The following is a 53,128-nucleotide window of genomic DNA, read 5'->3' on the forward strand; positions in this document are numbered from 1 at the left end:
TGGCGGTTACGATGAGCCAGAAACCCTCTCTTATCAAATCAACCTAAACTGTCCCATTGGTGCTGACGTCAGACAGTACATGTCAGAGACGCTGTCGACTTCTTGGGCCATATTCAGACGGCTGAAGTTCGAAGACTGGCCAACAGGCGCCGTAAAGTTGGCGAAATCAGCATGGCCACCACGCGTACTTAGAAAAGCAGCCGCAGGGTAGAAACGCGGCCCGGCAATGGTCCCGGTGTCGATTGCGCGGCGAAGACCTCCATTAGCGCCACCTGCATCTCTTACGGTGGTAAAGCCTTGCATTAAGTACATCTCAGCCATTTGAGTGCCGTGAATCGCGAGGTCTTCCCAAGTGCTGTTGGCTTCCATTGCGGGCAACGTGGGTCCTGGCAGCATCAGGTGTGCGTGATTTTCGATGAAGCCGGGAGTCAGTGTCCTCCCTTCTCCGTCAATAACCGTAGCATTGGGGGCATCAATCACTTCAGTTGATACGGCCTTAATCAGGTTGCCCTCGACCAATACGCTGGCATTCTCGATGCGCTGTTCACTCACTCCATCGAAGATGTGCACGTTGGTAAACAACGTTTGGGGTTCTTCCTGATCCTGAGCCTGCGCGGACGCTGAAAAAGCAAAACCTGCAGCGACAATTACCGTCGAGCAAAGCGACATTCGTAGACCGGACATAAGTTCTCCCTTCATATTCGTGTTTTGCAAACTGTAGTCCGAAATATCTTGGGTCGGTTGCCATTTTTGAATTAGAATGTTCGAATGTGATTGTAAAAATGGCCACCGACAAAAAATACTAATCCTCACAAGGGTGACGAGCTTGCCTTTCAACTCCACCTCTCAAGAGCATAGCGAAGGCTTTATTCGCCTCTCCTTAGCTGCTCCGTTTTTGCAATATCTCACCGAACGCAAGATCAATCCGCAACCAGCATTGGACCAGGTCGGATTGAAAGCCGAACTGTTGTCTGACCCATCCGTGTTCGTTCACTCAGAGCTGGTCTACGGTTTGGTGAATGCCTTCTCAGACGTGTCCGGGGATCGATACCTTGGATTGAACGTAGGGGAGACATTTGACCTGCAAGAGTGGCCTCCGTTCGCTCAAGCCCTGCAATCGACAAAAACGCTGTTCGAGTTTTTTACCCGCTTTATTGGGCTTGTACCGCAAGAGTCCAATTCTGTGCGGCACAACCTTGTCATTGAAGCAGACAAAGCGACGTATCGTATCGATAGGCAACAGGAACCAACTGTCCCACCCATTCAGGTTACCGGTTTTGGTGCCGCAATCTATGTACGTCTATTGCAGACCGTCGTTGGAGATTCTTGGGATTCTTCCCGTGTGCGATGGGAAAGCAGATACATCAATGGTCTGCCTATCGACTACAAGGGGATCGAGATTGGCCTTGGGTCCGATCCCGGCATGCAAATTAGTTTTCCTGTGCAATGGTTATTTTTGCACCATGTCTCAGAGGTCTCTGCCAGGCCCATAGCCTCGCCTCGACAAGAGGGAGAAGTAACCGTGGTGGCAGCTTTGCGATCTGTCTTACGCGAAAAACTGGATGAAACCGATTTGGGACCAGAGGTGGTGGCTGGATTTCTGGGAATACAGCCGGAAAGGTTTCTGAAAGCGCTTCAGCGGCAAGGCACAACGCTATCCCGCGAAATCAAACGGCTCCGTGTTGATGTCGCCAAGGAGCACCTCAAAGAAGACCAGATGACGATTGCGGAGATTGGTCTGATGCTCGGCTATTCTGACAAGTCCCACTTCACTCGCTTTTTCCGAGGCCAAACCGGGATGACACCGACCAAGTTCCGCCTCGGTGTATAGTTACGTTGCGAATACTTGGGCTGTTTTTCCACTACATAGCAAGTGCGGGCCGACAAGAATTTGCGACACACTTTTTGGAGCCCCTATCTAAGGATCACAGAGGGACAAATGCCCCCATAGCCCCTTCGGCGGTGCATGCAGCGCTGCGCCACCGCTGCACCAACTCTTTGTTTCAGTTCGATCAACGACAGACCTGATCTCAGAAAGCTGTCAAATAATCTTGATACGTCCAGAAGATTGTGCAACCTTCAAGCCACTGACAACACTAGACATCTCTTCAAGATAGTGCTGGTTGCGGCAGTGGAAAACAGCACCTTGTTGCACGTGCGGATTAGGATAGAGCGCTTCGTTTACACCGAAGATGTCGGGAGTTCGAGTCTCTCATCACCCACCATTCTCCCGTCAAAGCATCAGCATTCAAACAATATCGAAATGCCGAGGCGCAGTTGCAACCGATTGCAAGTCGAGATCGATGATGCATAATGCACCAGCAATGCCACACTTATCTGTTTCCCTGCCCCACTACTATCGGAGTTCCCCGGCGTGAGTGTAACTCTGAAAGACGTGGCCGCTTTGGCCGGCGTTTCACGATCCGCCGTGTCGCGCACCTTTACTGAAGGTGCCTCGGTTTCTGCAAAAACGCGCAGCAAGGTTGAAAAGGCGGCCCGTGAGCTGGGCTATAGTCCCAATGCCCTGGCGTCGTCTCTGACGACCGGGCGCACCAAACTGATCGGATTGATTTCGAACAACTTTCACAACCCGATTTTCCTGGAAGTCTTCGATCAGTTTACACGCGCCCTGCAGGAACGCGGCCTGCGCCCGCTGATCGTGAACCTGACGGACGAAACCGAACCTGCCAACTCTGTCCGAATGCTCCGCCAATACTCGGTTGACGCAGCTATCGTGGCATCCTCGACGTTACCGCCCAGTTTTGCAAAGGCCTTTCATGATGCGGGTGTACCAGTGGTGCACACGTTCGGCCGGTCTGCCACCTCGCCCGAAGTCCATGTGGTCGGGATCGACAACGTGGAATGCGGACGCATGGCTGCGCGCGAGCTGGTCGCGCGGGGCTATGCCAGTGTGGGCTATCTGGGCGGGCCGCAGGATGCGACCTCGTCCCTGGACCGGCAACGGGGCTTCATTGAAGAAATGGCCGGCCATCCGCAGATTCCGGTCAGCCACTCCTTCGCCGGGGCCTATTCCTTCGAAGCGGGGCGGGCCGAGATGCTGCGCCTGCTGGCCGGTGATCCGGCGCAGGCCTATTTCTGCGGCGATGACATCCTGTCGATCGGGGCGCTGTCAGCGCTGGCCGATCACGGGCTGAAACCGGGCACCGATATCGGAATCATCGGCCTGAACGACATGGAGATGTCGCGCTGGGAATATATCAACCTGACCACCATCCATCAGCCGATCAAGCAGATCATCACTTCGTCCGTGGATCTGGTCGTCGAGATGTTGAAAGAGCCTCAGCGTTATCCCGAAGCCCGAATTTTCCCCTGCCGGGTGATTGAGCGGGGCACTCTACGGCCCCGCGTCTGATCAACGAAACATTGGCGGGCGGGCATCATGCCAAGCGCCATCTGCTTTGCCCGAAGCAACAGCCGCGTGAACGGCGGCGATCGATCGCACACCATCAGCAGCATCGGGCAGCCCATCCCGGCTTTCACCGCGGATTGCATCCGCCAGATCGCAATAGATATTGGCGACGGCCAGTGGGAACCCCTCGGGGTGCGCGATGGCGACACGTGACAGGCGCTGAGCTTCGCCATGCAGACTGCCCTCGCCCTTTTCTATGATCTGTGTACGCCCACCAACGGGTGTATAGATTAATTGGTTGGGCTGCTCAGACGCCCAGCGCAGCCCGCCGGTTTCGCCAAAGACCTGTATGTCAAAGCCATGCTGGCGCCCGATCGCCACAGAGGATGTCCAAAGACGCCCGACTGTGCCGCCTTCCATACGAAAGTTGATCATTGCATCGTCTTCCAGCTCCCGGCTTGCGATCGTTGAGGCTATATCGGCCGAAAGCGTCTTCACCTCATCATCGCAGATAAAACTGGCCATATGCAGTGCGTGAATACCGCAATCGGCAAACTGCCCGGAAACGCCTGCCATCGCAGGGTCATAGCGCCACCGCACACGCGGATTGTCGGCATCGGTGGCATCCCCGTGGTGGCCATGGCTGAAATTGGTCACCACAAGACGCACCTGTCCGATTTCGCCCGCGCGCACCATCGCGCGGGCCTGACGTACCATGGGATAGGCGGAATAGCAGTAGTTCACCGCGCAGATCTTTCCCGATGCTTCGGCAACGCGGACTATTTCCTCACCCTCTTCCACGGTCATGGTCATCGGCTTTTCACACAGGACATTGAAGCCTGCTTCAAGATACGCCTTGGCAATCTCGAAATGGGTCGAGTTGGGTGTGGCGATGGTCACCAGGTCAACCCGGTCTTCACGGTCTTTCTCGCCTGCCAGCATCTCTTGCCAGTCTCCATAGGCGCGATCGGTGGCAACACCCAATCGCTGCGCGTATTCCCGGCCGGTTTCGGGCCGGTGATCCAGCGCGCCAGCGGCAAATTCAAACAGCCCGTCAGCCTGTGCCCCCAAGCGGTGCGCAGGACCAATCTGGCTGCCTTCACCACCACCGATCATGCCCCATCTCAACTTAAACATGGTCATTGTCTCTCATTAAAGCTTTTAGGTTGAGCGATCAGAAATCGCAGATGTCTTTCCACTGCCGCTGATCTGACGACGCCAACGCGGCAGCAAGCACGCGGTTGACCTCATGCCCGTCGCGAAAAGAGGGCCAAGTGGCTTTTCCGGTATGGATGGCCTGCAGAAAATCTTTGGCCTCGATAATGATCTGGTCCTGATAGCCCGTTCCGTGGCCCGGACCCTGGCAGAAAGGCTCGTAATCCGGATGCGCCGGGCCGGTCAGGATCTTGGCAAACCCGCGCGTGGCTTCGGGCCCTTCCCGCTTATACAGCCACAGCGCGTTCTGGTCTTCCTGATCGAACCGGATAGCGCCCTTTGTTCCAGATATTTCATAAGCATAGCCCATTTTTCGCCCCGTCGCGACGCGGCTGAAATACAGGTTGCCCATAACCCCGTTTTCGAACCGGCACATCATCTGGGCGTGGTCGTCGTTTGTCACCTCACCACCAGGTCGGGTTTTGTGAACCGTTTCAACATCCGCCATCACCTGTGCGATGGGTCCAACCAGTGCCAACGCACCGTTGACCATGTGCGGTGCCAGATCTCCGATTGTGCCATTGGCCATGCCTGTCGTGCGCCAGGTCGCCGGAGCTCGCGGGTCGGCATAGAAATCTTCGGTGTGCTCCCCCCGGAACCAAGTGACATCCCCAATCTCTCCGTCGGCGATCAGCTGGCGGGCGAATTGGCTTGCGGGCGTGCGAATATAGTTGAACCCCACCATGTTGACCGCACCCGAAGCCTCGGCAGCAGCAACCATAGCCTGGCTGTCCGCAAGCGACGCGCCCAATGGCTTTTCACACAGAACCGGTTTGCCCAGTGCAAAAGCCGCTTCGGCAATCTGACGATGCGTGGATTGAGGCGAGGCGATGACGATTGCCTCGACCTGTGGGTCCTCAACCAATACACGCCAATCGTGGGTCGCGCGTTTGTACCCGTAGGCTGTGCTGTATCGTTCAGCGCTATCGGGGCGGGACGAACAAATGACCTCCAGTCGGGGTCTCAATGCCGTGTTGAACACTGCACCGACCGCAGACATGGCTACGGAATGGGCCTTGCCCATATAGCCGCCGCCGACGATTCCAATTCCGATTTCAGGCATCTGCAACGGCTCCGAACATATCATTTGCAACCGGTTGCAAAATCAGTATCGTGTGAATCGATTCAACGCAAGGTCCAAACTTTGCCGACCCCACTCTGCCGGAGGACAAAACTTGAGCGCTTTGATGGATGGTATCAAAGGAAACCGCTTCGCCGTTCTGGGTCGTGCAGGTATGGACCTGTACGCCGAACCGATCGGCGTCAGAAGCGAGGATGCCGACACGTTTCATGCCGACCTTGGGGGGTCTTCCGCGAATATTTGTGCCGGGTTGGTCAAGTTGGGCAGTGAGGCGTCGCTGATCACGTCCGTCTCGGATGATGCGATCGGACGGTTCTGTCTGAACCGGTTGCGGCATTACGGTGTGGACACATCCTATATCCGCGTTCTGGGCGGCGAATACCGCATGTCTCTGGCCGTGTACGAAAGCCGGATCGAGAACTTTCAGAATGTGATCTATCGTAATGGGGCCGTTGATTTCCAAGTCACCGAAGAGGATATGGACAGGGTCGATTATTCATCATTCTCGGCAATCATCTCGGCTGGGACGGTCTTTGCGTCCGAACCGTCGCGCAGCGCTACATTCCGGGCCTTTGAGAACGCCCGGAACGCAGGCCTGCCGATCATCTTCGATATCGATTACCGCCCCTACAGCTGGCCCTCACCCGAGGTGGCTGCCGAAGTTCTGTCGCGGGCTGGTGACGCCAGCGACCTGATCGTCGGCAACGACGAAGAGTTCGGGTTCATGGCCGGCGGCATCGAAAAGGGTTTTGCCAAGGCCCGGGAACTTGCTGAAAAACCCGGTCGGATCATCATCTACAAGATGGGTGAAAAAGGCGCTGTCACCTTGGTGGACGGGCAAGAACTTCGAACCGGTATTTACCCGGTCACTGCTGTCAAACCCAACGGGGCTGGCGACAGTTTCATGGCGGGTCTGTTGGCTTCGATCGCCGCAGGGCACGATCTAAAAGACGCCGTCATGCGCGGTTCGGCCTGCGCGTCGATCGTGGTGTCGCATCCCGGTTGCGCGCCCGCCATGCCGACGACCCCGGAACTGGACGCGTTCCTCGCTTCTCATCCCGGCCCGGCCACATAGGAGAACTCCATGCATATCGCGCCCTACGATAACCAGAACAAACCGATCGTCGACGCAAATGATCCAACTGTCCCACTGAACTATTTCAACATCGTAAAACTGAAAAAGGGCGAGGCCTTCGAATACCAGGCCCCGGGCTATGAGACCTGCATCGTGCCTGCCACCGGCAGCGTCGACGTGGATGTCGAGGGCGTGCGCTTTGCCCATCTGGGCAACCGAGGCGAGGACGTATGGGATGGCGAGCCCGAAGGCGCCTATGTGCCGTCGGGGGCCAGGGCGCAGATGGTCTGCGTCTCGGAGACGGCCGAGGTGTTCGTGGCCGGCGCCAAATACGACAAGGTGCTGGACCCGTTCGATGTGCGCGAACACGACCTGGTGCAATATGGCAGCGATGACACCAAGACGCATCGCAAGATCAAGCACATCCTCGGCCAGAAACAGCATGACATGGTCGGCCGCCTGCTGGTCAGCGAGCTGTTTACCGTGGGTCAGGGCGGCTGGTCGGGCTTTCCCAGTCACAAGCACGACACCAACCGCCTGCCGGACGAGACCCGGCATGACGAAACCTACAATTTCCGTTTCAAGCCCAACTGGGGCTCGGGCCTGCAGATGTTGCAGCGCGAGGACAACGAACCCGGCGATGCCTACCATATCGTCGATGGCTCCACGATCTGCATCGACAAGGGCTATCACCCCTGCTGCGTGCTGCCGGGATACGAGATGTATTACTTCACCATCCTTGGCGGGCTGACCCAGCGGTCTCTGGTGCAGTATTTCCAACCCACCCATGCCTATCAGATCGAGACCATTCCGGGCATCAAAGACATGATCGCGAAGTTCAAATGACCCTCGTCACACTGAAAGACATCCTGCAACCCGCTTATGAACAAGGCTATGCCGTGGGCGGGCTCGTGACGCTGGGCTGGGAAGACATGCGCGCCTATGTGGCCGCGGCCGAGGCGGAAAATGCACCGGTTATTTTGCAAGCCGGTCCCAGTTGCCGTGAGCACACGCCGCTGCCCGTTCTGGGCAAGATGTTCCGGTATCTCGCCGAAAACGCCTCGGTTCCGGTCGTTGCCCATCTGGATCACGGCTACACGTTCGAGGACTGTAAGGTCGCCCTCGACAGTGGTTTTACGTCGCTGATGTTTGACGGATCACGCAAGCCCTTGCAGCAGAACATAGATGAAACCGCCGCGATTGCTGAGATGGCCCACTCAGCCGGGATTTCATGCGAAGGAGAGATCGGCTTTGTGGGGTATTCCGGTGGTGAAGGATCAAACGGCACCGACCCCGAAGAAGCCGCGAAGTTTGCACGCGAAAGCGGTGTCGACGCGATGGCGATTTCGGTTGGCAATGTTCACTTGCAGCAAAACAAAGAAGGTGGCCTGGATGAGGCGCGTGTCGCCGAAATCGATGCCGTAACCGAAGTGCCTTTGGTCATTCATGGCGGGTCCGGTGTGCCGGTAGAGCAGCGTAAGAAGCTGGCGCGCGAGACCTCGATCTGCAAGTTCAACATAGGAACCGAGCTGCGTATGGCATTCGGAAATGCCATGCGTGAAGCCGTCAATCGTGATCCTGAACGTTTTGACCGCGTCACGATCCTGAAGGAAACGCACGACCCGGTTGAGGCCGCTGCCCGCACCGTGATCCGGACCTTTGGCGCCCCGCCGCAAAGGTAAGATGCCCAATCTTTCTTAAATCGTAAAGGCTGCGCGGAACGCCTCAAGCGCCGTTTCCGGGTCGCCCGCAGCAAATGCCTCAAGGCTGACAGGTCCACGGTACCCCCTGTCATTGAGCGCCCGCGCCACGGCGGCATAGTTGATCTCACCGGTTCCCGGCTGGCACCGCCCGGGATTGTCGGCCACTTGTATCTCTCCGATCCAAGGCAGGCAATTCTCGCACCAACGGATCAGATCGCCTTCCCCGATCTGCGTGTGATAGAGGTCCAGATTTATGCGCAGGCTCGGGTGGTTCACAGACGAAACCAACGCCAGAACATCCTTGGTCGAACCAAAAGGACAACCGGGATGATCCAGCAGATTCAGGTTCTCCAGCGTGAAAACGACATCCTGTTCTTCCACCAGATCACAAATGCGGCGCTACGTGTCCCGCGCTTTCAGCCACATATCGCCGGTCACAACGTCGTGCTGCCAGAGCGGTATTCCACCATCGCCCAAACCGGTACCGTGCAGGTTCAGACGATCCACACCAAGACGGTTGCCAATCTGCACCGTCTCACGCGCGGATGTCAGGAGCATGTCAGCCCCTAAATCATCCGCAAGACGGCCCTGAAGATAACCATTCATGATCGTGTAGTTCGCGCCAACGCATTCAAGATTCACCATATCCCAAGCCGGCCAGTTCCATAGGCCAACTCCAAACCCCATCTCGGTCAGCCACGCGGCACGCCACTCCATGGGTTTGTCGAGCCAAAGCATTTCAGCACATGCCGCAAGTTGAAAAGGTTGAGGCATGTCAGCTCTCCAATTGTCCAGATTGGTTCAGATCGAGCCACCTTCGACCATGAAATTCCCCGCACTGCACATGGCCGCGTCATCCGAGGCCAGAAACAGGACCATGCGCGCCACATAGACCGGCTCAATCGGGTCCGGCAGACATTGACGATCCACCTGCTTGGCCAGCGCCTCAGGCGTGACCCACAGGTCTTTCTGGCGGTCGGTCATGATCCAGCCCGGCACCACCGTGTTCACGCGAATACGATGATCGCCCAGTTCACGCGCCATGGTGCGGGTCAATCCATGGACTGCGGATTTGGCGGTGGCATAGGCCGGAAAACCCGCACCTGCCTCCCACCACGAATTCGAGCCGATATTGACGATCGAACCCGCACCCCTGGCTATCATGCCGGGCGCCACTGCCTGAATGGCAAAGAACATGTGACGGATATTGGTCGCCATGCGCTCATCCCAGTAGTCCGGCGTCACTTCGCGCCAGTCATGACGATCATCCCGGGCGGCGTTGTTGACCAGCACGTCCGCGGCGCCCAGCTCCTCGACCAGTTGCCCCAACGCCTCTTGCATAGCTTCGATATCGCGCAAGTCGCACTGCACAAAAGCGTGTTCACCGTCCAGGCCAGACAGTAGCGCGAGTCCGGCGTCGGCATTCAGATCCAGAATACCGACCTTTGCCCCTTGGTCGGCAAAGGCCCGAACGGTTTCAGCGCCAATTCCTCCAGCCCCGCCCGTGACAAAAACCGTTTTTCCCGCAAGGCTTGGGTAATTGGCAAAATCTCTGTTCATCCGTCACGCTCCATGATCCATTCAACCTCTGGGGCTGGTACAAACCGCCATTTTCGCAGCGACCCGGCCATGACGTTAAGATAGTACATCTCAAATCCATAGGGCGCGCCACAAGGGTGATGGCCGCGCGGAACAGTAACAACATCGCCATCGGAAAGGGCCATTGTCTCATCCAGGTGACCATCATCTGTATAGACCCGCTGAATTCCGAACCCATTGGAAGGGTTGAGCCGGTGGTAGTAGGTCTCCTCCAGATATGTGATGCGAGGATAATCATCCTCGTCGTGACGGTGACTGGGATAGGACGACCAATGGCCATTTGGAGTGAACACCTCGGTCACCAGCAGGCTGTCTGCGTAGTCCTCATTCTCCATGGCGATATTGTTGATGTATCGCGTATTTACCCCTTTGCCGCGTTCGGTCAGGGTTATGCCATCAGGTCCAATCCGACGCGCCGTATGACCGCCCTTACCCGGCGCCGAACAGATGGCCACAACGCAGTCGGTTTCCGCCACGGCCTCCCACTCGGTTCCGTTGGGCAGATACAGGCAATGCGGCGGCGTCTTTTCGAACACGTTCATCCGGTCGCCCAAAATGCCCCAGTCCTGGCCTGCCCCGGTGATCTTTGCCTTGCCTTCGACCATCACCAGAATGACCTCACGATCCCCGGTTGCCTCGGCCGCCCTGTCGCCTGCCTTTAGATGATAAAGGCCAAAGCCCACATATCGCCATCCCGCGCTGGCCGGAGTGATGTCATGTACCTTGCCACGGGTTCCAAACGGTTTCTTCAGCAGGTCTGCCATTCTTGTTCTCCTTATTGGGCGGGCCCACAGGGTCCGCCTGAATTGTATTCAAGCAGCTTGCCTTGCCCGCAGGGCAGAAAGAGCCTCGGATAGCTGTTCCTTCTTCCATCCTTCGAAAACGGCCCGTCTCAGGATGTCAGCCTGGCTGTCGGGCGCGTTGCCTCCAATCGGTGGATCAGTATCCAGATTGGTCGGGAACGGATAACCTTCAGCTGTTGCAGCAATCGCTGCATCCAGTTCCCTCGCAGTCAAAGCCCCACGTTGTTTCAGGGCGACAAGCGACAGGAACACAGCCTGCGACATGGAATGCCGATCAACCATCTCCATCGCACAACCGAAGGGGGATGAGATTTGCAGCAGGTTTGCCATGCGATTGATGTCGGTGCTGCTGTTCTCGCCCGCTGCATGGAACAGGGCCGGATTGAAGAACACCGCGTCACCCTTTTCCAGAGGCACCTGGATACAGCTGTCTTCGAAATACGCACGGTGCGCTTCATCGTGGAACGCCAGATAGCCCGATGGGTAGAGCTGCGAGAACGGCAACAACTTGGTCGGGCCGCTTTTCACCGGCATGTCACAATGCGCAACCGCCCCTTGCAAGGTCAGCGAGGCCGTCACCAGATGTGCATGGGCCGGATACCGGGCCGCGCTTTCGGCGCTTTGGAACCCAAGGTGGTAGTCCCGATGCGCCTGTTGCGCCTTGCCACCGGGGCGCACCTGATTGATCTGAGCGGTCACCTGATAGTTCGGCCCAAGCCATGCTTCACATGCCGCCGCAATCGCCGTGTTCCCGAAATAGAGCGCAAAGCCCTCGGGGTCGCGCAGGCATTGCTTTTGCAGCGCGTTCCACACCCGGTCATTCGCGCCCGAGGCGGCAAAGTGATCGCCCTCACCCGCGCTACCCTGGCGTTCTTCTTCGATGATTTCACGAAATACTTCCGTCGCCCGGTCAATGATCGACGTGTCCGGATACGCCCCTTTCAGGGCGATCACACCGGCGGATTTGCCCAGCACCCGGCCCCATTCCGCCAGCAAGGCCCTACGCGTATCAGGCTGTTCCAAACCGGAACGCAGTGCCTGCATATCATAGACGGGCACGTTCTTTTCGACGGAGACGGCAAAAGGCACCGTCTCGGTCGAAAGGCTCTGAGAGGTCAACACCTTGAATTCGTCCAGATCACAGGATTCCCGGTCGAAATAGCCGACATATCCAAGGTCCTGATGTACCATGACGTGCTCCTCTCTCATGGCTTCGGTGTTGCCCCGTGAGGCGGTGATTTAAGCGGTGATTTCCAACCCTGCGTTGCCACAAACCTCGACAATGTGGTCAAAGCCAATTTTGGAGTACTCACATGGCGGCGCCTTGGCGGGGTCCTGCTCTGCCTCGACCACAATCCAGCCGTTGTAATCCATTGCTTTCAACGCATTGGCCACGGCCTGAAAGTCGATGCATCCATCACCCGGCACTGTAAACGCACCTGCGATCACCGCATCCAGGAAACTTCGATTGTTCTCGCGTGTGTCCTGTACGATTTCGGGTCGGATATCCTTGAAATGTACGTGATGAACCCGGTCGCCCCAACGGTTCAGTGTGGCCATCACATCGCCGCCGCCAAACAGCAGATGGCCCGTATCGAAGCACAGCTTCAATTCGGGGCCGGAACCCTCCATCAGCCAGTTCACTTCATCTTCGCTTTCGATGATCGTGCCCATATGATGGTGATAGGCCATCGGCATGCCCTGATCTGTCATCCACTTGGCAAGTTCGGTCAGCTTGCCCGCATAGGCCAGTACCTCATCCTCCGAAAGTTTGGGGCGATCATTGACAGGTGTTCCGATCTGCCCCTGAACGGTATTGGAACACTCGGCGTAAACGATACATGGGCTGTTCAGCGCGACGAATTGTTCGACCTGTTCGCGCACGACGCCGATCTCGGCGTCAAGGTCATTGACCAGAGTGCTGCCCGAGCACCAACCACCACACAACGCTATGTTGTTGGCATCCAGATACGCGCGCAGCCCTTCGGTGTCGGCGGGCATCCTCTGGCCGCGTTCGACACCTGTGAAACCGATCTCGCGCGCTTCTTTCAGCGCCTGCTCCATCGTGTAGGCTGCGGTCAGGTCCGGCAGGTCGTCATTCTGCCAGGCAATCGGAGAGATACCGATCTTCACGCTCATTTCGTGTTTCTTTCCTTGATGGCGGTTTCATAGGCCGCACGTTTTTCATTCACTTCAGGGCGGACGCTGACCTCGGGCACCGCCACTTCCCACCACGTTCCGCCATATTCGGTCGATGGGTAGGGATCGGTGTCGATCACTACGACATAGGGGCCTTTGACCTCACCGCGTTTGGCCAGCGCGTCTTCAAGCTCGGCAATTGAACTGACCTTGACCGAGGTAGCCCCCATCGCTGCCGCATGGGCGGCAAAATCGATGGCCGATGCCGTTTCGTGTACGGTGTGGTCGAGAAGGTTGTTAAACTCGGCCCCGCCTGTCCCCATTTGCAGACGGTTGATGCAACCAAACCCCCGGTTGTCCGTGACGACAACGGTGAACGAGATCCCCATCATCGCCGCCGTCGCCATTTCCGAGTTGGCCATCATATAAGTACCGTCACCGGTAAAGCAGATCACGTCGCGGTCCGGCTGGGCCATCTTGATGCCCATGGCACCGGCGATCTCATACCCCATACAGCTGAAACCATATTCCATGTGATAGGCACCGGGGCGCGGCGCTTTCCACAGCTTGTGCAACTCACCCGGCATCGTGCCGGCGGCGCACATCGCAACAGTGTTTTCATTGGCAGCCCGCTGCACTGCGCCGATCACCTGCATATCCGTGGGCAGTGCATTGCTGTCGGTGGGTGCATCCGTCAGCGCATCAACTTTACCGAACCAATCAGATTTCAATATCGCGGGCAGATCAGGCGCACGATGGTCTGCCAACGCTTCGCTGAGTTCACCCAGACCAACCCGAGCGTCGGCCTGCAACGGCATCGCTCCGTGCTTTTCGGCGTCATAGGCGGCGGTGTTCAGGCTGATCAACTCACGCTGAGGGTTCGCGAACAAACCCCATGACCCAGTGGTGAAATCCTGAAACCGGGTGCCAACGCCCAGCACAAGATCCGCCTTTGCACAGATGTCATTGGCGGGTTCGCCCCCGGTCACACCAACAGGACCAAGGTTGAGCGGATGATCCCAGGCCAATGCGGACTTGCCGGCCTGTGTCTCTGCCACCGGGACGTTATGTGCTTCGGCAAAGCGCTGCAACGCGGCCGTTGCGTCCGAATAATGCACACCTCCGCCTGCAACGATAACGGGACGCTTGGCGGCCTTGATCGCGGCAACGGCACGGGCCAGTTCACCCTCATCCGGGCGAATGCGGCGCTGATACCAGACGCGTGGCTCAAAGAAGCTTTCGGGATAGTCATAAGCTTCGGCCTGCACATCCTGACAAAAGGCCAGCGTCGCCGGGCCGCAATCCGCCGGGTCCGTCATCGTGCGGAAGGCGCGTGGCAGAGCCGTCAGCAGATGTTCCGGGCGGGTGATGCGGTCGAAATACCGGCTGACCGGTCTGAAACAGTCATTCGCACTGATGGTTCCATCCGAGAACACTTCGGGCTGCTGCAAAACCGGATCGGGGCCACGCGTCGCAAACACATCGCCAGGCAGCAATAAAACAGGCAGGCGGTTTACATGGGCCAGAGCAGCCGCAGTGACCATGTTGGTGGCTCCTGGTCCGATTGACGACGTGACCGCCATCGCGCGGCGCCGACCCAACTGCTTGGCATAAGCAATCGCGCTATGTGCCATGGTCTGTTCGTTGTGACCGCGATAGGTCGGAAGACTGTCTCTCACGCCATGCAGTGCCTCACCCAAACCAGCCACGTTGCCATGGCCAAAAATCGCCCACACACCTGCGATAAAAGGCTCTCCGGCCTCGTTCATCTGCGCCCCGAGATAGCGCACCAGAGCCTGCGCCGCGGTCAATCGGACTGTTTTGCTCATCATGATCCCTTTCAACTCGGAGCCGCTGTTGGCGGTCCGCGGGTTGTCTCATTTGCGAAGGTGTCAGGCCTTTTACCAGAGCCTGAAAACAGAGTGACGTCAGGTGCCACCGCCCGATGGATGCCCCCGTGGGGACATCCGGATATTTTGTTTTAAACAGTACCGCCCAGCGATCCCTCAAGCTCGGCCATTTCCTGACCGCCGGCCATCAGATCCTGCAGCTGTTCCGGTGTGATTTCGCCGCGCGTGGCCGTACCCAGTGTTTTGCCACGGTTCAGTACGGTAAAACGATCGCCCACCGCCAGCGCATGGCGCACGTTGTGGCTGATGAAAACCACGCCGACACCCTGGCTGCGCACCCGGTCGATTGTGGCAAGAACATTAGACGTCTGACGCACACCAAGCGCCGAGGTCGGTTCGTCCAGGATCAGGATCTTGGCGCCGAAATACACCGCCCGCGCGATGGCGACAGTCTGACGTTCGCCACCTGACAATGTACCGACAGCCTGATCCGGTCCGCGCAGATTGATGCCCATCTTGCGCATCTCTTCCATGCAGACGTCGTTTGCATGATCCACATCGAACCGCTTGAGCAGCCCTTTACCCTTGGTAGGTTCACGCCCCATGAAGAAATTGCGCGTCACGCTCATCAGCGGGATCATCGCAAGATCCTGGAACACGGTTGCAATGCCCGCTTCCATGGCATCGCGCGGCGTGTCGAAGTGAAGCGGCTTGCCTTCGAACATGATCTCGCCCTTGGTGGGCTTGTGTACCCCGGACATGGTCTTGATGAAGGTGGACTTTCCCGCACCGTTATCGCCCAGCAGGCAATGGCATTCACCGGGTTTGACGTCAAAGCTGACACCAGCTAGCGCGATGATATTGCCAAAGTGTTTTTCGATGTCTTTCATCTGTACGATGGGCGCCTGATCGCCGACGGCATCGCCATGGTGGAACTTGGTGTCTTCGGTCATATCAGCGCTCCCCGGTTACGCGCTTACGGATCGCGTTGTTGAATAGAACGGCAATCAACAGCATGGCGCCCAGGAAAACCTGGAACCAATCCTGATCAAAGTCGGTATAGGTCAGGCCGATGACGACCATGCCAAAGATGATCGAGCCGAAGAAGGCACCGATGGCCGAGCCATATCCCCCAGTCAGCAGGCAGCCGCCGATCACCGCGGCGATAATCGCCTCAAATTCTTTCTGGAACCCCCGCCGCGCATCGGTCGAGCCTGCGTCCATGACGGTTATGATGGCCACCAGAGCGGCGCAGCAGGCCGTCAGCATGAACAGTGAAACCTTGACGCGGCTCACCGGAACACCTGAGTTGGATGCAGCGGTGCTGTCACCACCCGAGGCGAAAATCCAGTTCCCGACCGGGGTGCGCAACAGAACGTAGGTTGCCGCCAGTGTAATGAAAATGAACCACAGGATTTCGACGGGAATTCCCGGGACCTTGGGCGCGCCGCTTTTGAATGTATCTATCATGCCGTTGGCGGCCAGCCATGCGAACAGGCTGCCGAATGCTTCGCCCGAAAAGAAAGGAGCCAGCCAGTCGTTTTCGACCGCATCGCGTACACCGCGCAACTGGGTCGAACCGCCTGTTGCCATTTTCAGGCCGACCAGTGACAGGCCACGAAGGATGAACAAAAACGCCAGCGTTACAATGAACGATGGCAGGCCCGAACGGATCACGATATTGCCGTTGATCGCACCAACACAGGCCGCGAATACGAATGTCATTGGGATGGCGAAGATCAGTGGCAATTGCCAGGTCACGACACAGACGCCGAAAAACAGCCCCGAGAACGCAACCATCGATCCGATTGACAAGTCGAACTCTCCGCCAATCATCAGTAGTGCGGCGCCGATAGCCAGGATGCCCAACTGCGCCGCAGGGGTCATGAAGTTCATAACACCAGCAAGGGTGAACATCGATTCATCTGCGGTGATCGCAAAGAATAGGAAAACCAGAACAGCACCGGCAATGGCACCCAACTCGGGTCGTTTCATTAGTTTGGCTAGGAATGGTTCTTTCTTGACCCTTTCGTCCGACAGGACGGGCGCTGTTTCACTCATGGTTTCCTCCCAATTCGGTGAGACCGGCGCGCTGGCGCCGATCCTGTTGTTTGCCGGATCGCGCCGAAATCAGCGGATGCCCTGTGCGGACAGTTCGATGACCTGAGCGGCCTTTTCCTGAGTGATCAGGTTCGGACCCGAAGGCACGTCGCCGCCCGGCATCAGGCCGTACTTGGCGTGCAGACCCATGAAGTTCACGGACAGATAACCCTGAAGGTACTGCTGCTGGTCGATGGCAAAGGCCGCATCGCCATCAACGATTGACTGCAGGAAGTTGGCCGACAGGTCGAACGAGGCAACATTCACATCCCGCCCCGACGCTTTGGCAGCAGCGACAGATGGCTCGCCGGCCGAGCTTGCGCCCAGAGCCATAACGGTATCGACGCTTTCGTCAGAAGCCAGCGCGGCAGCAACCTTGGACTCGATCTCGGACGGATCGTTCGAGGTCGGCAGAACGGTTACCTTACCGCCAAACCCTTCGGTGAAACCTTCGCAGCGCAGGTCAAGTGACACGTTGCCAACCTCGTGGTTGACACAGATCGCATTGGAGCCACCCATCGACGCCAGTTCTTCACCAGCTGCTTTCCCTGCATCGTATTCGTCCTGACCTACGTGCAGCAGAGCACCCAGTTCCTTGGCCACTTCCGCGCCCGAGTTGATCGAGATCACCGGGATACCGGCGGCAACCGCGCGCTCGATTGAGGGGCCAAGCGCGTCCGCATCCGGGATCGAAACGATCAGCCCGTCGGGTTCCTGGTTCACGGCGGCGTCGATCAGCTGCGACATGGCCACCATGTCAAAGGTTTCAGGCGCACGATATTCCACGTTCACACCGATATCTTTACCGGCCTGCTCGACACCGTTTTTCACGACGTTCCAGAATGCGTCGTTTGCCTGGCCATGCGACACGACCACGATTTCTTGTGCAAACGCGGGCGTGGCCAAGGCCAATGCCCCCGCAGCAAGCGCGCCTTTAACGAATTTCTTCATTTCAGTTTCCTCCCATTGGTTCAGTCTGATCTTCTGTTGGGGTACCGGCCCCAATCATCCGGCTGTGCCGAATCTCCGTGGCTGCGGCGCTGGGCCGAGCTGGCGTAAGTTTGAAGAATTTCGATCATTTTGCAACCGGTTTCAAAATTTCTTCCATTCGAACCGGTTTTCCTGTCTGCGCTGACACGGTTGCAGCCTCGGCCATCGCCAGTGCCGCAACACCATCTTTCAATGTCACCGGAACGTCGGATCCGCCTTCAACAGCTTCGACGAATGCGGCCCATTCCACGCGGTACGCAGGCATGTAGCGCTCCAGGAAGAAATAGGTTGGTTTGGCGCCCACAACACCGTCTGCCGTTGATTTTACGACTGTGTTTTCCAGTACATTCCGAGCCTGCAGCAACCCCTCAGAACCCAACAACTCGACCCGCTGGTCATAGCCATAGGCCGCGCGCCGTGAATTCTTGATGACTGCAATCCGGCCATCCGCGTAGGACATTGTAACTACGGCTGTGTCCACATCTCCTGCAGCGCCAATCTCGGCGTCCACAAGCGAAGATCCAACCGCCGAGATGGTATCGGGAACCTCCCCCATCAGGTAGTTTGCCATGTCAAAATCATGAATCATCATGTCTCGAAACAACCCACCAGACACTTTTACGTAGCTTACCGGCGGTGGTGCTGGGTCAAACGAGGTGATTGAAAGCAATTCCGCCTTACCAATTTCACCCGCGTCCAACCCCGCCTTCAAGGACGCGAAATTGGGATCGAATCGCCGATTAAATCCAATCATTACCGGCTTGCCTCGTCCCGAGACAGTGTTCAGGCAATCCGTGGCACGCTGAAGGTTCAGATCAACAGGCTTTTCGCACAGAACAGCCTTGCCTGCGCCGGTCGCAGCTTCGATCAGATCAGAATGCGTGTTGGTTGGAGTTGCGATCAGAACCGCGCCAATCTCCGGATCCGCAAGGATCTCTTCAGAGCGGCGCGCTTCGACCCCATGATCGTTGGCCAGGCTCGCCGCAGCTTCGGGCAAGGCGTCGGAAACGGCACTGAGCGTGCTGCCCGGATGAGATACAATCGCCTGTGCATGAACACGCCCGATGCGCCCGGCGCCCAACAATCCGACCTTCAACATGCAACTCTCCCGAATCTTGTTATTGCGCGCAACAATGATTCTCTTTGCAACCGGTTGCAATATTTTTTTTCACTACCTCAGAGCTTTTGCTCCCAAAGCCCAAAATCCCCTCGAAAAAGCAGCGACATGATCCCAGATCCCGAACTTTCAGCAACACTCCACACGCTGAAATCCGCGCATTGGCCGCCCTACGGGAATCCCCCAATTTCGGAACACGGTGAATCAGGTTAATGTTTAGTTAAGGAACACACTACCACTCTGTGACCCCTAAGAAGGGCTGGCATGACCCCCTCGTCCAGCCCTTCCCCCCCACCCAGCAGCCACAAGAAAGCGGCGGCCCCAACGGCCCGGTGCTTTCATTGAAATTGGCGTTCGAGAATGGCGATCCCTGAAGGACTCGAACCCTCAACCTGCTGATTAGAAGTCAGCTGCTCTATCCAGTTGAGCTAAGGGACCGCTGCAACCTTCTTGCGGTTTTTACGCGCGGGGTTCAAGAGCCAAGCGCATGAATGCGCTGTTCGGATCGTCGCTGTACCCAAAGATCGGTCCGCAGTAGGAATAGCCCAACGCTTCATAGAGTTTACGAGCGGCATCATACTCCGGAAGATGCTCTGCCCCGGTTTCCAAAACCAGGGCTTCGACACCTTCAGCACGCGCCAGTTCTGCCAAATGGATCATCATGACGCGCGCCAGTCCGCGCCCACGCGCCTGCGCAAGGATATGTACCGATTTCACCTCGGCCGTACCATCGGGCAGCGCTTTCAAAGCGCCGCAGCCCAAAGCCTGCTTGCCGTCGTAGATCGCACAGAATCGAATCCCCGGTCCGGCCAGTGACTCGGCGCTCATCGTGTGGTTGCTTTCCGCAGGGCCCGCTGATTCGCTGTGGGCGAAATGCGCTTCGACAACCGGGCGCAACACGTCCGAAGTCGGGTCGGCCTCGCGAATGTCGATCATTCAGTGTGTCCAGGGTGCACGCCGGTCGGTGGCGAAGTTTTCCCCGTAGCCCCGTGCGCGCAGGTTGGGTTTGCGCTTGTGCGGCTCGCTGACCTGCGCGTCGATACCATTGTCACGAGCGTAATCAATCGCCTCTTTCTTGGTGTCGAATTTCAGACGTATCTGGGTTTGCGTGTCATTGGATGACGTCCAGCCCATCAGCGGATCAACCTCACGTGCCGAAGCAGGGGCATATTCCAGAACCCATTTGCGGGTTTTGGCCATCCCCGAGGTCATCGCATTCCTTGCAGGCTGGTAAATCCGTGCGCGCATGTCGCCTCTCCGTACTCACTTGGCTGAACCTGTTTATGCGTCAGAGCGCAGCCCGGGACAAGACAACAATTGTCGCGGATCACCGAAGCCCGCCAATGCCAGAAACTGTCATCAGGACCAACTATGATTTTCGAAAAATCAGCCGAAGGATAAAACAGATGATCCATCGCGAACGCACTATGGACGTCGACGCAAACCCCGGGAACATCTTGGCGATGCCCTCGACCGAAGCCCATGCCGTGATCGCCGTCAAACCGATGATGACGAAGGCTCTCGACGGCGAGCTTGCCGCGTTGGCCGGTAAGATTGGTTCGGATCACGATCCGGATGCGTATCTGCCTAGTATCAAAACTGGGAGATTTGTACCGGATCAGCCCTTGCAGTTGGACAAAATAAGAACAAATGTAGGAGCCTGATCCGGAGCCTGCCCATGCCATACGCCCATTCCGACAAGACCCAAATGACAACCGAAGATGTTCGGGCCCGCCTGAAACTGGAAGGCGGCAAACAGTTTGTCATGCATACGGAGTTCGCCCCCGCTGGAGACCAGCCAACCGCGATCAAGGAGCTCGCAGGCGGTCTTCTGGATGGGGAGCGTGATCAGGTTCTGTTGGGGGCGACCGGTACGGGCAAAACCTTCACCATGGCCAAGGTGATCGAGGAAACCCAACGCCCGGCGATCATCCTCGCACCCAACAAGACACTGGCGGCGCAGCTTTATGGTGAGTTCAAGGGGTTTTTCCCGGAAAACTCGGTCGAATACTTCGTCTCCTACTACGACTACTACCAGCCCGAGGCCTATGTCGCGCGGTCGGATACGTATATCGAGAAAGAATCCCAGATCAACGAACAGATCGACCGGATGCGCCACTCGGCTACGCGGGCGCTGCTGGAACGCGACGACGTGATCATCGTGGCCTCGGTCTCGTGCATCTACGGTATCGGCTCGGTCGAGACCTACGGGGCGATGACGCAGGATCTGAAGGTCGGAAACGAATACGACCAGCGGCAGGTGATGGCCGATCTGGTGGCCCAGCAATACCGCCGCAACGATCAGGCGTTTCAACGCGGGTCGTTCCGGGTGCGCGGCGACTCACTGGAAATCTGGCCCGCCCACCTTGAGGACCGCGCCTGGAAATTCTCGTTCTTCGGAGAGGAGCTTGAAAGTATCACCGAGTTCGACCCGCTGACCGGCGAACGCGCCGCAACGATGGAGCAGGTGCGCGTCTACGCCAATTCCCACTACGTGACGCCGAAACCCACGATGCAGCAGGCGATCATCGGCATCAAAAAGGAACTGCGCACGCGCCTCGACCAACTGGTGGGCGAGGGCAAACTGCTGGAAGCCCAACGGCTGGAACAGCGCACCAATTTCGATCTGGAAATGCTCGAGGCCACCGGCGTCTGCAACGGCATCGAAAACTACTCGCGTTATCTGACGGGCCGCGCACCGGGCGAGCCGCCCCCGACCCTGTTCGAATTCATCCCCGACAACGCCATCGTCTTTGCTGACGAATCCCACGTCTCTGTCCCGCAGATCGGCGGCATGTACCGGGGCGACTATCGGCGCAAATTCACGCTGGCCGAACACGGGTTCCGCCTGCCGTCCTGCATGGACAACCGTCCCCTCAAATTCGAGGAATGGGACGCCATGCGCCCGCAATCCGTCTTTGTCTCGGCCACCCCCGCCAAATGGGAGATCGAACAGACCGGCGGCGTTTTCACCGAACAGGTGATCCGCCCCACCGGCCTCCTGGACCCCGAAGTCGAAATCCGCCCCGTTTCGATGCAGGTCGACGACCTGCTGGACGAGGTGCGCAAGGTTGCCGCCGATGGTTACCGCACGCTGGTCACCACGCTGACCAAACGCATGGCCGAGGATCTGACCGAGTACTTGCACGAACAGGGCATCAAGGTCCGTTACATGCACTCGGATATCGACACGCTGGAGCGCATCGAAATCCTGCGCGACCTGCGGTTGGGCGCCTTCGACGTACTGATCGGCATCAACCTGCTGCGCGAGGGACTCGACATTCCCGAATGCGGGCTGGTCGCCATTCTGGATGCGGATAAGGAAGGCTTCCTGCGATCGGAAACCTCGCTGATCCAGACCATCGGCCGCGCCGCGCGGAACGCGGACGGACGGGTGATCATGTATGCCGACAAGATCACCGGCTCGATGGAGCGCGCGCTGGGGGAAACCAACCGTCGCCGCGCCAAACAGCTTGCCTATAACGAGGAACACGGGATTACCCCCGCGACGGTGAAAAAGAATGTCGAGGACGTTCTGGCCGGGCTCTATCAGGGCGACGTCGACATGAACCGCGTCACCGCCACCATCGACAAACCGATGCACGGCGCCAACCTTGAGGCCCATCTGGACGGTCTGCGCGACAAGATGCGCAAAGCCGCCGAGAACCTGGAATTCGAAGAGGCCGCCAACATCCGGGATGAGATCAAACGTCTGGAAGCGGTCGACCTCGCCATCGCCGACGACCCCACGGCGCGCCAATGGGCGGTCGAGAAAGCGTCAGAGGATGCGGTGAAATCGCGCGGACGATCAACGGCTGGACGGCCGGGGCAGCGGGGTGGGAATGTTAAGAGAAGGAAGCGGTGATACAACCCTATCGACCTGCTATTTTGTTTGTGGTCGAAAAATCAGCAACCCAGACCAAGGAAGTCATTAATGAATGGCCCAAAGCAATTTGAGCAGCGTATTTCGAGAATCTACAGACTATTAGAAGAAAAGGGGACGGAAGTAACTTGGGACAAGAGGATTACGGACCCAGACAACCCTTCGCAAAAAAGGCAAATCGACGTCGAAATACGAAGGCCAAATTGCACGATACACGTTGAGTGCCGTTATAGAGGCCGAAAACAGGATGTAAATTGGATTGAAGAACTGATTGGTCGCCGTGCGAGTTTGGGAGCCAATATGGTCATTGCTGTATCTTCAAATGGTTTTTCCGAAACTGCTAAGAAGAAAGCAAAGAGGCATGGTATTATTTTACGTAGTTTGTTCGATGTTACTGATGAGGAAATCCTCACTTGGGGAGTAAACGCCAAGGTAGGTGTCTGGTTTGCCCGTTTCAGGAACTTCAGCGTGGGTGTTAAAATCTCTGAAGCTGATCAAAGGCGCTTTGAAGCGGAAGTTTTGGCAAACGCATTGGATAAGAACGACTATCTTGGCGGAATTATGCGAGGTGTTGTGAATGAGTATCAAAAATCGGACACATTAAATGGCCCACAAGACTTTCAGCTTTCAGGCATCCAGTTTGAAAAACCTTTGGTCGTGGGCGTTTTTTCACTAAAGCCAATCAAAATTTCTGCTCAAGGATCTGTGGAGATTTTTCGTGAGTGGCGTGAGAGCATTGGATTTTGTGAGTACTTGCAACAGGATTCGGAAACATACTCCCAAGAAGCCGTAGTCGAAGAGTTTGATCTACTCGGTTCAGAAATTGTTCACGCACAAAAGAAGGCGTTGTGGCATTTGGATTTATCGCTAATCGAAGCTCCCAAAAATTGTATTTTTGCGGGAATAGTCGATTTGGATTTTGGAGTGCCCAGAGAGATGCATGCCGTTTCATTGGTCGCCGGTCCGAGGAAAAACGCAGAGCAGGTCGATTGCAAAGTGGTTCTCTACTGTTAATTGGATCGAGTTTCTAAAGTGCGCCTAGGGTCGGCGCCCTCATATACTTCTCGCACGCTCTCTGACGTTTGGCTCGCAAAACTCCACCCTTGCAGCCCAGCGCGCACTCCGCCACGTTTGAAATCACAAATTGTGATTCCAAACGGTTGACATGACGAACCCGAACACCCTGCCCAGCACCCATGAGGTCCAACGCGCCATTCACCGGGTGCGCGGCGCCCGCGTGGTGCTGGCCGAGGATCTGGCGCAGTTTTACGGAAAGTCGGTCAGCGCGTTCAATCAGGCCGTGTCGCGCAACAAAGACCTGTTCGAGGGCTACCGCTTTCAGCTTACGGACGCCGAAGTCGCCGATTTGCAATCACAGAATGTGATTTCAAAACCGAAAGGTCGCGGCGGGCGGCGGGTCAATCCATGGGTCTATACCGATTACGGCGTCGCCATCGCCTCGGCCCTGTTCAAAGACCCGCGCGCCATCAAGATCACCCGAATGATTACCGAAGCCTTTGTCGACGGCGCAAATGCTCTGGCCGAAACCCCGCGCAACGCGCCGGAAATCCTGCCACCCGAGGACGCCCCCGCCCCGCTGCTGCCCAACGGCGATCAGTTGCGTACGCTGGCCGAAAACATCCTCGATTCCGGGCAGCAGAGCCTTGTCGACTATATCGCCAACCCCACGACCAAGCGCCAGCAGGCCGTGGCCGTGATCATGAAGACGCTGGCGGAAACCGCAGGCGAAGAGGTGCGCACCCAGCACGAGCGTCTGCGCCTGCGCATCGCTGAACGGTTGGCCGCCGGCGATTATGCCGATGATGACGACCGCAAGGGGTTGCTGGAACTGCTGAATGCGATGAAAGGCTGAGGCAACCCTTGCCTTGGACCTTTCGGCCACTAGACTCCGCACCATGCGCGTTGTCTTGTTATCACTGATCCTCGGCACACCAGCCGCCGCGTGGGAAGCAATGGTTGGCCAGATCTGCACCCTGTCACATGTGACGGACACGGCAGAGATATTCCTGACCTACGACCCGGCACAACCGCTCTATACCCTGTCCGTTACCCGCAAAACCGAAGGCTGGACCAACACCCCATGGTTCGCGATGCGGTTCGAGGGGCCAAACCCCATCGAAATCGCCACTCCGCATCATGTCCTTTCCGACGGTTCGTCGTCTCTGACAGTCACTGATACCGGATTTGGAAACGTGCTGGACGGGCTGGAATACAACCTGACCGCCTATGCGTTCACGCAGGACAGGGTGACTGAGTTTCCCTTGAACGGTGCGGCGCCCCAGGTTCGCATTTTTCGCGAATGTGCCGGGGCCCAGCTGTCCTGACCGGGTCAGAAATCGAACAGATCTTCCAGAAAACCGCCTCGTTTCTTTTTCTTGCGATAGCCGTGATCCGCCCGGTCATCATAGCCGGATTGTGGCGGAGAATACGCTGTTGACCGCTCGATGATCTTGTCCAGTTCACCCCGATCCAGCCAAACGCCTCTGCACTGCGGGCAATAGTCGATTTCGACCCCGTTTCGGTCCGTAATGACCAGTTGAGTGCCGTCAATCGGGCATTGCATCATACGATCTCCCATCTTGCTATCAGTATGAGATGGGGTTGATCCGCTGCATTGCCATCCCTCTGTGACATGACGCCCGTTCGCCTGGGCCGAAGTCGGATGACACGGGCAACTGGTCCTGGCCCGAGCAGATCTTCTGAACTTCGCAATTGCCGCCGTCAGGGTCGCACAAACTTGGCAGTTCCAAGAGACCGTTGTTGCGGTTCAGGACTGTTGTGAGCTGGCGGCGCACTTGCCCGCGGCACGCTGGCAGCACCACAGGCGACCCCGTCGCCATCCGGGTCATTGCGCTTGTGATAACCCGCCTGCCCCTCGTAAAATGGCCCTACCCCCAGAGACTGCGTTGCATCACAACCCGCCAATGCGATCAGGTGGATCACCGCCTCGTCCCGCTCAAATTCGGACAGGCGCAGAAAAACACCGGTGGCGATCACCACGGTGGTCAGCGGCAACAACAGAACCATGACCAGAATGCGGACCGGAGACAGCGCCTGCCTGCGCGTTGCCTCTGCGCGTCGGTGTCGTTTGGACGACCGTGGCTTCAGATCAGGCATATCCTGCGAGGGTTTCTTAAACAGCATTCCCTGAACCCTAACGCCGATATGTGGCAAAGCCGAGGCAATCCGAATTTGAACGAGGCGAAACAAATGGCGCAGTTCAGGTCAGGCCCCTAAGATAAAAAAACTGCCAACTGCCCGTTCATTCTGTACTGCCGGACCGACATCGTGACTGAATCCAATCCTTATCAGACGCCCGACAAAGCGGTGCGCATGCAAGCGCAGGATCTTCTCTTTCAAGCTCCATTTGCCGCGCTGGCCTTTCTGCGCCCTGACACGGGCTTGCCGTCACTCTCCCGGATCGCGTTGACCACGGATGAAGCAGGTTGCCCTGTCTCGCTGATCTCCACCCTTGCGGAGAATACGCGTGCGTTGAGCGCCTGTCCCAATTGCGCCCTTCTGATCGGAGAGCCCGCAGACAAGGGCGACCCGCTGACCCATCCGCGCCTGACACTGCACGTGATCGCTCAGCCTGTTCACCGGGGCATGGCAGGCTATAGCGCCTTGCGAGACCGGTATCTGGCCAAGCGACCCAAGGCGAAACTCTACATAGATTTCGCTGATTTCGGATTGGTGCGGTTTACCATTCAGGACGGCCTTTTAAACGCCGGATTTGGCAAGGCTTTTCGCCTTACCGCTCAGGATTTCTAGCCATCAGCGAACCACATGCACGGCACAACCCGCATGACGCACGACATGCGATGCGGTTGAGCCCAGCAGCAGATCCTGCATCCCCGGCCGGTGCGACGCCATTATGATCAGATCGGGTTTGTTCGTCTCGGCCCAATCCAGAATGGTTCGGCCGGAATGTCCTTCAATCACCAAACCCTTGGCATTCGGCAGTTGAGATGCCAGTTCATCCAGTTCTGCCTGAATCGCTTTCCGTGCTTCTGTCAGGTATTCGGACGGCATGTAAGAGATCGCATAGTTGGGAATATGCTCGACCACATGCAACAATGTCACTTTAGCGTCTGGCGTGGCCAGAATCTGGGCAAGCTTCAAGGGCCCGGACGTATCTCTTTCAGCATCGAATGAGATGGGGACCAGAATGTTGTGATACATAGTGTGAGCCTCCATTTTTGCAGGCTCACTTTGAAACAGATATGAAGCACAGGCTTTGATTCAGGTCAGGAACTGCCAAATGTTTCAGCGACATCGTACATGACCGGCTCAAAGCTTTTGCATAGCTCGTTGATCTTGCGGTTACGATCACGCATTTCAGGTGTGCGCAGCATAGCAAGGAAATCTTCGCGGCGTTCCCATTGCGAATAGTTTGCGATCCGGGTTTGTGCATCATTGACGTGCAGCCCGGCGGAAACGAAACCTGGCTGCTTTGAAATGAACTCGGAATAGGCGTCCGTCAAGGCCTCCAAAAGGTCCTGACACGTGCCAGGTGTCATCTCAAAGGTCGTGATAACTGTTTGAACACTGGTGTTTTTGGCAATTTTCAGCATCGGGATTCTCCACTTCCTGACCCAAGCCTAACACATCAAAATCAAACGTCGCCTATTTCCTGCAAGCTTCGCAAACCGGGTCTGTCATTACCGGTCAAATCAGAGTGAAATGGCCACCCGGCTCGGGGTGGCCATCCGGTCTCTTAACGTTCCATGCGCATCAGAACAGAGGCCGTACCCTTCACATGCTCTGGCCAACGCAACAGAAAACTGTCGCCTGTCGCCCCCTGTTCGACCTCAACATGAGGAGCGCTGAAGACGTGGTTGTTGAACACCCCTGAGAGCACACCGATTGTCGCAACCCCATCGCAGCTTCGTGCCTTACCGTCGAAAGGCAACTGTCCGTTGGCCGAGACAGGCCAAAGATTGGACACCGAGCTTTGCGTATGGCGAACCCTCAATGGGTTTGCGGTTTTCCTGGTTACGCCATGGTAAGTATTATTCTGGAAAGTCACGTTCGTATGCCTGTCTTTGTTCAAGTCGGCGAAGGATGTATCCACCTGTTCCGCTCGAAAAATGTTACCGCTCGTGGCACGAAACTTGTTACCGGTCACCGCAAGGCCATTGAGAAAATGTCCGGGCCCATAAGGGCGAATAACGATGAAACTGAACCAGGACGGCGCTTGACTGGAATAAAATATATTGTCCGTAATGCTCATTGCACTGAAAGAAAAGCCACTGGTGTATGTCGGCGACGGGTCTCGTTCATTCGTCCATTCGATGAAACAGTTGTCGACATAATTCTCCGCGATGGTGGAACTATTGTAGGTGCCGATCATGATCAGCCCGGCAGTACGCACACCTTGCGGGATGCTATCGCCCTGAAAGACATGGTTGCCCAGAACCATATTGTTGTCGCCGCCCAGAACAGCGAAATGCCTGAAACGCACCGCGCGGTTGTGGCGCAGCTTCACATCGTTTGAATTGGTGTTCAATCCGATGGAATATCGATCCGTTACAACAAAAGATTCTTCTGCCGAAAGGAACTGACAATTGTCGATCAGCATGCCCTTGCACCCCGTTCCGGTCGACGTCATCCCCCGGTCTTTCGGGCGACTGACATGACAGTCTTTCAACGAAAAGGTGCTGCCAGCGGCCGCCAGACGAATTCCGCTACATCGGCTGTTGCACTGAAACTCGATCTGCTCCATTCCGAACTTCCGAAGTTTGCTGAAGCCGCTGAAATCCAGCAGGTACTTGAATGAGTAGAATGTGAAAGACTGGGTCCCCGACGCCCCCACAAGAGGCGCGCTCAGTGTGATTTCACCAGCCCCGACATTCTTTGACCGCACATAGATCTCACGCCCGACGCCGCTGCCCGCAACGTAGGACCCAACAGGAATGTTGGCGACATTTGCAACATTGGTCAGACGCGTATTGTCCGAAGGATCGTAAGTCGCAGTTGATGTGAACGTTTCAGTATCCCACGCTGAACTGCTTTTGACGTCAAACTGACCGTTCCGGATCACACGACGGGTCGAAAACCCGCTCTGCTTGTTGGGAACCGCTGCCGCCATGTCGATCGGAGCGGTGACGGAAATCTTGCGCCCGCCCAAATCGAGTGAGTCATGATCCGAATTGTTCAAAAGAGCCTGAAACGCTTTTTTGAACGCCAATTCTTCGTCTCCGAAGGCCGAAATGTAAGCAGGCAGATGGAAATCCTTTGTCAGCAACAACATCTTGTCATCCGGCATGGTGACTGTGCCTTCAAAGTCCATCTCGGACGTCATACTGGTGTTTTCAGCCAGATGATAGGTCCCTTGCGGAACGTAAACCCGTCGGCCACCCGCCGCCTGATCGGCCGCTTCAAACGCAGCCGAGTCGTCCGTCACACCGTCGCCGATGGCACCATAATCCCGTACATCCACAACACTGATCATTTCGCGCAGGAAGACACCGGTGACATCCGTGATCTCCAGGTCGTCGATGCGCACCAGCGCTCCGTTCGAGCCCTCAATATCCAGACCAAAATGGCCATACAGGGCGGCAAGCCCCCAAGGCATGTCCACGCCCGGGCGCTGGCCGGTTCCGACAATCGCCGTTACTTCATGCACGGCCCCATAGCCCGACAACTGTGTTGCAGGCCCCTGCTCCACGACACCCGCCACATGCGCGTCGCCCGCACCCCCGGCCCAGGCCGCAATACGCACCGACGGCAATGGTCCGCTGATCGCCTTGACCCGCGCCTTGATCTGCAAATAGCACCCGGGCAAAATCGGTGTCTGGCCCATGTATCGAAGCTGTTGGGTGGTTTGGATTTTCAGAATCTCCAGGCAGCCACCAAAATTGGCATCCGCAGGCACGAAAACCCCGGTGCCGGATCCACCATATGTGGGTGAGCCCGGCGTTCCGTCCCCCGCAGACCATACGGTCAGGCCATTCGCGAATTGAGGCGGCATGAAAACGATGCCGTCAGTGATTGCCTTGTTCATTGAAAACCCTTTCTCAATCGCGCCGCGCAAATCTGGCGACGCGTCCAAACCCCGTGTCCAGGTCCGCCCCGAACGCGTCAGTCTGGATACCGAAAGGGAGTTAACCGCGGTTCATCTCACCGTGACGGTGGTGTTGCCTCAGGCCGCAGGATCCGCGTTACCCAACAATTGGACCCCGTTGATTTTCCAACCGCCCTCCAGAGGGATCATCTGATAGTCCAATATATGCACGCGCCCATTTCCGTCAGTGATCAACACTTTCTGCCACAAAGCCCCCGCCACCTCACGCAATTCCAGAAAGCGCACGTCAGAAGGACGCCAGACCATTGGATACCCATTGCGTACCATTGCTCCGAAATTGTCGGGATTTTGAAAAAGGCGCTGAATGCTGGGACTGGCAAAGGTAAAGGCCGTGGCAAAATCATCCGCCTTGAAGGCTTGTATCTGCGCCGAAATGTTTGCTTCGATCTCTGCGTTTTGCGCAAATGCGCCTGACCCCAACCCGGCACTCAGGGATACAGCAAGCAAAAATCGACGCATGGGGCCACCTCCTGCAAAAAGTGTAGCCCCTTACTGGATCAGGTCAAATCAGGCCAGCTCTCCGGCCAGCGCCTTTTCGATCAGGGCGATTGTCTCTGGCACACCGTACAGAGCGATGAAGCCGCCAAAGCGCGGACCCTGCGATGCACCCAGAAGCACTTCGTACAACGCCGTGAACCAACCGCGCATGGGGTCGAACCGCTCACGCCCGATGGAGTAGACCACCGATTGCAGCGCCTCATCCTCGGCCGGGCCATCATAAGCCTCAAGCGCGGCTTTCAGCGCTTCGAGCGCCTCACGCTCCTGGTCGGTCGGTGCACGATGTTTACGCGTTGGTTTAACGAAATCGTTGAAGTAGCGAACCGCAAAGCCCGCGGCCTGGTCCAGATCGGGATGGCTCAATGCTGTTGCTTCCGGCGCATAGCGGCGGATAAAGCCCCACAGCGCCTCCTTGTCTTCCGCGCCAGAGACCGACGCCAGGTTCAGCAGCATCGCAAACGGTACGATAAGGGTCGATTCAGGAACGTCGCCACCGTGAATATGCCAAACCGGATTGTTCAACTGAGCTTTCAGGTCCTGCCCCGGATAGGCGCGCAACTGTTGATGATATTCATCATAAGCCTTCGGAATAACATCAAAATGCATCCGCTTGGCCGTTTTGGGCTTTTGGTACATGAAATACGCCAGGCTTTCGGTCGGAGCATAGGTCAGCCATTCGTCAATCGACACGCCATTGCCGGACGACTTGGAAATCTTCTGGCCATTCTCGTCCAGAAACAGCTCGTACGAGAAATGCTCGGGCGCCCGGCCACCCAGAGCACGGCAGATCGCATCATAGATCTTTTCGTTAGTCGCGTGTTCCTTGCCGTACATCTCGAAATCAACGCCCAGCGCCGCCCAGCGCGCCCCGAAATCTGGCTTCCATTGCAGTTTCACGTTGCCTCCAGTGACGGGCAGGGTCCATTCTCTGCCATCTTCGTCATCGAAGGTGACGGTATAGGTCTCAGCGCAGACCTTCTTCATCGGCACATACAAAACCCGACCGGTTTCGGGATGAATCGGCAGGAAGATTGAATAAGTCTGCTGGCGTTCTTCCCGCAAGCTTTTGAGCATTATGGCCATGACGTCATCGTACTTGTCGACCGCGCGCTTCAGGATCTCATCGAACTGGCCTGAACGATAAAAATCGCGTGCCGAATAGAACTCATAGTCGAACCCGAACGTATCAAGGAACCGACGCAGCATGGCGTTGTTGTACTCGCCAAAGCTGGGGTATTCGCCAAACGGATCGGGAACCGAAGTCAGCGGGCGCTGCAAATGCTCCTCAAGCGCCTCGGGATTTGGCACATTGCTGGGCACTTTGCGCATCCCGTCCAGATCGTCCGAAAAACAGATCAGCTTGGTCGGGATATCCGAAAGCGCCTCGAACGCGCGCTTGACCATCGTGGTCCGCGCGACCTCACCAAACGTGCCGATGTGGGGCAGGCCCGACGGGCCGTAACCGGTTTCGAACAGCACATACCCCTTTTCCGGAGCACCTTTCTGATAGCGTTTGAGCAACCGGCGCGCCTCTTCAAAAGGCCAGGCCTTGGACGACATCGCGGTTTCACGCAGTTCAGACATTTCAATTTGCTCCATCGGGGAAAGTGTCACGGCCACCCCATGCAACCGGACCGACCCCTCCTATTGTGCCAGTGCAGCATGAGTCAATAAAGCAGTGGCGCAATTCGCGGCACACCCAGTTAAAAAACAGCCGCCATCGGGCCTGCTGCAAAACTGTTTTTTGGCCCGCAGACACTCTGTACGTGATATCTGCGCCGCTTTTTCACTGACCAGCCTTACTCAAGCCACAATGGTGGGACGATTGTTCCCGCGAAACAAAAAAGACACGGGCGGCGCGCCAACTTGACCTGCTTATTTCGCACGCTTACCCGGCAATGTTAAACAAAGGCGACACGGGGGTTTCCCCGAACCAGAGGAAACGGGATGCGACGCGAAACCACCAACCGTATACGCTTTGTACTCGAAGATATCCTGCCGCCTATCCTGCGTGACAGCGCCACCTTTCATTGGCTAGCCTGCAGGGTCTGGGGCGAACACATCACGCGTCTTGCAGAATTCCGCGAACGCGCAACATACCTGACGGATGACGAGTACGAAAAACTCTACCGCGATCATCCGCGTGTGCATCAAGGCACCGACAATTCCGAAGCCTGTATCAAACGGATAGCCCAGGACATCGTTGGGCAAAGCATCTGCGATATTGGCTGCGGCACCGGAGTTCTTTTGCAACGCATAAAAGCCGCCAGACCGGATATCACGCAGCTGACAGGAGTGGATTTCGTGGTCGATGATGCGGATGCCATCGACAATATCGACTATGTCGCTGCCCGGATCGAAGAGCTGCCGTTTGAAGACAACAGCTTTGACACCGTCATCTGCACCCATGTGATTGAGCATCTTCTGGACTACCGGCAAGCGATCGCTGAACTGCGTCGTGTCGCGCGAAAACGCGTCATTATCGTCGTCCCGCGTGAACGCGAAAGCAGGTTCACCTTCAATCCACATTTCAACTTTTTCCCCTACACACACAGCTTTCTGCGTGCCGTGTATCCCAGCCCGGACATCCATATCTGCGAGGATCTGGGGCGCGACATCTATTACTGTGAAGACCGCTCCGAGGAAAAACCAGAACCCGAGCAACAAGGATGACCCCGCCCACCCCTACGACACTGGTCTGGGCTGGTTTGCTGTGCACACCAGTTATGATCTCAGCCGGGCAAATCTTGTTCAAACTTGCAGGAAACCGGATTGATGGGCGCGAAGTCACCGGATTTGCGGGGCTCATCCAAACGCTATTCGATCCGTTCCTTCTGACAGCCTTTGCCATCTATGGCTCGGCAACGGTGCTTTGGGTGTATGTCCTGCGGTATCTGACACTGTCCCAGGCCTACCCCTTCATGGCCCTCAGTTTCGTTCTTGTGCCACTGGCCTCACACGTCTTCTTCGGCGAAACACTTGGGCTGCGCTACTGGTTGGGGGCTGCGCTTTTGATTTCGGGAATGATGGTCATGAACACCTGATCACGCTAGGTGGATGAAACAAGGTGTTGAACCTGACCCGCTGCGCTCATATCGTGCGTCTTCGAACAACCCCAATCAGGACCATCCCATGACCGAGCAAGTGCCCCACCCGATGTCTCCGCAGGATTGCCTTGTGGCGATCATGGTTGCAGTCTCGGCCTCTGACGAAAACATCCGAACCGCCGAGCTGGTCAAGATCGAAGTTGCCGTGAACATGCTGCCGGTCTTTGCCGGATACGACATTGATCGGACCCGTCGCGTATCACAAATCGTTTTTGACCTGTTCGAACAGGAAGACGGGCTGGATGCGCTGTTTGGCCTGATCCGTGAAAACCTGCCCGAGCGTCTGAACGAAACGGCCTATGCGCTGGCTTGCGATGTTGCGGCCGCCGACGGTGCGCTGGCCGAAACGGAACTGCGCCTGCTGGAAGAAATCCGGTACGAACTGAATATCGACCGATTGCATGCCGCAGCCATCGAACGCGGGGCACGCGCGCGCCATACGGTCTGATCCTCTGATCCCGATATCTAGCTTCCGTAGAGCGAGCCCCAGCGCTCCAGCAAGGCCCGCTGCAGTTTCCGCGACCTGCGGTTCCAGCTGCGCGCGCCTTCTGGGCGTTCACGTTGTGCACGTGGAATTTTGGCGCGATGGGCCACGTCCGCGGTAAAAATTGCAAAGGCCAGATCGACCCCGTCCGCCGTTGTCAGGAAACCGCCCAGCCCGGATACGAAGTTCAATGTCCCTGTCTTGGCATCGACCTTGATCGGATGGTTCTTGACCGGCCGCCCATTTCGATCAGTTAAGGCAAAAGGCTTCATCAAGGGGCGCAACGCCCCCATTTTCCGGGCCGCGACAAGGGCAGCGACCAGATCCGCCGGCACCATACGCGAGGCATCGCCCAGACCGGAATGATCAACCATCGCAATTCCGCTCACGCCATAACTCTGAGACGCCCAACGGTTCATCTCGGCCGCCGACTCTGCCAGGTTCCGTGGGTCAACGCCACGCGCTTTGGTCGCGGCCAATCCGACCATCTCGGCCGTCAGGTTGGTTGAGTATTTCAACATCCCGCGCAAAATATTGTCCAATGGATCGCTGCGATGCAGGACAAGGTCGACGCCCTTCGGCGACTCTCGCGTCACCTGCACCCGATTCAAAACGATCCCATTGGATCGGGCCAATGTGCGGAATACATCTCCAGCGTATAAGGCCGGTTTGCGCACAGGCAACCAGCGCGCCCCGCCATTGCCCAGCGCGCCCTTGGCCACGGTCCACCGATCCTGCCGTGGGCTTGGCTGATAGGTATAGATCGGCAGGCTTCGGCTTTCGACCCGCATGGTCGCCACATCCACTGCCGGCACGTAACGCGCGCTGCGGGCGTCCATGGTCACATCATAGCCTTTACCGGCACGCTTCCACTCAAAGTGAACCCGATTGAAATTTAACGATATTCCACTGATCGCCGGGCTGTACCCTACATGATCCGGCTGCCCCGGATCAATGCTGAATACGAAGGGCAGAGCCCCGTCATAAACCTTGAAGGCTCCGCGAACCTCGGTAATTCCGGCCTTGCGCAGGTTGGCCGCCATCGTAGCCAGCGCATCCGTGTCCAGCAGCGGGTCTCCACCCCCTGCCAGAATCAGATCGCCATGCAAAATTCCGTTTTCAATTGGCCCATCTGCGATCAAACGGGTTTCGAAGCGATGGTCAGGCCCCAGAACGTCCAGCGCGTAAAGCGCGGTCATTGCCTTGCCAACGCTGGCCGGTGGCAAACCCGCACCCTCGCCAAAATTCTCCAGTGGCGCCCCGGTCGCCACATCCGCAACGGCGAACACAACTTCGCCTTTCAATCCTGCGGCTGCGACCAAACGCTCGGTGCCGCTCAACAGCACACCACGCGCACGCGGCCTGAGTGAAACCAGCGGCGCCTGCGCCAGACCAGCTAACGGGATCAGAGACGCCCCCAATCCTCCCAGAAACAAACGACGTGAAAAACGACCAGTCATAGGTGAAATAAAATCCCACAGATCAAATGCGCGCAACAGCTACCTGAGATTATGCGCCCACTGCGGCTATTCCGGCAACACTTCCGCGCGCCATTCGCCGCGCGTCCGTATCTCTGTGGAACTGACATCGACCATCGGCACATTCACGAAACACCAGGCCGGAGCCTGCGCCCGTCCCAAAAGATGCCGCGCCTGCCCATCGATTCGGTATTTGGCATAGACCCGCGCCGCCGGAGACATCCGGGCGGATATCCGGTCGCCTGGCCGCGCCACCACACCGACAGGCACTCTGTCCATGATCACCCGCCAGTCTTTCCAGTGATGAAACTGGGCAAGGTTATCCGCGCCCATCAGCCAGACAAACCTGACATGCGGAAAAAGCTTCTGCAACGCCGCCAGAGTATCCGCCGTCGCCCGCGTCCCCGTCAGCGCCTCGATATTCGTAACGTCAACTTTCGGATGCTGCATCACATTTCGTGCTGCCGCTATTCGCCTGTCCATGGGAGCCGGCCCGCGTTCTTTTAACGGATTGCCCGGCGATACCAGCCACCAAACCCGATCCAGCCCGAACGCCTTCATCGCCTCAAGAGTGACATGTACATGGCCCTGATGCGGTGGATCAAACGACCCGCCGAACAGACCGACGACCTGCCCAGGTCGCGCATATGGTATGCCGTACCGCTCCATACCCTGCTGATGTTCAGAACTGCGAGGTGTTGTCAATCAACAGGTTGCGCCACATCGCCAAGCCGAACCCGCCCTGGTCGCACGACTTCGGCGCACCATCCTCCGTGCCCCCGCACTGCGGAATAGCCGCCTTTACCAAGCGATTCTTCCATCCGGCTGCACGGCGCACATATTACTGTGAACCGCAGGATGGCCTCTCCCACTTGCACCTGACGTCCCTTGAGCGCCGCCAGATTGATCCCCGACACCACCAAGTTTCGCCGCAGAACACCCGGCGCAACCGGTCCGCGCCCCAGATAAGAGCCAATCGCCGACAAATGCTCCTGCTGGATCAAAGTCACCGCCCGCTTGCCCGCGCGGGCGCGGTCACTGTCCAGACCCGCCTCAGTAATCACGACCTCCTCTAGCGCTGTAATCTCGACTCGGCGCTCTGGTCGCGCCCCGATCCACGTAACGCAACCGGGCTGCGCCCAACCTGCAATCAAATCCGCCAGTTCCGACACAACGCCTCCATTTTCAATGCAACCTGACTACGCCGTCCGACCCAAAGACGAAATTCACAATACCACCAGCTTGCCCAGCCCGTCCCGCTCGGATATCCAGCGTTTCAACCAAATTTCCCCGACCCAGAGGACGCGACATGGCCGCCTATCAATATGTCTACCACATGCAGGGTGTCTCCAAGACCTATCCCGGTGGCAAGAAGTGCTTTGAAAACATCCACCTGAGCTTTCTGCCCGGCGTAAAAATCGGTGTCGTCGGCGTAAACGGCGCCGGCAAATCGACGCTGATGAAGATCATGGCGGGGCTCGACAAGGATTTCACTGGCGAGGCCTGGGCAGCCGAAGGTGCCAAGGTCGGCTATCTGCCGCAGGAACCGAAACTGGACGAAACCCTCAATGTCCGCGAAAACGTGATGTTGGGTGTAGCCGAAAAGAAGGCAATCCTCGACCGGTACAACGAACTGGCCATGAACTATTCGGACGAAACCGCCGATGAGATGGCCAAGCTCCAGGACGAGATCGACAGCCAGAACCTGTGGGACCTCGACAGCCAGATCGACGTCTCGATGGAGGCGCTGCGCTGCCCGCCGGACGATGCGGACATCGCCAACCTCTCGGGCGGCGAGAAACGCCGCGTGGCGCTCTGCAAGCTGCTGCTCGAAGCGCCCGACATGCTGCTGCTGGATGAACCGACCAACCATTTGGACGCCGAAACCATCGCCTGGCTGCAACAGCATCTGATCGACTATAAAGGCACCATCCTGATCGTCACCCACGATCGCTATTTCCTCGACAGCATCACCGGCTGGATCCTCGAACTCGACCGTGGCCGCGGGATTCCGTACGAGGGCAACTACTCCGCGTGGCTGGAACAAAAGGCCAAGCGGTTGGAGCAGGAAGCCCGCGAGGACAAGTCCAAGCAGAAGACCCTGCAGCGCGAACTGGACTGGATGCGCCAGGGCCAGAAGGCCCGTCAGGCCAAATCCAAGGCCCGGATCAACGCCTATAACGAGCTGGCCGAACAGTCCGAACGCGAAAAGCTGACCCGCGCCCAGATCGTCATCCCCAACGGCCCCCGCCTTGGCGGCAAGGTGATCGAGGTCGAGGGTCTGTCGAAACACATGGGTGACAAGCAACTGATCGAGAACCTCGACTTTGCCCTGCCTCCCGGCGGCATCGTCGGAGTGATCGGCCCCAACGGTGCCGGTAAATCGACGCTCTTCAAGATGCTGACAGGTCAGGAACAGCCCGACAGCGGCACCATCACGCTGGGCGACACGGTCGAGCTGTCTTATGTCGACCAGTCCCGCGATGACCTCCATGACAACGATACCGTGTGGGAGGCGATCACCGGCGGCGCTGAAATCATCCAACTGGGTGACGCACAGGTCAATTCCCGCGCCTATTGCTCGTCCTTCAACTTCAAGGGTGGCGATCAGCAGAAGAAAGTCTCGCTGCTGTCGGGTGGTGAGCGCAATCGCGTCCACATGGCCCGCCTGCTGAAAGAGGGCGGCAACGTCCTGCTGCTCGACGAACCGACCAACGATTTGGACGTCGAAACCCTGCGCGCGCTGGAAGATGCTCTTGTCGATTTCGCCGGCTGCGCCGTCGTTATCTCGCACGACCGTTTCTTCCTCGACCGGATTTGTACGCATATTCTGGCGTTCGAGGGCGACGCACACGTGGAATGGTTCGAGGGCAACTTCGAGGATTACGAAGAGGACAAGAAACGCCGTCTGGGACCGGATGCGCTGGAGCCCAAGCGGTTGAAGCATAAGAAGTTTGCGCGGTGAGGGCTTGCTGAATCTCGCCTTTTGCCGAATCGAAACAAAAAAGGATCCGATCGGCATTTATTTGGAAATGCCCCAGACCTTAGGCGAAAGAAACGCAAAATCAGGAGTTTTTCTTTCTTCTCAAAGATAATTGCGACAGTGTTCATCTCAGCCATTCTTGGATCGTCGGGACAGGCCGAAACAATTCTCGTTCCAGCACTTCCCGACGGGCAAGTCGACGCGACTGCGGTGTTCGAATCCCTGACTATTAATAACAGCGAGTTCGACGGGGACGATCCGAACTTTTATTGGGGTGAAGTACTTGGGAAGCGCTTTGGTGCAATCTTCGGCTCGCCTCCGTCTAAACAAATTTTCTCATTAACCATTGGGGTAGAAGAGCTTCCAGAGCCAGTGGTTCACTTGCTCGCAAACACGCTCACAGCAGCGCACTGCGCAAAAGCTGATCTAGATGGCGATCGTGTCGATTGGGATAGCACTTCGATGCCGTTCGAAGGCGGCCCGCTAGACGGCGGATGGTCTGTGAAAACGGCGTGCCGAGACAAACTGGAATCAGAGTAAGGGGCACAACCAACTGTTTTCAGACGGTGTAGCAAGCGTAGGATGGGGTTTCACCCCATCACACACTCAACGACCCTACCCGAACACCCGCACGATCTGTTCCCGCGCACCAAACCACTTCCAAACTCCGACCTCCCGAATGATGGGGTGAAACCCCATCCTACGGCTCTCCGAACGTGCCATCGGTGACCACACCACTCCACTCCGGATCAACCCGGCCTGCGCGGATATCGCGATGGATCGACGCATACGGCCACTCGGTAGAGTGTTTCCCCGGCCGGCTCATGAATGCGACCGCCAAGAAGCAGCGGCTCAAAATAAAATACATCGGACTGATTGCAGGGGCAGCACTTTGCCAGATCGGTTTCCGCGAAACCTTCCGACCCGACCCGATAAGCCCGGTCACCGAGCCTTCCGATCGGGGCTCACCGCACCAAAGTCCACAGGAATCGAGTTCAACCTCTTCTGTCAGGTCCTGTTCCCGCTCTCTGAGTTCCAGCAACAGTTCGTGCGTTTCTGGGTTTAGCATCCGGGCTGTAAACCACAACGCGTTTGGCCAGGGTGTGGTTTTCACGGCTACAGAAGAAGTTTGATACTCTCACTTGTCACCCGGCCCCAACACTGCTAAACGCACCCAATCTTGCGGCCTCGGATTCGTTCCGGGGCCTTAGATATTTTGAACCGGGGACCTTCGGGGCCCTATACCCTTGGCACCTACGGGGGCCTATCACATAGCGGGGAAACCCCCGCACTTGCTAAACGGAAGACAGAAAGCATGGCACTCAAGTCGTACAAGCCGACGACGCCGGGCCAGCGCGGGCTGGTGCTGATCGACCGTTCGGAGCTTTGGAAAGGACGTCCGGTCAAGTCTCTCACTGAGGGTTTGACCAAATCGGGCGGCCGGAACAACACCGGACGGATCACTTCACGCCGCCGCGGCGGTGGCGCAAAGCGTCTCTACCGGATCGTTGACTTCAAACGGAACAAATTTGATGTCGCGGCAACCGTTGAACGGATCGAATATGACCCGAACCGGACCGCATTCATCGCACTGGTAGAATACGAAGACGGCGAGCAGGCGTATATCCTGGCTCCGCAGCGTCTGGCTGTTGGTGACAAGGTCATCGCGTCGGCAAAAGCTGACATCAAGCCGGGCAACGCAATGCCCTTTTCGGGCATGCCAATCGGTACCATCGTCCACAACATCGAGATGAAGCCTGGTAAAGGCGGTCAGATCGCACGTGCGGCTGGTACTTACGCTCAGTTCGTTGGTCGCGATGGCGGCTACGCTCAGATCCGTCTGAGCTCGGGCGAGCTGCGCATGGTCCGTCAGGAATGCATGGCCACCGTCGGTGCCGTGTCCAACCCCGACAACAGCAACCAAAACCTCGGTAAAGCCGGTCGTATGCGCCACAAAGGCGTGCGTCCGTCGGTTCGTGGTGTTGCAATGAACCCGATCGATCACCCGCACGGTGGTGGTGAAGGTCGTACCTCGGGTGGCCGTACACCGGTTACTCCATGGGGTAAGGACACCAAGGGTAAGCGTACCCGCAACAAGAACAAAGCGTCCCAGAAGCTGATCATCCGCTCGCGGCACGCCAAGAAGAAGGGACGTTAATCTATGTCTCGCTCTGTTTGGAAGGGTCCTTTCGTCGATGCTTATGTGCTGAAAAAAGCCGAAGCAGCGCGCGAGTCGGGCCGCAACGAAGTCATCAAGATCTGGTCGCGTCGTTCCACCATTCTGCCCCAGTTCGTGGGTCTGACCTTTGGTGTTTACAACGGCCAGAAGCACATTCCCGTCAACGTCTCGGAAGACATGATTGGTCAGAAGTTCGGTGAATACTCGCCAACTCGTACCTATTACGGTCACGCCGCTGACAAAAAAGCGAAGCGGAAGTAAGTCATGGGCAAGGAAAAGAACCCCCGCCGCGTGGCTGAAAACGAAGCAATGGCGAAAACGCGCATGCTTCGCACCAGCCCGCAGAAACTGAACCTGGTTGCGCAAATGATCCGCGGCAAGAAAGTCGAGAAGGCTCTGACCGACCTGACTTTCTCGAACAAGCGTGTCGCGCAGGACGTCAAGAAGTGCCTGCAGTCCGCAATCGCGAACGCCGAGAACAACCACAACCTGGACGTTGACGAGCTGATCGTCGCCGAAGCATGGGTTGGCAAAAACCTGGTCATGAAGCGCGGTCGTCCGCGTGCCCGTGGCCGTTTCGGCAAAATCATGAAGCCGTTCTCGGAGATCACCATCAAGGTGCGTCAAGTTGAGGAGCAAGCCTAATGGGACATAAAGTCAATCCGATCGGCATGCGCCTTCAGGTCAACCGCACCTGGGACAGTCGCTGGTACGCTGACACCAAGGATTACGGTGATCTTCTGCTGGAAGACATCAAGATCCGTGAGTTCATTCAGAAAGAGTGCAAACAAGCCGGTGTTGCACGTGTGATCATCGAACGTCCGCACAAGAAGTGCCGCGTCACGATCCACACCGCACGTCCGGGCGTCATCATCGGCAAGAAAGGCGCGGACATCGAAGTTCTGCGCAAGAAGCTTGCTGGTATGACCGACAGCGAACTGCACCTGAACATCGTCGAAGTGCGCAAGCCCGAGCTTGACGCGCAGCTGGTTGCCGAGTCCATCGCTCAGCAGCTGGAGCGTCGTGTTTCGTTCCGTCGCGCTATGAAGCGCTCGGTTCAGAATGCCATGCGCATGGGTGCCCTGGGTATCCGGGTGAACGTCGCTGGCCGTCTGGGCGGCGCCGAAATCGCACGGACCGAATGGTACCGCGAAGGCCGCGTGCCTCTGCACACCCTGCGTGCCGACATCGATTACGCACATGCCGAAGCGATGACCCCCTACGGGATCATCGGGATCAAGGTCTGGATCTTCAAAGGTGAGATCATGGAGCACGATCCGCAGGCACGTGACCGTAAAGCACAGGAACTCCAGGACGGCCCTGCACCTCGTGGTGCTGGTGGCGGTCGTCGCTAAGGAGGGAAAGATATGCTTCAACCAAAGCGTACTAAATTCCGCAAGATGCACAAAGGCCGGATCAAGGGTGAAGCCAAGGGCGGCTCTGATCTGAACTTTGGCACTTACGGTCTGAAAGCTCTGCAGCCCGAGCGCGTCACCGCGCGTCAGATCGAAGCTGCACGTCGTGCCATGACCCGTCACATGAAACGTCAGGGTCGTGTCTGGATCCGTATCTTCCCCGATACTCCGGTCACTGCAAAGCCGATCGAAGTTCGTATGGGTAAAGGTAAGGGTTCGGTCGACCGCTGGGTTTGCAAGGTCAAGCCCGGTCGCGTGATGTTCGAGATCGACGGCGTCAATGACGACATCGCCCGTGAGGCCCTGCGCCTGGCCGCGATGAAGCTGCCGATCAAGACCCGCGTCGTGGTTCGCGAAGACTGGTAAGCGCTTGGGGTTTCGACCCCAGTCGTGACAAGTTTGACCCTCGTCGGGAAACCGGCGGGGGTTTTTCTTTGAAGGACCTACCCACAATCGACATAAGCCGCACCTCCCCCGTGGCGCCTTGAAACAGACAAAGCGCGGGTCCGTTCTTCATCTGGCCCACAATATCCCGGAGCGCGAGGCAGAGCCTCGCAAATCCCCCATCGCCTTCCGCACATCACTGGTCTAAGAGAGAGCCCATGCCACAGATTGAATCGCTTTTCGTCACCCGCCTATACCGCGCCTCCTTGTCCGAATTCGATCCGAAAATCGACGCGGAAGAGTTGGAAAACTCTTGCCTTGTCATTGCCGAGGATGACGAGGCCGGACAGAATTGGTGCGAACAGAATGGTTATCCCGGCTATACCAGCTATGCGTCACTGACCGACTTGCCGTGGCGGTTTCCGATATTCGCCGATCTCGTCAAAGTACTGGACCAACATGTGGCTGCCTTTGCCAAAGACCTGGAGTTCGACTTGGGCGAAGGAGAGCTTAAGCTGGAGGACCTGTGGATCAACATCCTGCCCGAGGGCGGGATGCATTCCAGCCACCTGCACCCGCACAGCGTCATTTCGGGTACGACCTACGTGGCAATGCCCGAAGGGGCCAGTGCGCTGAAACTGGAAGATCCGCGTTCAGGCCGCATGATGGCCGCACCGACACGGCTCAAAGACGGGCGGCGTGACCTGCAACCCTTCATTTATTTGAAACCACACGTCGGAGACGTCCTGCTCTGGGAAAGCTGGCTGCGCCACGAGGTGCCGATGAACATGGCCGAGGATGAGCGGATCAGCGTCAGCTTCAACTACAAGTGGGAGTGAGCCCCGGTTCATGACACACGGGTCACCCCAGTGAAGCGATTGCGAGACGAACGGACGGTGCCCATTCCGGTCACGATTCACAAGAAGTTACCGATAGACCTTGCAATATGCGCCAACATGGCCCATGTGAACCACGCATACGTTTTTCTATTTCGACCACTGTCTCCCGTTATTCGGCGTTCAGTCTCTCGATCCAGACCGACTACGCCGCGCTGTCGCAATTCCGCGGACAGCAATTTATTAGGAGACTACGGATATGGCCAATGGCACCGTAAAATGGTTCAACACAACTAAAGGTTTTGGCTTCATCGCACCGGAGACCGGTGGCAAAGACGTGTTTGTACACATCTCTGCTGTTGAGCGCTCGGGTCTGACTGGCCTGGCTGACGACCAGAAAGTAACATTCGACATCGAACCCGGCCGTGACGGTCGTGAGTCGGCTGTGAACATCGCTCTGGCGTAAGTCACACAGACTTAGACAGTTGAAGACGCGGTCTCGTGCAAACGAGGCCGCGTTTTGTGTTTGTGGGGAAATCGGGCCGTACTCAACTACGCCGCTACTCCACTCTAAAACAGCGGTTGCAGACACTTGTTGCCAATTGACTAGGTAGCTGAATGGAATACCAGCTTGCGACCTCATCGATAAAGCGTGAAAAAGGGAAGGAGCTATAAGTATTTACTATTTGAGGACAGGTGGCGTATTGCACGCAAGTTTGGTGTCACCGATTTTGTTGAATCAGGATAAGCAAGCCGTCTACGCGGTCAAAGCATGCGTTCTACCAACGCTTACGGATGCGATTTTGATTTTGATTTTCGCGCCGACACTAATGATGTTTCCATGGCTTGTTATTCATTTCGCTTTTCGAAGAACCTATTACGTCATCACTACGCAAAGAGTTCTCGTGTTGGATGCGGGTGGTGTAATCGGCGAGGCGCGTTTGAGTGACATCGACAGAATCCGTGGGTCACGTTCTGCTTTGATGTTGATGGGGTGCGGACACTAGATTGTGGTTGCCACGCCTTCCAGATGCCTGGCATTTTGAAGGAATCATTACTCGGGTTATGGCTAAAGTGGGTCACAGAAAGTAGTGGGCGAATGCCCACGCTCACACACCCGCCAAACTTCCTCTTGCCACCCACTGCTGAACCCCCTATAGAGCGGCATCTTGCGTTCCCCCGGCTGAGTCGGGGGATTCGTATGTCTATCATTCATCCACCAGGTCAAAGGTGACCCGTGTACGGGGCCTTCTGGTGTTTTGAGCAAAGGAAAAAGGCGATGAACGCCCAAGAACTGCGTGACAAGACCCCGGACCAGCTCCGCGAGGAACTGGCCAACCTGAAGAAAGAAAGCTTTAACCTGCGCTTTCAACAGGCAACCGGTCAGCTGGAAAACACTGCTGGTATCAAAGCGGCCCGCCGCAATGCCGCCCGCGTCAAAACCATTCTGAACGAAAAGGCCGCTGCTGCGGCATCGGAGGAGTAATCCTATGCCCAAGCGTATCCTGTCCGGAATCGTAACCAGCGACGCCAACGAGCAAACCGTGACTGTTTCGGTTGAACGCCGTTTCAAGCACCCGCTGCTGCATAAAACCGTTCGTAAGTCCAAGAAGTACCGGGCTCATGACGAAAAGAACGCCTTCAAGGTCGGCGACACCGTACGCATCATCGAATGCGCGCCGAAATCGAAGACGAAACGTTGGGAAGTTCTGGAAGCGTAAGCTTTCAGGATTTTTCCATTTGTCGAAACCCTGGGGGATCTAACCAGACCAGCCCCCACAGGTCGGGAGAAACCACATGATCCAGATGCAGACCAATCTGGATGTCGCTGACAACTCCGGCGCACGCCGAGTTCAGTGCATCAAGGTCCTGGGTGGTTCCAAGCGTAAATACGCCTCCGTCGGCGACGTCATTGTCGTCTCGGTGAAGGAAGCCATCCCACGCGGCCGCGTAAAGAAAGGTGACGTCCGCAAGGCCGTCGTCGTACGCACCGCCAAGGAAGTCCGTCGCGAAGACGGCACCGCGATCCGTTTTGATCGCAACGCCGCCGTCATCCTGAACAACAACAATGAGCCGATCGGTACCCGTATCTTTGGCCCCGTTGTCCGTGAACTGCGCGGCAAGAACTTCATGAAAATCATCTCGCTGGCTCCGGAGGTGCTGTAATCATGGCTGCTAAACTCCGCAAAGGCGACAAGGTCGTCGTGCTGGCCGGCAAGGACAAGGGCAAAGAGGGGACTATTACCTCGGTTGATCCATCCGCCGGTAAAGCTGTTGTTGATGGCATCAACATCGCCATCCGCCACACCCGTCAGTCGCAGAACTCGCAAGGTGGTCGCCTGCCTCAGGCAAACCCGATCGAGCTGTCGAACCTGGCACTGCTGGACAAGAACGGCAAAGCAACCCGTGTTGGCTTCCGCATGGAAGGTGACAAGAAGGTCCGCTTCGCCAAGACCACAGGGGACGTGATCGATGCTTGATAACGCAACCTACACCCCGCGTCTGAAAGCTCAGTACGCCGAAACCATCCGTGCCGCTCTGAAAGAAGAGTTCGGATACAAGAACGATATGCAGCTGCCCAAGCTGGAAAAAATCGTTCTGAACATCGGTTGTGGTGCTGAGGCCGTCAAAGACTCGAAGAAAGCGAAAGCTGCTGTCGAGGATCTGACTGCGATTGCCGGTCAAAAGGCCGTTGCAACCAAGGCGAAGAAGTCGATCGCGGGATTCCGCGTCCGTGAAGACATGCCGCTGGGCACGAAAGTGACCCTCCGCGGTGACCGGATGTACGAATTCCTGGATCGTCTGATCACCATCGCGCTGCCGCGCGTTCGTGACTTCCGCGGTGTTAAGCCTTCTTTCGATGGTCAGGGCAACTTTGCCATGGGCATGAAAGAGCACATCGTGTTCCCGGAAATCGACTTCGACAAGGTCGACGAGGTCTGGGGCCTGGATATCGTAATTGCCACCACAGCGAAAACCGACGCTGAAGCAAAGGCATTGTTGAAAGCTTTCAACATGCCGTTCAACGCGTAAGCGCCGGGAGGATTGAGACATGGCTAAAAAAGCAATGATCGAACGCGAGAAGAAGCGCGAACGCCTGGTGGCCAAATATGCCGCAAAGCGTGCCGAGCTGAAAGAAATCGCGAATGACGAGAGCAAGCCGATGGAAGAGCGCTTCAAAGCGCGTCTGAAACTGGCGAAACTGCCGCGCAACAGCTCGGCTACTCGTCTGCACAACCGTTGTCAGCTGACCGGTCGTCCTCACGCTTACTACCGTAAGCTGAAGGTCAGCCGTATCGCGCTGCGCGAGCTGGGTTCTGCTGGTCAGATCCCCGGCATGGTGAAATCGAGCTGGTAAGGGAGACATAGATATGAACGATCCTATCGGCGATATGCTCACCCGTATCCGCAACGCGCAAATGCGCGGCAAGTCCACCGTTTCCACCCCAGCTTCCAAGCTGCGTGGTTGGGTTCTGGACGTGCTGGCGGACGAAGGTTATATCCGTGGCTACGAAGCGACGACCGGTGAAAACGGTCATCCGGCCATCGAAATCAGCCTGAAATACTACGAAGGCACCCCTGTCATTCGCGAACTGAAGCGGGTCTCGAAGCCCGGTCGCCGCGTATACATGGGCGTCAATGACATCCCGCAGGTCCGTCAGGGTCTGGGTGTGTCGATTGTCAGCACTCCGAAAGGTGTGATGTCGGACGCAAACGCTCGCTCCAACAATGTTGGCGGCGAAGTGCTCTGCACCGTCTTCTAAGGAGGTCTGCAATGTCTCGTATTGGTAAAAAACCGGTCGAGCTGCCCAGCGGCGTTTCCGCCTCTGTGTCGGGTCAGACCATCGAAGTCAAAGGTCCGAAAGGCACCCGCAGCTTCACCGCGACTGATGATGTAACGCTTTCGGTCGAAGACAACGTTGTGCAGATCAACCCTCGTGGGATGTCCAAGCGCGCGCGCCAGCAGTGGGGCATGAGCCGCACTATGGTTGCCAATCTTGTTGAAGGCGTAACCAACGGCTTCAAGAAAGAGCTGGAGATCCAGGGTGTTGGTTACCGGGCTCAGATGCAGGGCAACACCCTGAAGCTGAACCTGGGCTACAGCCACGATGTTGATTTCACAGCTCCGGAAGGTGTCACCATCACCGCGCCGAAGCAGACCGAGATCGTTGTGGAAGGTATCGACCAGCAGCTGGTGGGCGAAACTGCGGCCAAAATCCGCGAGTGGCGCCGCCCCGAGCCTTACAAAGGCAAGGGCATCCGCTATAAGGGCGAGTTCATCTTCCGCAAGGAAGGCAAGAAGAAGTAAGGACGCAAACAATGGCAAACAGCAAAAGAACCCTGTTTCTGAAGCGCCGCCTGCGCGTTCGGAACAAACTTCGCAAGGTCAACGCGGGTCGTCCGCGCCTGTCCGTACACCGTTCGAACAAGAACATCTCTGTTCAGCTGATCGACGACGTACGTGGCGTGACCCTTGCCTCGGCCTCGACCCTGGAAAAGGATCTGGGTGTTGTTGGCAAGAACAACGTCGAAGCGGCCACCAAAGTGGGCGCGGCCATCGCAGAGCGTGCCAAGAAGGCAGGTGTCGAAGAGGCCTATTTCGATCGTGGTGGCTTCCTGTTCCACGGCAAAGTGAAGGCAGTCGCCGACGCTGCGCGTGAAGGTGGTCTGAAGATCTAAGACTTGCGGGCGGGTTTCGATCCGCCCCGATGATCCGGGGGCCTTGGCAATGCCGGGGCCCACTTGGATTGAACAAACGGTGCCGAGAGCGCCATATGAGAAAAGGGATGCCAAATGGCAGAACGTGAAAACCGTCGGGGCCGTGGCCGCGACCGTGAAGAAACACCGGAATTTGCAGATCGTCTGGTTGCGATCAACCGCGTGTCGAAAACCGTAAAAGGTGGTAAGCGCTTTGGCTTCGCCGCTCTGGTGGTTGTCGGCGATCAGAAAGGCCGCGTCGGCTTTGGCAAAGGTAAAGCGAAAGAAGTACCTGAAGCCATCCGCAAAGCGACCGAGCAAGCCAAGCGTCAGATGATCCGCGTACAACTGCGCGAAGGTCGGACCCTGCACCACGATATCGAAGGCCGTCACGGCGCCGGTAAAGTGGTTATGCGCAGCGCACCTGAAGGTACCGGTATCATCGCCGGTGGTCCGATGCGTGCCGTGTTCGAAATGCTGGGCGTAAAGGACGTTGTGTCCAAGTCGCTGGGCTCGCAGAACCCGTATAACATGATCCGCGCCACCATCAACGGCCTGACCAAAGAGCAGAGCCCGCGTTCGGTTGCACAGCGTCGTGGCAAAAAGGTTGCTGACATCCTGCCCAAGCGGGACGAAGCACCAGCTGCTGCTGAAGCAGAAGCATAAGGAGAGCGACCCATGGCAAAAACCATCGTCGTCAAGCAGATCGGCTCGCCGATCCGCCGCCCCGCAGAACAGCGCGCGACCTTGATCGGTCTGGGCCTGAACAAGATGCACAAAACCCGCGAGCTGGAAGACACTCCTTCGGTCCGCGGCATGGTCAACAAGATCCCGCATCTGGTTGAGATCATCGAAGAGCGCGGCTAAGCGCGCCTTCTTCAAAAACTTTGGAAGCGCCTCTGACGCCGGTTAGGGGCGCTTTTTCTTGCCTTTAAGTACAATTTAAGTATCGTTTTGATCTATTTTGTTTAAAGAGTGAGAAAAGATGAGACTATTCCTTACCGCCATTTGCGTGACAGTTATTGGTGTCACTGCACATGCAGCGTGCCCTAGCAAGGCTCCAAAACTAGCAAAAAGCAATTTCTCAGACGGGGACCAAAAAGTGAATGCGGCTTGGCTGCAAAAGAACCTTGGGGGGCACAAAGTCGTATACGCTGGCAAAGACTCTGAAACATATTTCGCCGATGGGTCCTATTCCTACAAAAGTAAGGGACAAACTTGGAAAGCAAATACCTACAAATTCTACGATAACGGAATGCGGTGTATCGGATACCAAAAACCGCGTTTTGACCTTTATGTTGTGAACGGCGGCAAGCTGGTTTTAGTAAACGAGAAAAAAGAGCGCTACGTCGGCCAAATACGAAAATAGGTATTTTCGGCAACATGCAGGGTGAGACAGCAGTCTTGTATGGCTAAGTGTACCCAATACGGAAATGGAACTCCCTATACAAAACCGGGGATGTAAAGATTCGCTTTTCAGTTTTCGGGCTGCTTTGGGTTCGCTCAAACCGAACGCATGCTGTTGATTACCAATCGCATGGAATTCATGAATTGCGTGCGCTCAGCTTCGTTCAATATCTGTAGCGCATCAGCATTCACGGTCTGGGCGGCCTCATAGGAGCGGTTTCGAAGTGCGGTGGCCTTCTCGGTCAACCAGATCAATTGCGCCCTGGCGTCAGCGGGATTCTTTGTTCTTTTAATCAGGCCGTCGCGCTCCATTCGGTTGAGCGTGTTGGCCAAAGTCGCCTGTTCGACGTCAATTTTGGCCAGCAGATCCTTTTGGGTGACCCCGTCTTTGAGCCAAAGCTCCAGCAAGACTGGGAACTGTCCCACAACGATGCCCAAAGGCGCAATGCGCTGCTGCAGCTCTTTAGCAAACAATCGCGCCATGTGATTGACCAGATATCCGGCCGAGTTCTCTTTTTCGAAGTCCATGTTCGAGATTTATACTTGAATAGCATGCTATGCAATATTATATAGCTTGCTATGCGAATGAAACAAGAGGAATAGAAATGGCTCATATCGAAGAATTGGACACAATCGTCACCTTGGCAGATCAGATGCAGAGTGAAGAAGGTCCGGTGGTGCTGATCAACCTGTTCACGGTGGACGCGGAAGACGAAAAAGCGCTGCTTGAGGCATGGTCACATGATGCAGATTTCATGAAGTCCCAGCCAGGATACATCTCCACCCAGCTCCATCAGGGCATCGCGGGCAGTTCAACCTTTGTGAACTACGCGATCTGGCAGGACGTCAAAAGCTTTCGCGTCGCGTTCACCCATCCTGAGTTCCAACGTCGGATTGCGGACTATCCATCAAGCGCAGTAGCCCGGCCACATCTTCTTCGAAAACTCGCAGTCGAAAACCACTGCGTCGCCTGAAATAATAACCGGAGCAGCCCCATGTTAAGAGCAATTCACCCCATCGCCGGAGTCATCGGATTTCTTACAATCCTCGTGTTCTGGACTTCCACCTTGTACAGCGAGTTGTTTGCAACCCATGCGACCGTCGCCGCTGTAAAGTCCATGATCGTCAGCGGTCTCTTTGTTCTGGTGCCTGCTATGATAATTGTCGGCGCGTCCGGTATGTCCCTTGGGCGCCGCCGCAAAGATGCGCCAGCGCTTGCCAAGAAGAAGCGGATGCCGATCATAGCGATGAACGGGTTGCTCATCCTGGTTCCGGCCGCCATCTACCTCAGCGCAAAGGCAAACGCTGGCTCCTTTGACACCAGCTTCTATACTGTACAGATCGTCGAATTGATTGCTGGCGCAACCAATCTGACACTGATGGGGCTCAGCATTCGTGACGGCCGGGCGATGACTGCACGCAAAAAAATGCGCGCAAGAAGTGAAAGCAGCATTTGATTGCAATGGGCCAGCGAAATGTACAGCCATTCAATAGATGCATATCGGCTAGACCAAAAGTTCCGTTGTTAGCGATACCAAACACACCTATCTCAACCTTGTCCAAACAAGGAACACACAAGGAAACGTCGGGGAATTCGCCCTGATTTGAGAAAGGAACACAGAAATGACAACAGCAACACTGACCCATACCGGCTTCAACTTCGGCACCCGGATCAAGGACATGATCGAACGGATCAAAACGGCGCGTGCACGTGCGGCTGAGTATCAGCGCACCTATTCCGAGTTGCAGCACCTGAGCAACCGCGAACTGGATGACATCGGCATTCGCCGTTGCGACATCGCGGATATTGCACACAAGCACGTTTACTGCTCGTAACCGCAAATACCTGCAAACCAACTCAAAGGCGCCATACGGCGCCTTTTCTGCTTTCTGAAACAGACTCCCACCCGATGTGAAGGACTCTCAGGGGCGTCCTGAGCGCTAAAACATATGCGGCACGCCCTTCTTCTCCGGCTGCAACCATTTCATCGCCCTACGACGCTAAAATCAACGCAATGGGTTGATTGAAGCTGCAGCGCGGCCCTGCAGCACTTGGGAAACACTACCAAGAAACAATCTCGGCAGAAACCTGGGCTGCGCCAATCAGTTTTGTTGCCACGATCCTTAGGACAAGCGCGAGCGTCCTTAAACGCGCCACACGACGTAGAATATTACTGTCACCTGAGGAAGGTTTGATCCAACGACCTACGGCCCTCCTGCGGCCTCTCACCGGCGGTTCAGATCCTTCCCATTTCAAACCGTCCAGCCGCAGCCCACCTGAATCGTCCTGGGCAGCGTTCACCCCGGCTCCAGTACCTGAAACGAAATCGGCCCCGGCGGGTTGAACCGCCGAGGCCGTGAATAGTCGCAGCAAGCGCCGGATCAGAGACCGGTGCTTACGTCGATGGTGTTACCCTCTTCCAGGGTCACATATGCTTTCTTGACGTCTTTCCGACGGCCCAGCTGGCCACGGAACCGCTTGACCTTGCCTTTTGTCACGGTTGTGTTCACCGCCTTGACCTTCACACCAAACAGCGCCTCAACGGCCTCTTTGATCTGCGGCTTGTTGCTGTCGATCGCCACTTCAAAGACAACCGCGCCGTTTTCGGACGCCATGGTCGACTTTTCGGTGATGATCGGCTTGCGGATCACGTCGTAGTGTTCTGCCTTCGCGCTCATTTCAGTCGAGCCTCCAGTGCTTCGACAGCCGCTTTGGTGAGCACCAGAGTGTCACGCTTGAGGATGTCATAGACGTTTGCGCCCATCGAAGGCAGGATATCCAGACCCTCGATGTTCTTGGACGCTTTCAGGAACCCTTCGTTAACAGTCGCGCCGTCGATGACCAGAGCGCGTTTCCAGCCCAGGTTTGCAACCTGTTTGGCCAGAGCGGCAGTCTTGCCTTCGGCTTCGGCGTTTTCGATCACAACCAGTTCACCGGCTTTGGCTTTTGCCGATAGAGCGTGGCGCAGGCCAAGCTTGCGGAACTTCTTCGGCAGGTCATGACCGTGCGAACGCACGACGGGGCCTTTGTAGATACCACCACCACGGAAGATCGGCGCATTACGGTCACCATGGCGTGCGCCACCGGTGCCCTTCTGGCGATAGATCTTCTTGGTTGAGTAGCTGGTTTCCGAGCGGGTTTTGACCTTGTGGGTGCCGGCTTGCGCGTTGTTGCGCTGCCAACGGACCACACGGTGCAGGATGTCCGCGCGCGGCTCGAGGCCGAACAGGTCTGCATCCAGCTCGATGTTGCCGGCTTTGCCGCCGTCCAGTTTGATTACATCAAGTTTCATGCTTCACCACCTTCCGCGGGAGCTTCTTCCGCAGGTGCTTCGGTTGCAGCCGACTTCACAGCAGCCGGGAAAGGCAGGCCTTCCGGTGCTTTCTTCTTGACGGCGTCCTTGACGGTAACCCAGCCCGATTTCGGTCCGGGAACGGCGCCTTTGATGAAGACCAGACCACGGTCGGCGTCAGTTTTGACGACTTCCAGGTTCTGGGTGGTTACACGGGCAGCACCCATGTGACCGGCCATCTTCTTGCCCTTGAAAACCTTGCCCGGGTCCTGACACTGACCGGTCGAACCGTGCGAACGGTGGCTAATCGAAACACCGTGCGAGGCGCGAAGA

At 56.8% G+C, this 53,128-nt stretch carries 69 protein-coding genes and 1 tRNA gene (1 of these 70 cut by a window edge); 38 read left to right on the forward strand and 32 right to left on the reverse strand.

Annotated features, from left to right (window positions below):
* Positions 1-33: 33 nt before the first annotated feature.
* Positions 34-837: an amidohydrolase family protein gene (locus tag AC2FJB_RS20155; protein ID WP_496818956.1), complete on the reverse strand. Its 804-nt coding sequence runs from the start codon at positions 835-837 to the stop codon at positions 34-36.
* On the opposite strand from AC2FJB_RS20155, the gene AC2FJB_RS20160 reads away from it, so the two are divergent.
* Complete coding sequence (locus AC2FJB_RS20160; protein ID WP_299901438.1) at positions 827-1,831, forward strand: AraC family transcriptional regulator; 1,005 nt, start codon at positions 827-829, stop codon at positions 1,829-1,831. The two genes, AC2FJB_RS20155 and AC2FJB_RS20160, sit on opposite strands and share 11 nt — an antisense overlap.
* 543 nt (positions 1,832-2,374) lie before the next feature.
* Positions 2,375-3,373, forward strand: a complete 999-nt coding sequence (locus AC2FJB_RS20165; protein ID WP_299639828.1) for a LacI family DNA-binding transcriptional regulator — start codon at positions 2,375-2,377, stop codon at positions 3,371-3,373.
* Here AC2FJB_RS20165 and AC2FJB_RS20170 read toward each other — a convergent pair whose 3' ends face one another.
* Positions 3,374-4,507 (reverse strand): Gfo/Idh/MocA family protein, encoded by a 1,134-nt coding sequence (locus AC2FJB_RS20170; protein WP_496720409.1) that lies wholly within the window; start codon positions 4,505-4,507, stop codon positions 3,374-3,376. It abuts the gene before it with no gap.
* A 37-nt stretch (positions 4,508-4,544) separates the two neighbouring features.
* Positions 4,545-5,648, reverse strand: a complete 1,104-nt coding sequence (locus AC2FJB_RS20175; protein WP_496685392.1) for a Gfo/Idh/MocA family protein — start codon at positions 5,646-5,648, stop codon at positions 4,545-4,547.
* 124 nt (positions 5,649-5,772) lie between these two features.
* On the opposite strand from AC2FJB_RS20175, the gene iolC reads away from it, so the two are divergent.
* The 3 genes from iolC to AC2FJB_RS20190 are packed head-to-tail and all read left to right on the forward strand — an operon-like array spanning position 5,773 to position 8,423.
* Positions 5,773-6,741, forward strand: coding sequence for a 5-dehydro-2-deoxygluconokinase (iolC, locus tag AC2FJB_RS20180; RefSeq protein ID WP_496720410.1), 969 nt, complete (start codon positions 5,773-5,775; stop codon positions 6,739-6,741).
* A gap of 9 nt (positions 6,742-6,750) precedes the next feature.
* A complete protein-coding gene (locus AC2FJB_RS20185; protein WP_496720354.1) occupies positions 6,751-7,587 on the forward strand; it encodes a 5-deoxy-glucuronate isomerase in 837 nt (278 codons plus the stop codon).
* Positions 7,584-8,423 (forward strand): class II fructose-bisphosphate aldolase, encoded by an 840-nt coding sequence (locus AC2FJB_RS20190; RefSeq protein WP_496720356.1) that lies wholly within the window; start codon positions 7,584-7,586, stop codon positions 8,421-8,423. Before AC2FJB_RS20185 ends, AC2FJB_RS20190 begins: the two co-directional genes overlap by 4 nt.
* Before the next feature lie 15 nt (positions 8,424-8,438).
* Here the strand turns inward: AC2FJB_RS20190 and AC2FJB_RS20195 are convergent, their stop codons facing one another.
* The 14 genes from AC2FJB_RS20195 to AC2FJB_RS20260 all read right to left on the reverse strand — a co-directional run bounded on the left by AC2FJB_RS20195 (position 8,439) and on the right by AC2FJB_RS20260 (position 20,290).
* Positions 8,439-8,837, reverse strand: a complete 399-nt coding sequence (locus tag AC2FJB_RS20195; RefSeq protein ID WP_496720412.1) for a TIM barrel protein — start codon at positions 8,835-8,837, stop codon at positions 8,439-8,441.
* A 6-nt stretch (positions 8,838-8,843) separates the two neighbouring features.
* Entirely contained in the window at positions 8,844-9,218 is a 375-nt protein-coding gene (locus AC2FJB_RS20200) for a hypothetical protein (RefSeq protein WP_496720358.1), read from the reverse strand.
* Between the two features lie 27 nt (positions 9,219-9,245).
* Entirely contained in the window at positions 9,246-10,004 is a 759-nt protein-coding gene (locus tag AC2FJB_RS20205) for an SDR family NAD(P)-dependent oxidoreductase (RefSeq protein ID WP_496720360.1), read from the reverse strand.
* Positions 10,001-10,807 (reverse strand): 5-deoxy-glucuronate isomerase, encoded by an 807-nt coding sequence (gene iolB, locus AC2FJB_RS20210; protein WP_496720362.1) that lies wholly within the window; start codon positions 10,805-10,807, stop codon positions 10,001-10,003. The genes AC2FJB_RS20205 and iolB overlap by 4 nt, the downstream gene beginning before the upstream one ends.
* Positions 10,808-10,855: 48 nt before the next feature.
* Positions 10,856-12,037: a phytanoyl-CoA dioxygenase family protein gene (locus AC2FJB_RS20215; protein WP_496720363.1), complete on the reverse strand. Its 1,182-nt coding sequence runs from the start codon at positions 12,035-12,037 to the stop codon at positions 10,856-10,858.
* A gap of 48 nt (positions 12,038-12,085) precedes the next feature.
* Entirely contained in the window at positions 12,086-12,985 is a 900-nt protein-coding gene (iolE, locus tag AC2FJB_RS20220; protein WP_496720365.1) for a myo-inosose-2 dehydratase, read from the reverse strand.
* A complete protein-coding gene (gene iolD, locus AC2FJB_RS20225) occupies positions 12,982-14,814 on the reverse strand; it encodes a 3D-(3,5/4)-trihydroxycyclohexane-1,2-dione acylhydrolase (decyclizing) (protein WP_299901408.1) in 1,833 nt (610 codons plus the stop codon). Before iolD ends, iolE begins: the two co-directional genes overlap by 4 nt.
* A 152-nt stretch (positions 14,815-14,966) precedes the next feature.
* Positions 14,967-15,788, reverse strand: coding sequence for an ATP-binding cassette domain-containing protein (locus tag AC2FJB_RS20230; RefSeq protein ID WP_117872290.1), 822 nt, complete (start codon positions 15,786-15,788; stop codon positions 14,967-14,969).
* A gap of 1 nt (position 15,789) precedes the next feature.
* On the reverse strand, positions 15,790-16,896 hold the full coding sequence (locus AC2FJB_RS20235; protein WP_496720368.1) for an ABC transporter permease: 1,107 nt from the start codon (positions 16,894-16,896) through the stop codon (positions 15,790-15,792).
* Between the two features lie 69 nt (positions 16,897-16,965).
* Entirely contained in the window at positions 16,966-17,886 is a 921-nt protein-coding gene (locus AC2FJB_RS20240; RefSeq protein ID WP_496720370.1) for a sugar ABC transporter substrate-binding protein, read from the reverse strand.
* A gap of 124 nt (positions 17,887-18,010) precedes the next feature.
* On the reverse strand, positions 18,011-19,024 hold the full coding sequence (gene iolG / locus AC2FJB_RS20245) for an inositol 2-dehydrogenase (protein WP_496720372.1): 1,014 nt from the start codon (positions 19,022-19,024) through the stop codon (positions 18,011-18,013).
* 379 nt (positions 19,025-19,403) lie between these two features.
* A tRNA-Arg gene (locus AC2FJB_RS20250) sits at positions 19,404-19,480 on the reverse strand.
* A 21-nt stretch (positions 19,481-19,501) separates the two neighbouring features.
* Positions 19,502-19,978: a GNAT family N-acetyltransferase gene (locus AC2FJB_RS20255; RefSeq protein ID WP_496720374.1), complete on the reverse strand. Its 477-nt coding sequence runs from the start codon at positions 19,976-19,978 to the stop codon at positions 19,502-19,504.
* Positions 19,979-20,290, reverse strand: coding sequence for an ETC complex I subunit (locus AC2FJB_RS20260; RefSeq protein ID WP_496676313.1), 312 nt, complete (start codon positions 20,288-20,290; stop codon positions 19,979-19,981). It abuts the gene before it with no gap.
* A gap of 158 nt (positions 20,291-20,448) precedes the next feature.
* Here AC2FJB_RS20260 and AC2FJB_RS20265 point away from each other — a divergent pair, with 158 nt between their 5' ends.
* From AC2FJB_RS20265 to AC2FJB_RS20285, 5 genes are all read left to right on the forward strand, one after another.
* Positions 20,449-20,706, forward strand: coding sequence for a hypothetical protein (locus AC2FJB_RS20265; protein ID WP_162896869.1), 258 nt, complete (start codon positions 20,449-20,451; stop codon positions 20,704-20,706).
* Between the two features lie 14 nt (positions 20,707-20,720).
* Complete coding sequence (uvrB, locus tag AC2FJB_RS20270) at positions 20,721-22,907, forward strand: excinuclease ABC subunit UvrB (RefSeq protein WP_496720376.1); 2,187 nt, start codon at positions 20,721-20,723, stop codon at positions 22,905-22,907.
* A gap of 69 nt (positions 22,908-22,976) precedes the next feature.
* Positions 22,977-23,939 carry a restriction endonuclease gene (locus AC2FJB_RS20275; protein ID WP_496676304.1) on the forward strand — a complete coding sequence of 321 codons (963 nt, stop codon included), beginning with the start codon at positions 22,977-22,979 and terminating at the stop codon, positions 23,937-23,939.
* Positions 23,940-24,090: 151 nt separating this feature from the next.
* Positions 24,091-24,798: an ORF6N domain-containing protein gene (locus tag AC2FJB_RS20280; RefSeq protein WP_496720378.1), complete on the forward strand. Its 708-nt coding sequence runs from the start codon at positions 24,091-24,093 to the stop codon at positions 24,796-24,798.
* A gap of 43 nt (positions 24,799-24,841) precedes the next feature.
* Complete coding sequence (locus AC2FJB_RS20285; protein ID WP_496676298.1) at positions 24,842-25,270, forward strand: excinuclease ABC subunit B; 429 nt, start codon at positions 24,842-24,844, stop codon at positions 25,268-25,270.
* A gap of 5 nt (positions 25,271-25,275) precedes the next feature.
* Here AC2FJB_RS20285 and AC2FJB_RS20290 read toward each other — a convergent pair whose 3' ends face one another.
* Positions 25,276-25,509: a TFIIB-type zinc ribbon-containing protein gene (locus AC2FJB_RS20290; RefSeq protein WP_117872972.1), complete on the reverse strand. Its 234-nt coding sequence runs from the start codon at positions 25,507-25,509 to the stop codon at positions 25,276-25,278.
* 158 nt (positions 25,510-25,667) lie between these two features.
* Entirely contained in the window at positions 25,668-26,090 is a 423-nt protein-coding gene (locus AC2FJB_RS20295; protein ID WP_496720380.1) for an excalibur calcium-binding domain-containing protein, read from the reverse strand.
* Positions 26,091-26,234: 144 nt separating this feature from the next.
* On the opposite strand from AC2FJB_RS20295, the gene AC2FJB_RS20300 reads away from it, so the two are divergent.
* On the forward strand, positions 26,235-26,717 hold the full coding sequence (locus tag AC2FJB_RS20300) for a HugZ family pyridoxamine 5'-phosphate oxidase (protein ID WP_496720382.1): 483 nt from the start codon (positions 26,235-26,237) through the stop codon (positions 26,715-26,717).
* Between the two features lie 3 nt (positions 26,718-26,720).
* Here AC2FJB_RS20300 and AC2FJB_RS20305 read toward each other — a convergent pair whose 3' ends face one another.
* The 5 genes from AC2FJB_RS20305 to AC2FJB_RS20325 form a co-directional block, all read right to left on the reverse strand.
* Positions 26,721-27,128: a universal stress protein gene (locus AC2FJB_RS20305; RefSeq protein WP_496720384.1), complete on the reverse strand. Its 408-nt coding sequence runs from the start codon at positions 27,126-27,128 to the stop codon at positions 26,721-26,723.
* Between the two features lie 65 nt (positions 27,129-27,193).
* Positions 27,194-27,520 carry an antibiotic biosynthesis monooxygenase family protein gene (locus AC2FJB_RS20310; RefSeq protein ID WP_496720386.1) on the reverse strand — a complete coding sequence of 109 codons (327 nt, stop codon included), beginning with the start codon at positions 27,518-27,520 and terminating at the stop codon, positions 27,194-27,196.
* A gap of 143 nt (positions 27,521-27,663) precedes the next feature.
* Positions 27,664-29,952, reverse strand: coding sequence for a glycosyl hydrolase family 28-related protein (locus AC2FJB_RS20315; protein WP_496720388.1), 2,289 nt, complete (start codon positions 29,950-29,952; stop codon positions 27,664-27,666).
* A 138-nt stretch (positions 29,953-30,090) separates the two neighbouring features.
* On the reverse strand, positions 30,091-30,492 hold the full coding sequence (locus AC2FJB_RS20320) for a DUF4864 domain-containing protein (protein WP_117872256.1): 402 nt from the start codon (positions 30,490-30,492) through the stop codon (positions 30,091-30,093).
* A gap of 48 nt (positions 30,493-30,540) precedes the next feature.
* Positions 30,541-32,115: a lysine--tRNA ligase gene (locus tag AC2FJB_RS20325; protein ID WP_496676284.1), complete on the reverse strand. Its 1,575-nt coding sequence runs from the start codon at positions 32,113-32,115 to the stop codon at positions 30,541-30,543.
* Positions 32,116-32,478: 363 nt separating this feature from the next.
* On the opposite strand from AC2FJB_RS20325, the gene AC2FJB_RS20330 reads away from it, so the two are divergent.
* The 3 genes from AC2FJB_RS20330 to AC2FJB_RS20340 all read left to right on the forward strand — a co-directional run bounded on the left by AC2FJB_RS20330 (position 32,479) and on the right by AC2FJB_RS20340 (position 34,086).
* Positions 32,479-33,204, forward strand: a complete 726-nt coding sequence (locus tag AC2FJB_RS20330) for a class I SAM-dependent methyltransferase (RefSeq protein WP_496720390.1) — start codon at positions 32,479-32,481, stop codon at positions 33,202-33,204.
* On the forward strand, positions 33,201-33,575 hold the full coding sequence (locus AC2FJB_RS20335) for an EamA family transporter (RefSeq protein WP_205511868.1): 375 nt from the start codon (positions 33,201-33,203) through the stop codon (positions 33,573-33,575). Before AC2FJB_RS20330 ends, AC2FJB_RS20335 begins: the two co-directional genes overlap by 4 nt.
* An 88-nt stretch (positions 33,576-33,663) precedes the next feature.
* On the forward strand, positions 33,664-34,086 hold the full coding sequence (locus AC2FJB_RS20340; RefSeq protein ID WP_117872968.1) for a tellurite resistance TerB family protein: 423 nt from the start codon (positions 33,664-33,666) through the stop codon (positions 34,084-34,086).
* Positions 34,087-34,103: 17 nt separating this feature from the next.
* Here the strand turns inward: AC2FJB_RS20340 and dacB are convergent, their stop codons facing one another.
* The 3 genes from dacB to AC2FJB_RS20355 all read right to left on the reverse strand — a co-directional run bounded on the left by dacB (position 34,104) and on the right by AC2FJB_RS20355 (position 36,772).
* Complete coding sequence (dacB, locus tag AC2FJB_RS20345; RefSeq protein ID WP_496720392.1) at positions 34,104-35,582, reverse strand: D-alanyl-D-alanine carboxypeptidase/D-alanyl-D-alanine endopeptidase; 1,479 nt, start codon at positions 35,580-35,582, stop codon at positions 34,104-34,106.
* A gap of 66 nt (positions 35,583-35,648) precedes the next feature.
* Positions 35,649-36,269: a nicotinate-nucleotide adenylyltransferase gene (locus AC2FJB_RS20350; protein ID WP_496720394.1), complete on the reverse strand. Its 621-nt coding sequence runs from the start codon at positions 36,267-36,269 to the stop codon at positions 35,649-35,651.
* A 32-nt stretch (positions 36,270-36,301) separates the two neighbouring features.
* Positions 36,302-36,772, reverse strand: a complete 471-nt coding sequence (locus tag AC2FJB_RS20355) for an MOSC domain-containing protein (RefSeq protein WP_496720396.1) — start codon at positions 36,770-36,772, stop codon at positions 36,302-36,304.
* Positions 36,773-36,909: 137 nt separating this feature from the next.
* Here AC2FJB_RS20355 and ettA point away from each other — a divergent pair, with 137 nt between their 5' ends.
* Together ettA and AC2FJB_RS20365 are read left to right on the forward strand one after the other, a co-directional pair.
* Entirely contained in the window at positions 36,910-38,565 is a 1,656-nt protein-coding gene (gene ettA, locus AC2FJB_RS20360) for an energy-dependent translational throttle protein EttA (RefSeq protein ID WP_496720398.1), read from the forward strand.
* 138 nt (positions 38,566-38,703) lie between these two features.
* The gene (locus AC2FJB_RS20365; RefSeq protein ID WP_496818970.1) at positions 38,704-39,123 is read left to right on the forward strand and encodes a hypothetical protein; all 420 of its coding nucleotides are present in this window, start codon (positions 38,704-38,706) and stop codon (positions 39,121-39,123) included.
* A gap of 160 nt (positions 39,124-39,283) precedes the next feature.
* On the opposite strand, the gene AC2FJB_RS20370 is transcribed toward AC2FJB_RS20365, so the two are convergent.
* Complete coding sequence (locus tag AC2FJB_RS20370) at positions 39,284-39,652, reverse strand: hypothetical protein (protein ID WP_496720402.1); 369 nt, start codon at positions 39,650-39,652, stop codon at positions 39,284-39,286.
* Between the two features lie 246 nt (positions 39,653-39,898).
* Here AC2FJB_RS20370 and rplB point away from each other — a divergent pair, with 246 nt between their 5' ends.
* From rplB to AC2FJB_RS20465, 19 genes are all read left to right on the forward strand, one after another.
* Positions 39,899-40,741, forward strand: coding sequence for a 50S ribosomal protein L2 (rplB, locus tag AC2FJB_RS20375; protein ID WP_496720404.1), 843 nt, complete (start codon positions 39,899-39,901; stop codon positions 40,739-40,741).
* Between the two features lie 3 nt (positions 40,742-40,744).
* Entirely contained in the window at positions 40,745-41,023 is a 279-nt protein-coding gene (rpsS, locus tag AC2FJB_RS20380) for a 30S ribosomal protein S19 (RefSeq protein WP_005980699.1), read from the forward strand.
* 3 nt (positions 41,024-41,026) lie between these two features.
* Positions 41,027-41,407, forward strand: coding sequence for a 50S ribosomal protein L22 (gene rplV, locus AC2FJB_RS20385; protein ID WP_039538267.1), 381 nt, complete (start codon positions 41,027-41,029; stop codon positions 41,405-41,407).
* On the forward strand, positions 41,407-42,117 hold the full coding sequence (gene rpsC / locus AC2FJB_RS20390) for a 30S ribosomal protein S3 (protein ID WP_117872244.1): 711 nt from the start codon (positions 41,407-41,409) through the stop codon (positions 42,115-42,117). The genes rplV and rpsC overlap by 1 nt, the downstream gene beginning before the upstream one ends.
* Before the next feature lie 12 nt (positions 42,118-42,129).
* The gene (gene rplP, locus AC2FJB_RS20395; RefSeq protein WP_117872242.1) at positions 42,130-42,543 is read left to right on the forward strand and encodes a 50S ribosomal protein L16; all 414 of its coding nucleotides are present in this window, start codon (positions 42,130-42,132) and stop codon (positions 42,541-42,543) included.
* 236 nt (positions 42,544-42,779) lie between these two features.
* Positions 42,780-43,400: a 2OG-Fe(II) oxygenase family protein gene (locus AC2FJB_RS20400; RefSeq protein ID WP_299901337.1), complete on the forward strand. Its 621-nt coding sequence runs from the start codon at positions 42,780-42,782 to the stop codon at positions 43,398-43,400.
* 256 nt (positions 43,401-43,656) lie between these two features.
* Positions 43,657-43,863, forward strand: a complete 207-nt coding sequence (locus tag AC2FJB_RS20405) for a cold-shock protein (protein WP_010437077.1) — start codon at positions 43,657-43,659, stop codon at positions 43,861-43,863.
* An 813-nt stretch (positions 43,864-44,676) separates the two neighbouring features.
* Positions 44,677-44,883: a 50S ribosomal protein L29 gene (gene rpmC, locus AC2FJB_RS20410; protein WP_010437082.1), complete on the forward strand. Its 207-nt coding sequence runs from the start codon at positions 44,677-44,679 to the stop codon at positions 44,881-44,883.
* A 4-nt stretch (positions 44,884-44,887) separates the two neighbouring features.
* Complete coding sequence (gene rpsQ, locus AC2FJB_RS20415) at positions 44,888-45,118, forward strand: 30S ribosomal protein S17 (protein WP_039538279.1); 231 nt, start codon at positions 44,888-44,890, stop codon at positions 45,116-45,118.
* 76 nt (positions 45,119-45,194) lie between these two features.
* Positions 45,195-45,563 (forward strand): 50S ribosomal protein L14, encoded by a 369-nt coding sequence (gene rplN, locus AC2FJB_RS20420; protein WP_068340767.1) that lies wholly within the window; start codon positions 45,195-45,197, stop codon positions 45,561-45,563.
* A gap of 2 nt (positions 45,564-45,565) precedes the next feature.
* On the forward strand, positions 45,566-45,877 hold the full coding sequence (gene rplX, locus AC2FJB_RS20425; RefSeq protein ID WP_117872236.1) for a 50S ribosomal protein L24: 312 nt from the start codon (positions 45,566-45,568) through the stop codon (positions 45,875-45,877).
* The gene (gene rplE / locus AC2FJB_RS20430) at positions 45,870-46,430 is read left to right on the forward strand and encodes a 50S ribosomal protein L5 (protein ID WP_050605834.1); all 561 of its coding nucleotides are present in this window, start codon (positions 45,870-45,872) and stop codon (positions 46,428-46,430) included. Before rplX ends, rplE begins: the two co-directional genes overlap by 8 nt.
* A 19-nt stretch (positions 46,431-46,449) precedes the next feature.
* A complete protein-coding gene (gene rpsN, locus AC2FJB_RS20435; protein ID WP_010437098.1) occupies positions 46,450-46,755 on the forward strand; it encodes a 30S ribosomal protein S14 in 306 nt (101 codons plus the stop codon).
* A 13-nt stretch (positions 46,756-46,768) separates the two neighbouring features.
* Positions 46,769-47,161 carry a 30S ribosomal protein S8 gene (rpsH, locus tag AC2FJB_RS20440; protein WP_010437099.1) on the forward strand — a complete coding sequence of 131 codons (393 nt, stop codon included), beginning with the start codon at positions 46,769-46,771 and terminating at the stop codon, positions 47,159-47,161.
* Between the two features lie 11 nt (positions 47,162-47,172).
* Positions 47,173-47,706 (forward strand): 50S ribosomal protein L6, encoded by a 534-nt coding sequence (rplF, locus tag AC2FJB_RS20445; RefSeq protein ID WP_299642772.1) that lies wholly within the window; start codon positions 47,173-47,175, stop codon positions 47,704-47,706.
* Between the two features lie 11 nt (positions 47,707-47,717).
* The gene (gene rplR / locus AC2FJB_RS20450) at positions 47,718-48,077 is read left to right on the forward strand and encodes a 50S ribosomal protein L18 (protein ID WP_010437103.1); all 360 of its coding nucleotides are present in this window, start codon (positions 47,718-47,720) and stop codon (positions 48,075-48,077) included.
* Between the two features lie 114 nt (positions 48,078-48,191).
* Complete coding sequence (gene rpsE / locus AC2FJB_RS20455) at positions 48,192-48,761, forward strand: 30S ribosomal protein S5 (RefSeq protein ID WP_299901321.1); 570 nt, start codon at positions 48,192-48,194, stop codon at positions 48,759-48,761.
* Positions 48,762-48,773: 12 nt separating this feature from the next.
* Positions 48,774-48,962 carry a 50S ribosomal protein L30 gene (rpmD, locus tag AC2FJB_RS20460; RefSeq protein WP_008757946.1) on the forward strand — a complete coding sequence of 63 codons (189 nt, stop codon included), beginning with the start codon at positions 48,774-48,776 and terminating at the stop codon, positions 48,960-48,962.
* A 118-nt stretch (positions 48,963-49,080) separates the two neighbouring features.
* Positions 49,081-49,464 carry a hypothetical protein gene (locus AC2FJB_RS20465; RefSeq protein ID WP_496720406.1) on the forward strand — a complete coding sequence of 128 codons (384 nt, stop codon included), beginning with the start codon at positions 49,081-49,083 and terminating at the stop codon, positions 49,462-49,464.
* A 134-nt stretch (positions 49,465-49,598) separates the two neighbouring features.
* On the opposite strand, the gene AC2FJB_RS20470 is transcribed toward AC2FJB_RS20465, so the two are convergent.
* On the reverse strand, positions 49,599-50,030 hold the full coding sequence (locus AC2FJB_RS20470; RefSeq protein ID WP_496720407.1) for a MarR family winged helix-turn-helix transcriptional regulator: 432 nt from the start codon (positions 50,028-50,030) through the stop codon (positions 49,599-49,601).
* A gap of 77 nt (positions 50,031-50,107) precedes the next feature.
* Between AC2FJB_RS20470 and AC2FJB_RS20475 the strand changes: the two genes are divergently transcribed.
* From AC2FJB_RS20475 to AC2FJB_RS20485, 3 genes are all read left to right on the forward strand, one after another.
* Positions 50,108-50,476 carry an antibiotic biosynthesis monooxygenase family protein gene (locus AC2FJB_RS20475; protein WP_496720408.1) on the forward strand — a complete coding sequence of 123 codons (369 nt, stop codon included), beginning with the start codon at positions 50,108-50,110 and terminating at the stop codon, positions 50,474-50,476.
* Positions 50,477-50,497: 21 nt separating this feature from the next.
* Positions 50,498-50,959, forward strand: coding sequence for a hypothetical protein (locus AC2FJB_RS20480; RefSeq protein WP_496676255.1), 462 nt, complete (start codon positions 50,498-50,500; stop codon positions 50,957-50,959).
* 166 nt (positions 50,960-51,125) lie between these two features.
* The gene (locus AC2FJB_RS20485) at positions 51,126-51,338 is read left to right on the forward strand and encodes a DUF1127 domain-containing protein (protein WP_117872223.1); all 213 of its coding nucleotides are present in this window, start codon (positions 51,126-51,128) and stop codon (positions 51,336-51,338) included.
* A gap of 546 nt (positions 51,339-51,884) precedes the next feature.
* Here the strand turns inward: AC2FJB_RS20485 and AC2FJB_RS20490 are convergent.
* The 3 genes in view from AC2FJB_RS20490 to rplC are tightly spaced (each overlapping or abutting the next) and all read right to left on the reverse strand, a layout consistent with a single transcriptional unit that may run on beyond the window.
* Entirely contained in the window at positions 51,885-52,181 is a 297-nt protein-coding gene (locus tag AC2FJB_RS20490; RefSeq protein WP_008757532.1) for a 50S ribosomal protein L23, read from the reverse strand.
* Positions 52,178-52,795 (reverse strand): 50S ribosomal protein L4, encoded by a 618-nt coding sequence (gene rplD / locus AC2FJB_RS20495; RefSeq protein ID WP_010437039.1) that lies wholly within the window; start codon positions 52,793-52,795, stop codon positions 52,178-52,180. Before rplD ends, AC2FJB_RS20490 begins: the two co-directional genes overlap by 4 nt.
* Positions 52,792-53,128, reverse strand: the final stretch of a protein-coding gene (rplC, locus tag AC2FJB_RS20500; protein WP_117872221.1) for a 50S ribosomal protein L3. The gene runs 389 nt beyond the window's last position; 337 of the gene's 726 nt are visible here — the last part of the coding sequence; the start codon falls outside the window, past its right edge; it ends in the stop codon at positions 52,792-52,794. The genes rplD and rplC overlap by 4 nt, the downstream gene beginning before the upstream one ends.

Source organism: Ruegeria sp. CDSC085, assembly GCF_059610465.1.

Bases quoted from the DNA above. Each gene is read 5' to 3' on its own strand.
- AC2FJB_RS20170 (WP_496720409.1), bottom strand. From the start codon at position 4,507: ATGTTTAAGTTGAGATGGGGCATGATCGGTGGTGGTGAAGGCAGCCAG.
- AC2FJB_RS20175 (WP_496685392.1), bottom strand. From the start codon at position 5,648: ATGCCTGAAATCGGAATTGGAATCGTCGGCGGCGGCTATATGGGCAAG.
- iolC (WP_496720410.1), top strand. From the start codon at position 5,773: ATGGATGGTATCAAAGGAAACCGCTTCGCCGTTCTGGGTCGTGCAGGT.
- AC2FJB_RS20185 (WP_496720354.1), top strand. From the start codon at position 6,751: ATGCATATCGCGCCCTACGATAACCAGAACAAACCGATCGTCGACGCA.
- AC2FJB_RS20190 (WP_496720356.1), top strand. From the start codon at position 7,584: ATGACCCTCGTCACACTGAAAGACATCCTGCAACCCGCTTATGAACAA.
- AC2FJB_RS20200 (WP_496720358.1), bottom strand. From the start codon at position 9,218: ATGCCTCAACCTTTTCAACTTGCGGCATGTGCTGAAATGCTTTGGCTC.
- AC2FJB_RS20205 (WP_496720360.1), bottom strand. From the start codon at position 10,004: ATGAACAGAGATTTTGCCAATTACCCAAGCCTTGCGGGAAAAACGGTT.
- iolB (WP_496720362.1), bottom strand. From the start codon at position 10,807: ATGGCAGACCTGCTGAAGAAACCGTTTGGAACCCGTGGCAAGGTACAT.
- AC2FJB_RS20215 (WP_496720363.1), bottom strand. From the start codon at position 12,037: ATGGTACATCAGGACCTTGGATATGTCGGCTATTTCGACCGGGAATCC.
- iolE (WP_496720365.1), bottom strand. From the start codon at position 12,985: ATGAGCGTGAAGATCGGTATCTCTCCGATTGCCTGGCAGAATGACGAC.
- iolD (WP_299901408.1), bottom strand. From the start codon at position 14,814: ATGAGCAAAACAGTCCGATTGACCGCGGCGCAGGCTCTGGTGCGCTAT.
- AC2FJB_RS20230 (WP_117872290.1), bottom strand. From the start codon at position 15,788: ATGACCGAAGACACCAAGTTCCACCATGGCGATGCCGTCGGCGATCAG.
- AC2FJB_RS20235 (WP_496720368.1), bottom strand. From the start codon at position 16,896: ATGAGTGAAACAGCGCCCGTCCTGTCGGACGAAAGGGTCAAGAAAGAA.
- AC2FJB_RS20240 (WP_496720370.1), bottom strand. From the start codon at position 17,886: ATGAAGAAATTCGTTAAAGGCGCGCTTGCTGCGGGGGCATTGGCCTTG.
- iolG (WP_496720372.1), bottom strand. From the start codon at position 19,024: ATGTTGAAGGTCGGATTGTTGGGCGCCGGGCGCATCGGGCGTGTTCAT.
- AC2FJB_RS20255 (WP_496720374.1), bottom strand. From the start codon at position 19,978: ATGATCGACATTCGCGAGGCCGACCCGACTTCGGACGTGTTGCGCCCG.
- AC2FJB_RS20260 (WP_496676313.1), bottom strand. From the start codon at position 20,290: ATGCGCGCACGGATTTACCAGCCTGCAAGGAATGCGATGACCTCGGGG.
- AC2FJB_RS20265 (WP_162896869.1), top strand. From the start codon at position 20,449: ATGATCCATCGCGAACGCACTATGGACGTCGACGCAAACCCCGGGAAC.
- uvrB (WP_496720376.1), top strand. From the start codon at position 20,721: ATGCCATACGCCCATTCCGACAAGACCCAAATGACAACCGAAGATGTT.
- AC2FJB_RS20275 (WP_496676304.1), top strand. From the start codon at position 22,977: ATGAATGGCCCAAAGCAATTTGAGCAGCGTATTTCGAGAATCTACAGA.
- AC2FJB_RS20280 (WP_496720378.1), top strand. From the start codon at position 24,091: ATGACGAACCCGAACACCCTGCCCAGCACCCATGAGGTCCAACGCGCC.
- AC2FJB_RS20285 (WP_496676298.1), top strand. From the start codon at position 24,842: ATGCGCGTTGTCTTGTTATCACTGATCCTCGGCACACCAGCCGCCGCG.
- AC2FJB_RS20290 (WP_117872972.1), bottom strand. From the start codon at position 25,509: ATGCAATGCCCGATTGACGGCACTCAACTGGTCATTACGGACCGAAAC.
- AC2FJB_RS20295 (WP_496720380.1), bottom strand. From the start codon at position 26,090: ATGCTGTTTAAGAAACCCTCGCAGGATATGCCTGATCTGAAGCCACGG.
- AC2FJB_RS20305 (WP_496720384.1), bottom strand. From the start codon at position 27,128: ATGTATCACAACATTCTGGTCCCCATCTCATTCGATGCTGAAAGAGAT.
- AC2FJB_RS20310 (WP_496720386.1), bottom strand. From the start codon at position 27,520: ATGCTGAAAATTGCCAAAAACACCAGTGTTCAAACAGTTATCACGACC.
- AC2FJB_RS20315 (WP_496720388.1), bottom strand. From the start codon at position 29,952: ATGAACAAGGCAATCACTGACGGCATCGTTTTCATGCCGCCTCAATTC.
- AC2FJB_RS20320 (WP_117872256.1), bottom strand. From the start codon at position 30,492: ATGCGTCGATTTTTGCTTGCTGTATCCCTGAGTGCCGGGTTGGGGTCA.
- AC2FJB_RS20325 (WP_496676284.1), bottom strand. From the start codon at position 32,115: ATGTCTGAACTGCGTGAAACCGCGATGTCGTCCAAGGCCTGGCCTTTT.
- AC2FJB_RS20330 (WP_496720390.1), top strand. From the start codon at position 32,479: ATGCGACGCGAAACCACCAACCGTATACGCTTTGTACTCGAAGATATC.
- AC2FJB_RS20335 (WP_205511868.1), top strand. From the start codon at position 33,201: ATGACCCCGCCCACCCCTACGACACTGGTCTGGGCTGGTTTGCTGTGC.
- AC2FJB_RS20340 (WP_117872968.1), top strand. From the start codon at position 33,664: ATGACCGAGCAAGTGCCCCACCCGATGTCTCCGCAGGATTGCCTTGTG.
- dacB (WP_496720392.1), bottom strand. From the start codon at position 35,582: ATGACTGGTCGTTTTTCACGTCGTTTGTTTCTGGGAGGATTGGGGGCG.
- AC2FJB_RS20350 (WP_496720394.1), bottom strand. From the start codon at position 36,269: ATGGAGCGGTACGGCATACCATATGCGCGACCTGGGCAGGTCGTCGGT.
- ettA (WP_496720398.1), top strand. From the start codon at position 36,910: ATGGCCGCCTATCAATATGTCTACCACATGCAGGGTGTCTCCAAGACC.
- AC2FJB_RS20370 (WP_496720402.1), bottom strand. From the start codon at position 39,652: ATGCTAAACCCAGAAACGCACGAACTGTTGCTGGAACTCAGAGAGCGG.
- rplB (WP_496720404.1), top strand. From the start codon at position 39,899: ATGGCACTCAAGTCGTACAAGCCGACGACGCCGGGCCAGCGCGGGCTG.
- rpsS (WP_005980699.1), top strand. From the start codon at position 40,745: ATGTCTCGCTCTGTTTGGAAGGGTCCTTTCGTCGATGCTTATGTGCTG.
- rplV (WP_039538267.1), top strand. From the start codon at position 41,027: ATGGGCAAGGAAAAGAACCCCCGCCGCGTGGCTGAAAACGAAGCAATG.
- rpsC (WP_117872244.1), top strand. From the start codon at position 41,407: ATGGGACATAAAGTCAATCCGATCGGCATGCGCCTTCAGGTCAACCGC.
- rplP (WP_117872242.1), top strand. From the start codon at position 42,130: ATGCTTCAACCAAAGCGTACTAAATTCCGCAAGATGCACAAAGGCCGG.
- AC2FJB_RS20400 (WP_299901337.1), top strand. From the start codon at position 42,780: ATGCCACAGATTGAATCGCTTTTCGTCACCCGCCTATACCGCGCCTCC.
- AC2FJB_RS20405 (WP_010437077.1), top strand. From the start codon at position 43,657: ATGGCCAATGGCACCGTAAAATGGTTCAACACAACTAAAGGTTTTGGC.
- rpmC (WP_010437082.1), top strand. From the start codon at position 44,677: ATGAACGCCCAAGAACTGCGTGACAAGACCCCGGACCAGCTCCGCGAG.
- rpsQ (WP_039538279.1), top strand. From the start codon at position 44,888: ATGCCCAAGCGTATCCTGTCCGGAATCGTAACCAGCGACGCCAACGAG.
- rplN (WP_068340767.1), top strand. From the start codon at position 45,195: ATGATCCAGATGCAGACCAATCTGGATGTCGCTGACAACTCCGGCGCA.
- rplX (WP_117872236.1), top strand. From the start codon at position 45,566: ATGGCTGCTAAACTCCGCAAAGGCGACAAGGTCGTCGTGCTGGCCGGC.
- rplE (WP_050605834.1), top strand. From the start codon at position 45,870: ATGCTTGATAACGCAACCTACACCCCGCGTCTGAAAGCTCAGTACGCC.
- rpsN (WP_010437098.1), top strand. From the start codon at position 46,450: ATGGCTAAAAAAGCAATGATCGAACGCGAGAAGAAGCGCGAACGCCTG.
- rpsH (WP_010437099.1), top strand. From the start codon at position 46,769: ATGAACGATCCTATCGGCGATATGCTCACCCGTATCCGCAACGCGCAA.
- rplF (WP_299642772.1), top strand. From the start codon at position 47,173: ATGTCTCGTATTGGTAAAAAACCGGTCGAGCTGCCCAGCGGCGTTTCC.
- rplR (WP_010437103.1), top strand. From the start codon at position 47,718: ATGGCAAACAGCAAAAGAACCCTGTTTCTGAAGCGCCGCCTGCGCGTT.
- rpsE (WP_299901321.1), top strand. From the start codon at position 48,192: ATGGCAGAACGTGAAAACCGTCGGGGCCGTGGCCGCGACCGTGAAGAA.
- rpmD (WP_008757946.1), top strand. From the start codon at position 48,774: ATGGCAAAAACCATCGTCGTCAAGCAGATCGGCTCGCCGATCCGCCGC.
- AC2FJB_RS20465 (WP_496720406.1), top strand. From the start codon at position 49,081: ATGAGACTATTCCTTACCGCCATTTGCGTGACAGTTATTGGTGTCACT.
- AC2FJB_RS20470 (WP_496720407.1), bottom strand. From the start codon at position 50,030: ATGGACTTCGAAAAAGAGAACTCGGCCGGATATCTGGTCAATCACATG.
- AC2FJB_RS20475 (WP_496720408.1), top strand. From the start codon at position 50,108: ATGGCTCATATCGAAGAATTGGACACAATCGTCACCTTGGCAGATCAG.
- AC2FJB_RS20480 (WP_496676255.1), top strand. From the start codon at position 50,498: ATGTTAAGAGCAATTCACCCCATCGCCGGAGTCATCGGATTTCTTACA.
- AC2FJB_RS20485 (WP_117872223.1), top strand. From the start codon at position 51,126: ATGACAACAGCAACACTGACCCATACCGGCTTCAACTTCGGCACCCGG.
- AC2FJB_RS20490 (WP_008757532.1), bottom strand. From the start codon at position 52,181: ATGAGCGCGAAGGCAGAACACTACGACGTGATCCGCAAGCCGATCATC.
- rplD (WP_010437039.1), bottom strand. From the start codon at position 52,795: ATGAAACTTGATGTAATCAAACTGGACGGCGGCAAAGCCGGCAACATC.